A 46,835-nucleotide genomic window follows, 5' to 3' on the forward strand; every position below is an offset into this window, starting at 1 on the left:
GGCCGAGCTCGGTCCGGTGCAGGCTCCGCACACCGACCAGCGGGCCCGCGGCCAGCAGGTCGCGAGCGTCCCGGTCCACAGCCTCCGCCTGCCCGGAGTGGAGGCGCGCCAGGAGGTCGTCTTCGGCGGCACCGGCGAGACGGTCACCATCCGGCACGACACCACCTCGCAGGCGTCCTACGAGCAGGGCGTCCTGCGCGCTCTCGACGCGGTCCGGACGACCACGGGCGTGGTGGTGGGCCTCGACGCGCTGATCGACCTGCGCGCCGCCTTCGACGCCGCGCCTCTCGACGAGCGGCCGGTCGACGAGCAGCCCGTCATCGACCGGGCTCCGTCCGGCCAGGCCGCCGCAGCGACGAGCACCCCGTGAGGACCCGCATCGGCGTCGTCCTGATGGCGGTCCTGCTCGCCCTCTACCTGTTCGTCTGCCTGCAGTACTCCGTCGTCGCCTTCGCCGCGGCGACGGTGCCCGGCATCGTGATGGGCGTCGGCCTGCTGATCCTCGGCGCCGTCGGCGTCTGGGGGCTCGTGCGCGAGCTGCTGTTCGGGCTCCGCGCCGAGAAGCTGGCCCGTCGGCTGGAGGGCGAGAACGCGCTGCCGCAGGAGGTCCTCGACTCGCGGGCCAGCGGGCGTCCGCTCCGGGAGGAGGCGGACGCGCTGTTCCCGCAGTACGCGGAGGAGGTCGACGCGCAGCCCGGGAGCTGGCGTGCCTGGTACCGCCTCGGCCTCGCCTACGACGCCAGTGGCGACCGCAAGCGTGCCCGAGGCGCCATCCGCCGGGCCATCGCGCTGGAGCACGAGGCTCCGGCCTGACCGCTCGGCCGCGACTCGAGCGCGGCTCTCCGGGCGAGAACCGCTCGGGCGGCCGGGATCAGGCGAGCACCCACTCCAGCGCCGCGCCGACCGTGCGGTGGCGGAACTCGAAGCCGTCGTCGAGCAGCCGCTGGGGGACCAGGCGCTGGCTCGAGAGCAGGAGCTCGTGCCCGGCGTCGCGCAGCGCGAGCTCGATGATCTTCTCGGGGACGGCCAGCTTGAACGGGCGGTGCAGCTGCTCGGCGAGGGTGCGCATCACGTCGTTCGCGGTCGCCGGCACCGGTCCGGCGAGGTTCACCGGGCCCGAGAGCGAGGACGTGAGCAGGTGGCGGATCGCCGCGGCCTCGTCGTAGAGGCTGATCCAGGGCCAGGCCTGGTTGCCGCTGCCGAGGGGTCCGCTGAGGCCGAGCTTCGTCAGGGGCAGGAGCGGCTTGAGCGCGCCGCCGTCGCCGAGGACGAGCCCGGTGCGAGCGGTGACCACCCGCGTGGCCTCGGGCGCGAGGTGGGCGGCCTTCTCCCAGCGGTCGACGACGTCGGCGAGGAACCCGTCGCCGCGCGAGGACTGCTCGGTGAGCTCCTCGCCCGGGCGGTCTCCGTAGTAGCCGACCGCGGAGGCGTTGATCAGCGTCGTCGGCGGGGTCGAGGACATCCGCATCGCGTCGGTGAGGGTCTGCGTGGACTGGATCCGCGAGTCGAGGATCTCCCGCTTGTAGGACGCGGTCCACGGCAGGCGGCTGATCGAGGCGCCGGAGAGGTTGATCACGGCGTCGACGCGGTCGAGCACGCTGAAGTCGAGCATGTGCGAGGTGGGCGCCCAGTGGAACTCGTCCGGGCTCGACGGCGCGTGGCGCACCAGGCGCAGGATCTCGTGCCCCTCGGCGCGCAGCTGGCGGGTCAGCTCGGAGCCGATCATCCCGCTGGCGCCCGAGATCAGGACGCGGAGCCGGGGAGCGGACGCATCCGGCCGGGCCGAGGGCAGCTCGGACGGCGTCGACACGTGCTCGCCCGGCGTGCGCGCGGCGCGCCGCGGCGAGCCGGAGTCCGTGATCCCGTCGTGGTCGGAGTGCCGTGCGGATGAGTCGCTCATGGTGCCTCCCGGAGCCGGTCGCGGGCCGCCCGCGAAGCGGACTCAGCCTAGAGCCTCACGCCCGGGAGCCGGCCGAGCGCCCGACCAGGCCGGCCCGCGCGAGCACGAGGTAGAGCTCGCAGCCCAGGCAGAGGCCGAACACGGCGTTGAGGAAGGCGGCGAGGAAGGCGACGGCCGCGGCGACCGGAACCGATCCCGGGACGCCGGCGACGTGCAGGAGGACGCCGGCGCCGGTCACCACCAGGCCGATCAGCTGGGCGAAGCGCGGCGGGCGGGCGTCCTCCCACTCGCGCGGCGGTGCCAGGTGCGGCCGGACCACCCGGCGGAACAGCACCGCCCAGGGGCCGGAGCCGACGCCGCGCGCGGCCGACCAGGCGAAGAGGGCGGCGAGCGCCAGCAGCAGGAGGAAGCCGGGCTGGGAGAGCCGGCCGTCGAGGTCGGCCCGGGCCGCGGCCGCGAGCCCGAGGCCCACGGCCGTGAGGAGGAGTGCGGCGGTGACTCCGGCGGCGACCCTCGGGCCGCGGGGATCGACGGTGCCGGACGGGGGAGTGGCGCCGCTGGTGGAGGGGGAGCGGGTGCTCATCATGTCTCCTGGAGTCGGTCGAGCTCGATGGTCAGGGCGGCGCGGGTCGGAGCGCCGCCGACGCGGCTGCGCGGCACTCCGTCTCGATCGAGCAGGAGGAGCGTGGGCGTCTGCCGGACGCGGAAGCGCGCCGCGAGGTCGGGGCGGTGCGTCAGATCGACGTCGAGGTGCGCCAGCCCGGGCCGCTGCTGGGCGAGCTCCCCGACCATCCGTCGCACTGCAGGGCACCGCGTGCAGACGTCGGTCGAGAACTGCACGACTGTGGCCCGGGTCCCGAGCACTGCGCCGGGGACGAGCTCGCCGGGGTCGATCGCGGGGCCCTGGCGCGAGGGGACGCCCGCGACGCGCCCGGAGCGGGCCCGATGGACAGCCCCGAGGACGACGCCCAGCACGACGAGGCCGAGCAGTGCGGCGAGGATCGTCACGGGCTCCATCCGGGAAGCGTAGGTCGGCGCAGGCGCTGCGCGGACGACTGTTTCGGGATGTGACGACGGCCGCGGTCAAAGCGTGGTCTAGGTTCGATCCGTGACCGAACAGAGCAGCCTCAGCGCAGACCCGAGCAGTCCCGTCTTCCGCAGCGATGTCGTCGTCGAGCTGGTCCGCGCGAGCGCCCACGACTCCGACGTGCTGTTCGCGGCCCGCGTCTCGACCCAGGGCGAGAAGACACTCGCCGAGGCGCTCGACGGCGAGGAGTCCGACGCCGAGCTGCAGCGCAAGCGCGACCGCGGCCTGATCAACTACCTCATGCGCGACCGCCACGGCTCGCCGTTCGAGCACAACTCGATGACCTTCTACGTGCAGGCGCCGATCTTCGTCTTCCGCGAGTTCATGCGGCACCGCATCGCCTCCTACAACGAGGAGTCGGGCCGTTACCGCGAGCTCCGTCCGGTCTTCTACGTGCCCGGCCCCCGCCGTAATCTCGTGCAGGTCGGCAAGCCCGGCGCCTACTCCTTCGAGCCGGGCACCCCCGAGCAGGCCGAGCTCGTCGCCGAGGAGACGCGCCGCGTCAGCACGCAGGCCTACGAGTCGTACCGGCGGATGCTCGGCGAGGGCGTCGCCCGCGAGGTCGCCCGGATCGTCCTCCCGCTGAACATCTACTCGTCGATGTACGTCACGCTCAACGCCCGCTCGCTGATGAACTTCCTCTCCCTGCGCACCAAGCGCGAGGACTCGACGTTCCCCTCCTTCCCGCAGCGCGAGATCGAGATGGCGGCCGAGCAGATGGAGACGCACTTCCAGGAGCTGATGCCCCTCACGGCCGCCGCCTTCACCGCGAACGGCCGCGTCGCTCCGTAGCCCGCCGCCCGGCGAGGACGAGCGGGCCGTCCCGCCCGATCCGCGTGCTGCCGTCCGCGCGGGCGGCTCCGGGAACCTCCTCCCGGCGGCGCGGCGGCGACCCGCTACCCTGGCAGCGTGTCAACTCCGGAGAATCCCTTCGGCCAGGTCCTGGTCGCCCTGGTCACCCCGTTCACCGCCGACGGCGAGGTCGACTGGCCCGGTGTCGAGAAGCACATCGACGACTGCATCGCAGCGGGCGCGGACGGCATCGTGGTCACCGGGACCACGGGCGAGACCAGCACCCTGACCGACCCGGAGAAGATCCGCCTCGTCGAGGTCGGCCGCTCGGTCGCCGGGGGCCGCGCGAAGATCATCACTGGAGGCGGCTCGAACGAGACCGCCCACGCCATGCAGCTCGCCCGTCAGAGCGAGAAGGCCGGCGCCGACGGCAACATGATCGTCACCCCGTACTACAACAAGCCCACGCAGGCGGGCGTGCTCACCCACTTCCGGATGATCGCGGATGCGACGGACCTGCCGGTGATCCTCTACGACATCCCCGGCCGCACCGGCGTGCCGATCCGCTACGAGACGATCCTGCGGGCGGCCAAGCACCCGAACATCCTGGCCGTGAAGGACGCGAAGGGCGATCTCTCCGAGGTCAGCCGCGTGCTCAACCAGACCGACCTGATGTACTTCTGCGGCGACGACGCGAACGTGCTCCCCGAGCTCGCCATCGGCGCCACGGGGCTCATCGGCGTCACCGCGAACATCGCCGCCGCGCCGTACCGCACGATCGTCGACGCCGTGAACGCGGGCGACCTCCACGCGGCCACCCGCGCACACCAGCAGCTCGAGCCGCTCGTGCGCGCCGTGATGACGCACGTCCCCGGTACCGTCGCCGCGAAGTACATCCTGCACGGCCTCGGCCGCATCTCCTCGCCGCGCGTGCGGCTGCCCCTGGTCGGCCCGGAGGAGTCGGAGGCGGCGCTCATCGAGGACGAGCTCGGCCTGGTCCGCGACATCCCGGGCGTCGACTTCCGCAACTTCCGGCCCGACCGCAACGCCGCGGCCGGCGGCGCCCTCCCGAAGGTCGCCGGCACCACCCGCTGAGCCCGAGCGGCACGTCCCGAGAAAGCACCGCTGGAGAAGGAGGGCGCATGCCCGGTCCCGTGATCATCCCCGCCCCGCTCGCTCCGGGAACGCTCCGGATCATCCCCCTCGGCGGCCTCGGCGAGATCGGCCGCAACATGACCGTCTTCGAGATCGACGGCAGGCTCCTGGTCGTCGACTGCGGCGTGCTCTTCCCGGAGGAGGACCAGCCGGGCGTCGACCTGATCCTCCCGGACTTCACGCCCATCCGGGACCGGCTCGACGACATCGTCGGAGTGGTCCTCACCCACGGCCACGAGGACCACATCGGTGCCGTCCCCTACCTGCTCCGCCTGAAGCGCGACATCCCGCTGATCGGCTCCACCCTCACGCTCGCCCTCGTCGAGGCGAAGCTCAAGGAGCACCGGATCACGCCGTACACGCTCACGGTGAAGGAGGGCGACGTCGAGAACCTCGGGCCCTTCGAGCTCGAGTTCGTCGCCGTGAACCACTCGATCCCGGACGCGCTGGCCGTGTCGATCGTCACCGACGCGGGCTCGGTGCTGCACACCGGCGACTTCAAGATGGACCAGCTGCCGCTCGACGGCCGGATCACCGACCTGCGCGCCTTCGCCCGCCTCGGCGAGGAGGGAGTCGACCTGTTCATGGTCGACTCCACCAACGCCGACGTCCCCGGCTTCACGCCGAGCGAGCGCGACATCGGCCCGGTCATCGAGAGCGTCATGGCCAGGGCGACCCGCCGTGTCATCGTCGCGAGCTTCTCCAGCCACGTGCACCGGGTGCAGCAGGTGCTCGACGCGGCTCACGCCACGGGCCGCCGCGTGGCGCTGCTCGGCCGCTCCATGGTCCGCAACATGCGCATCGCCGCGGATCTCGGCTACCTGCACGTCCCTCCGGGAGTCCTGGTCGACATGAAGAAGTCGGGCGACGTCCCCGAGGACAGGATCGTCTACATGTCCACCGGGTCGCAGGGCGAGCCGATGGCCGTCCTCAGCCGGATGGCCAACCTCGATCACCAGATCGAGCCGGGGGAGGGCGACACGGTGATCCTCGCCTCCAGCCTCATCCCCGGCAACGAGAACGCGGTGTACCGGGTCATCAACGGGCTCACCCGGCTCGGAGCGACCGTCGTGCACAAGGGCAACGCGAAGGTGCACGTGTCCGGGCACGCCGCGGCCGGCGAGCTCCTCTACTGCTACAACATCCTCAAGCCGCTGAACGTGATGCCGGTGCACGGCGAGTACCGGCACCTGGTCGCGAACGCGCAGCTCGCGCGCGAGACCGGGATCGCGGAGGAGAACACGATCATCGCCGAGGACGGCACCGTGATCGACCTGCTCGACGGCAGGGCGACCGTCGTCGGACGGCTCGACCTGGGGTTCGTCTACGTCGACGGATCGTCGGTGGGCGAGATCACCGACGCCGACCTCAAGGACCGGCGGATCCTCGGCGAGGAGGGCTTCATCTCGATCATCGTGGTGGTGGAGGCGGGCACGGGGCGGATCGTCGTCGGCCCCGAGATCCACGCGAAGGGCTTCGCGGAGGACGACAGCGTCTTCGACGAGGTCAAGCCGCGGATCGCGGCCGCGCTCGAGGAGGCGGTGCGGAACGGGGCGAGCGATCAGCACACGCTCTCGCAGGCCGTCCGTCGCGTCGTCGGCCGCTGGGTCAACACCTCCTACCGCCGCCGGCCCATGATCGTGCCGCTCGTCATCGAGGCCTGAGCCTCCCGGCCGGCGGCCGATCGGCGCCGGCCGTCGCGGCGCGGGTCACCGGCCCTGACGGGGGCGGCGGGTACGGTGGCCTCATGGCGACCAGTACCAAGACGACCTCGCGCGGGCGCGGCAGCGCGACTCCGCGCTCCGGCGCGCCGCGATCCGGCCGGGGCTCGGGCAAGGCGGCCGCCGAGACGAAGACGGTGGCCTTCGAGTCCGCCCCGCGCACCAACCCCGCGGTGCGGCTCTGGATGGCGCTGGCCCACCTCGCTGGCGGCGCCGCGCGCGCCCTCGGTCCCGAGCGGCTGGCGAAGGAGGAGCGCCGCGACGGCGTCCCCTTCCTGCTGCTGCTGCTGGCCGTCGCGGGCGCGGTCGTCGAGTGGTTCCTCGCGACCGACCCGGTCGCCCTGGTGCTCGACGCGTGGAGCTTCGGCGGCTTCTTCGGCCGTGTCGCCTACGTGCTGCCGGTCGTCCTGCTCCTCTTCTCCCTCTGGCTCTTCCGGCACCCCCGGTCCGTCGACGACAACGGACGGATCGGCGTGGGCCTCATCACGCTGCTCGTCGCCTCCGCCGGCATCTGCCACGCGCACCTCGGCCTGCCGCAGCCCGGCCAGGGAATCGAGACCATGGCGGCAGCGGGAGGCGTCCTCGGCTGGCTGGTAGGCGCTCCGCTCGCGGCGATCGCCACCGTCCCCGGCGCGACCGTGCTGCTGTCGCTCGTGATCCTGCTGTCGCTGTTCATCATCACCAAGACCCCGCCGAACCGCATCGGCGCGCGCTCGCGGGAGCTCTACGGCTACCTCTTCGGCGCCCCCGTTCTCGACGACGAGGAGCGCGCCCGCCTCAAGGCCGAGCGGGCCGCCGCCAAGGCCGCGGCGAAGGCGGAGGCCGAGCAGGAGGAGGACGCGCAGCAGGACGGCGGAGAGCTGCCCTGGTGGCGGCGCACCGAGTCCGGGCGCGAGGACGAGCCGACCGTGCAGACCGAGCTCCCGATCGACTCCTTCACCGAGGTCATCGAGGGCGCCGCGCCGGCCCGCGGCCGCGCGAAGGGCTTCGACACCGCGCTCGAGGAGCGCGACGACGAGGCCCACCCGCCGACCCGCTCCTACGCCACCGAGGTGCTGGCCGAGGCCGAGACCGCCGAGGCGGCGCTCGCCCGCTTCGAGCAGACGGGCGCTCCCCGCGGCGCGACCGGCGTGGTCGACGACGACGCGACCGAGGTCATCCGGCTCGACCGCCTCGACGTGGCGCCCGCCGTCCCGATCCCGCCCGTCATCGAGACCGGCCCGATCGCGCCCTTCGCCGAGGAGGACCCGACCGCCGGTTTCGACTCCTCGTTCGAGGACGACGCGCCGTACCGCCTCCCCTCGGCGGCCGCCCTCTCGACGGGCACGCCCTCCAAGGCGCGCTCGGCGGCCAACGACGAGATGGTCCGCGCCATCACCGAGGTGCTGCAGCAGTTCAACGTGGACGCGACGGTCACCGGCTTCTCCCGTGGCCCGACCGTCACCCGCTACGAGATCGAGCTCGGCCCCGGCGTCAAGGTCGAGCGCGTCACCGCGCTCAGCAAGAACCTCTCCTACGCCGTCGCCAGCAACGAGGTCCGGATCCTCTCCCCGATCCCGGGCAAGAGCGCGATCGGCGTCGAGATCCCCAACACGGACCGCGAGATCGTCTCGCTGGGCGACGTCCTCCGCTCGCCGGCCTCGACGACGTCCACGCACCCGATGACCATCGGCGTCGGCAAGGACGTCGAGGGCGGCTACGTCGTGGCGAACCTCGCCAAGATGCCGCACCTCCTGGTCGCCGGCTCCACCGGCTCCGGCAAGTCCAGCTTCGTCAACTCGATGATCACGAGCCTGCTGATGCGCGCGCGCCCGCAGGACGTGCGCATGGTCCTGATCGACCCCAAGCGCGTGGAGCTCACCATCTACGGCGGAGTGCCGCACCTGATCACTCCGATCATCACGAACCCCAAGAAGGCCGCCGAGGCGCTGCAGTGGGTCGTGAAGGAGATGGACATGCGCTACGACGACCTGGCGTCGTTCGGGTTCCGTCACATCGACGACTTCAACGCGGCCGTCCGCGCGGACGAGATCAAGCTCCCGGCGGGCAGCAGCCGCGTCCTCAAGCCGTACCCGTACCTCCTCGTGGTGGTCGACGAGCTCGCCGACCTGATGATGGTCGCCCCGCGCGACGTCGAGGACTCGATCGTGCGGATCACCCAGCTCGCGCGCGCCTCGGGCATCCACCTCGTGCTGGCCACGCAGCGGCCGAGCGTCGACGTGGTGACCGGCCTCATCAAGGCGAACGTGCCCAGCCGCCTCGCCTTCGCGGTGACCAGCGTGACCGACTCGCGGGTCATCCTCGACCAGCCGGGAGCCGACAAGCTCATCGGGCAGGGCGACGGCCTCTTCCTCCCCATGGGCACCAACAAGCCGATGCGCGTCCAGGGCGCCTGGGTCCGCGAGGACGAGATCGCGAAGGTCGTCGAGCACGTCACCCGTCAGGCGCAGCCCGAGTACCGCCAGGACATCACCGTGCAGGCGCAGCGCAAGGAGATCGACTCCGACATCGGGGACGACCTCGAGCTGCTGGTCGCGGCGGCCGAGCTCGTCGTCAGCACGCAGTTCGGCTCGACCTCGATGCTGCAGCGCAAGCTCCGCGTCGGCTTCGCCAAGGCCGGCCGGCTGATGGACCTGCTCGAGTCGCGCGAGGTCGTCGGCCCCTCCGAGGGGTCGAAGGCCCGCGACGTGCTGGTCACCGCCGAGCAGCTGCCGGGCGTCCTCGCGCGCATGCGCGGCGAGGACCCGGGCGAGGGGCCGGCCGCGCCGTCCTCGGTCGCCCCGGACCCGTACGCGGATCCGCTGGCCGAGCCGACGGGGCCCGCCGCCACCGACTACCACGACGACGACGAGGGGTCCGGCGAGGACGCCTGGACGCTGACGGGACGCGAGTGACCGTCCCGGTCGCCCGCACTGCGAGGAACGGCGGAGCACGATGACCCACCCCACCGCACCGGCTCCGGCCGCGTCGGGCAACTGGAACCTGCCGAACGCGATCACGGTCGTCCGGATCCTGCTGGCGCCCGTCTTCTTCTGGCTCCTGCTGGCCGACGGGGGGCAGGACGGCGGGATCCGGATCGCCGCGGCGCTCCTCTTCATCGTCGCGATCGCCACGGACGGCATCGACGGGCACATCGCCCGGAGCCGGGGCCTCGTGACCGATCTCGGCAAGCTCCTGGATCCGATCGCCGACAAGGTGCTGACCGGTGCGGCGCTCGTCGGGCTCTCGATCCTCGCGGAGCTGCCGTGGTGGGTGACGATCGTCATCCTGGTGCGCGAGATCGGCATCACCGTCTTCCGGATGGCCGTGCTCTCGGACCGGGTGATCCCGGCGTCACGGGGCGGCAAGCTCAAGACGATCGTGCAGTCGATCGCGATCTCCCTCGCTCTGCTGCCGCTCTGGGCCGTCCTCGGCGAGTGGGTCCACTGGCTGAACGGGATCACGATGACGACCGCGGTGGTGCTCACGGTCGCCACCGGGATCGACTACCTCGCCGACGCCGCCCGCCAGAGCCGGGCCGCCCGGTCGACGCGGTGACGGCCGCGCAGCTGATCGCCGAGCTCCGGCGGCGGGGTGTCGACCTCGCCGTCGCGGAGTCGCTCACCGGCGGCGCGCTCAGCTCCGCCCTCGTGGAGGTGCCCGGCGCCTCCGCCGTGTACCGCGGGGGAGTGGTGAGCTATGCCACCGACCTCAAGGACCGGCTCCTCGGGGTCGACGCGCGCGTCCTCGGCGAGCGGGGGCCCGTCGATCCCGGAGTCGCCGTGCAGATGGCGCGCGGAGCGTCCTCGCGGCTCGCAGCCGACGGGCGTCCGACGCTCGGCCTGGCGACGACGGGGGTCGCCGGTCCGGATCCGCAGGGGGATGCGGCCGTCGGCACCGTCTTCGTGGCGGCCGTACTCGGCGAGGACGAGCTCGTCCGTGAGCACCGGTTCGACGGCGACCGCGCCGCGATCCGCGCCGCCTCGGTCGACGCGGCTCTCGCCCTCGGCGCGGAGCTGATCTCCCGCGGCGCATGAGGCGGATACCCAGCGAGGGCCCTCCGGGAATCGGAATGCGCCGCATTGCGGCCCGGTTACAACTGGTGTCGCTCACACGCAAAGTCCAGTCATCCGGTATTAGAGTCGACACCATACGAACCGGGTAGTGAACAGCTATCCGGTTCTCTCGTCCCAGCCCCCCGATCACCCGCTCCGGAATCTCCGGCGCTCGTGTTCGCGGTGCAGGTGCACGACATGCGGTTGACGTGGAGAAGGAGGGTCCAGTGGTTCTAGTTCGTCAGGAGATCGGCGATGTCCTCAGGGACTTTCGCCTGCAGAAAGGTCGTACGCTCCGTCAGGTGGCGAGCAAGGCGAGCGTTGCGCTCGGCTACCTGAGCGAGGTCGAACGCGGTCAGAAGGAGGCCTCCTCGGAGATCCTCGCCTCTGTCGCCGACGCCCTCGACACCCCCATCTCGGTGATCATGCGCGAGGTCGGCGATCGTCTCGCCGTCATCGAGGGCATCGACACCATCCCCGACACCATTCCGGCCGACATGGTCGCCGGCTTCGACGCGGACCTCGTCACGCAGTAGTCGGCCCCCCGTCCCCTCCACTCACCGCACCCGTTCCACGCGAAGGGCGCCCAGGCTCCGGCCGGGCGCCCTTCGGCGTTCCCGGGGGAGTGCGGCCTCCGGGCAGCGGCTACCGTGGACGCATGCGCTTGAGCGAGTTCCGGCAGCTGGTGGACGACGAGTTCGGCGGCGCCTATGCCCGTGTCCTGGTCTCGGACCTCGTGCTGACCGAGCTCGGGGGCCGCACCGCCGAGCGCGCCCTCGCGGACGGAGCGGAGCCGCGCGAGGTCTGGCTCGCCCTCTGCCGCGCCAACGACGTCCCGGAGGCCCGGTGGCACGGCGTGGATCCGCGGAAGCGCCACCGCTGACGCTCCCGTCGCCGAAGCCGTGTTCGACACGCCGATGGCTCGTGCTCGAATCCGTGTTCGAACGGGTCTAGGCTCCTCCACAGAAGCAGGAACGGCCCCGTCTCCACGGAGTCGCTCTCGCTCGGCCCCGATGTCGGTGGTCGGGCGTACCGTCGGAGACACCTGAACGGACCTGCTTCACCGCCTTGTCGCAGCCGGCCGGCACTGTCACTCCGACAGTCACCGGCATGTCGCGACAGCCTGTAGGCGACACCACCACGAACACGAGAGCGAGACGGCCATGCCCAGTTCCTCCGACCGCGAGAAGTCCCTCGAGACCGCACTCGCCCAGATCGACCGCCAGTTCGGCAAGGGCGCCGTCATGCGCCTCGGAAGCGACGACCGCGCTCCCGTCGAGGTGATCCAGACCGGTTCGATCGCGCTCGACGTCGCGCTCGGGATCGGCGGGCTCCCCCGCGGCCGCATCGTCGAGATCTACGGCCCCGAGTCCTCCGGAAAGACCACCCTCACGCTGCACGCGATCGCGAACGCGCAGCGCAACGGCGGCATCGCCGCCTTCATCGACGCGGAGCACGCGCTCGACCCCGAGTACGCCAAGAAGCTCGGCGTCGACATCGACTCCCTCCTCGTGTCGCAGCCCGACACCGGAGAGCAGGCGCTCGAGATCGCCGACATGCTCGTGCGCTCGGGCTCGATCGACCTCATCGTGATCGACTCCGTCGCGGCCCTCGTGCCGCGTGCCGAGATCGAGGGTGAGATGGGCGACTCCCACGTCGGCCTGCAGGCCCGCCTCATGTCCCAGGCGCTGCGCAAGCTGACCGGCGGACTGAACACCACGAACACCACGATGATCTTCATCAACCAGCTGCGCGAGAAGATCGGCGTCTTCTTCGGAAGCCCCGAGACCACGGCGGGCGGCAAGGCGCTCAAGTTCTACGCGTCGGTCCGCCTCGACATCCGCCGCATCGAGACGCTGAAGGACGGCACCGACGCGGTCGGCAACCGCACCCGCGTCAAGGTCGTGAAGAACAAGATGGCCCCGCCCTTCAAGCAGGCCGAGTTCGACATCCTCTACGGCGTCGGCATCTCCCGCGAGGGCAGCCTGATCGACTTCGGCGTCGAGCACGAGATCGTCCGCAAGTCGGGCGCCTGGTACACCTACGACGGCGACCAGCTCGGTCAGGGCAAGGAGAAGGCGCGCCAGTTCCTCATCGACAACCCCGATGTGGCCGCCGAGATCGAGAAGCGCATCCTGGTCAAGCTCGGCGTGATCGTCGACCCGAACGCGGCCGTCGAGGCCGCGCCGGTCGCGATCGAGACCAAGCAGCCCGTGCGCAAGGGCGCCTAGCCCGTGGCGGAGAAGGCCGCGGAGGGGGCGAAGGGCCGCCCCGTGGCCTTCCTGCCCTGGGTCGACCGGGGTGCGGCGGGCGACGACGGCTGGGCTCCGGCGGCGCCGGACGCCGACGGGGCCGGGTCGCTTCCGGATCCGTCCGGAGCCGGAACGCCGCGTACCAGTGCTCCCGGGGTGGCCGCAGGCGGGTCGGAAGGCTCCGCCGTCGGGGGCGCCGCGTCTCCGGCCTCCGAGCGGATCGCCGAGCTCTCGGCTCATGTCGCCCGGCGCGCGCCGGCGTTCGTCGAGAACGCGGACGACGAGGACGACGACGACGCGATCGAGATCCCGGAGGAGATCGATCCCGAGCAGGTCGCGGATCGGATCGTACGGGGGCTCTCCCGCAAGAGCCTCTCGGTCGCCGAGGTCGAGGCGCGCCTCTACACGGAGGGCGTCGCCGAGAAGGACGCCCTCGAGATCCTCGAGCGCTTCACGCGCTTCGGCTACCTCGACGACCTCCGCATGGCGGAGCAGCTGGTCGTCTCGCTCCGTGACCGCAAGAAGCTCGGCCGCTCCTCCATCCAGCAGGAGCTGCGCGCGCGGAAGATCGACCCCGAGGCGATCGCGTCAGCGCTCGACGAGCTGGACGGCGACGACGAGTACCGCACGGCGCTCGAGCTCGCGCGCAAGCGCCTGCCGAGCCTGCGCTCGCTCTCCGACGAGGTCGCCGAGCGCCGGCTCACGGGATTCCTCGCGCGCCGCGGCTACGCCGGCGGACTCGTGCAGCGCGTCGTCCGCGAGACGATCCGCAAGCCGGGGTCGAGCGTCCGCTTCCGCTGACACGGCGGGCCGGGAGCGGTCCGACCGGAGCGTAGAATCCCACACCATGAGCACGCTCGGTACCGCCCCGTCGCCCGTCGCCGAGACCTGGCCGAGGACCTACGAGGTCCGTACGTTCGGGTGCCAGATGAACGTGCACGACTCCGAGCGGTTGAGCGGTTCGCTCGAGGCGGCGGGCTACGTGTCCGCCGATGGAGCCGAGGCCGACGTCGTCGTGATCAACACCTGCGCGGTGCGCGAGAACGCCGACAACAAGCTCTACGGCAACCTCGGCCACCTCGCGTCGGTGAAGCGCCGCCACGAGGGGATGCAGATCGCGGTCGGCGGCTGCCTCGCGCAGAAGGACAAGAACGTCATCCTCGACCGCGCCCCGTGGGTCGACGTCGTCTTCGGCACGCACAACATGGGTGCCCTCCCGAGCCTGCTCGAGCGCGCCCGCCACAACGACGAGGCGCAGCTCGAGATCCTCGAATCGCTCGATGTCTTCCCCTCCACGCTCCCCACGAAGCGCGACTCGACCTACAGCGGCTGGGTCTCGATCTCGGTCGGCTGCAACAACACCTGCACCTTCTGCATCGTCCCCTCGCTCCGCGGCAAGGAGAAGGACCGGCGTCCCGGCGACGTGCTCGCCGAGATCCAGGCGCTCGTGGACGACGGCGCGATCGAGGTCACCCTTCTCGGCCAGAACGTGAACTCCTACGGCGTCGAGTTCGGCGACCGCCAGGCGTTCTCGAAGCTGCTCCGCGCGGCGGGCACCATCGACGGGCTCGAGCGGATCCGCTTCACGAGCCCCCATCCCGCGGCCTTCACCGACGACGTGATCGACGCCATGGCCGAGACGCCGGCGGTGATGCCGCAGCTGCACATGCCGCTCCAGTCCGGCTCCGACCGCGTCCTCAAGGCGATGCGCCGCTCCTACCGCTCCGAGAAGTTCCTCGGGATCCTCGACCGGGTGCGCGATCGCATCCCGCAGGCGGCGATCAGCACCGACATCATCGTGGGCTTCCCCGGCGAGACGGAGGCCGACTTCCAGGAGACCCTGCGGGTGGTCGAGGCGGCCCGCTTCGCCTCCGCCTTCACCTTCCAGTACTCCATCCGGCCCGGCACCCCGGCCGCGACGCTGCCCGACCAGATCCCCAAGGCGGTCGTCCAGGAGCGTTACGAGCGGCTCGTCGCCCTGCAGGACGCGATCAGCGAGCAGGAGAACCGCGCAGTCGTCGGCCGAGAGGTCGAGGTCCTCGTCGCGACCGGCGAGGGCCGTCGCGACACGGAGACGCACCGGCTGAGCGGACGCGCCGAGGACAGCCGTCTGGTGCACTTCGACGTGCCCGAGGGCTCCGAGCAGCCGCGTCCCGGAGACGTGGTCTCCGTCCGGGTCACCCGTGCCGCCCCCTTCTACCTCCTGGCGGATTCGCCCGACGGCGCGCCGCTCCGCATCCGCCGCACCCGCGCGGGCGACGCCTGGGACCGGGCGCAGACCGAGTCCTGCGGAGTTCCGGCCGCCCCGGGCGCGAGCGGGGCGCCCCGGGTCTCGCTGGGCCTGCCGTCGCTGCGCGTGCGCGACGCCGGCACGCTGACGACGCCGATCTACGACGCCCTCGATGGCGAGCGCTGAGACCGGAGCCCCCGATACCGCGCCGGAGCTCATCGCGGTCGTCGGCGCGACCGGCACGGGCAAGTCCGACCTCTCGCTCGAGCTCGCCGAGGCGATCCGGCAGGACGGCGGCGCCGCTGAGATCGTGAACGCCGACGCGATGCAGCTCTACCGCGGGATGGACATCGGCACCGCGAAGCTGCCCGCCGACGAGCGTCGGGGCGTCCCGCACCACCTGCTCGACGTCCTCGACGTGACGGAGGAGGCGTCGGTCGCCCGCTACCAGAGCGAGGCGCGGCGCGTGATCGAGAGCGTGCTGGCGCGCGGGGCGACGCCGATCCTCGTCGGGGGCTCCGGTCTGTACGTCTCCAGCGTCGTCTTCGAGTTCTCGTTCGCGGGCACCGACCCGGCCGTCCGGCGCCGGCTCGAGGAGACCGCCGAGCGGGAGGGCCTGGGCGCCCTCGTCGAGCGGCTGCGCCGGATCGACGCCGGAGTGGCCGAGCGGATCGGTCCGCACAACGCCCGGCGCATCGTCCGCGCGCTCGAGATCGCGGAGCTCACCGGCGGGAGCACGCACAGCGCGCTGATGTCCGACGAGCCGGTTCGGTGGCGCCCCGCCTCGATCCTGTTCCTCGAGGCTCCGCGGGAGGAGCTGGTGCAGCGCCTCGACCGGCGGGTGGAGCGGATGTGGGCGGCCGGGATGCTCGACGAGGTCGAGCGGCTCGTCCCCCTCGGCCTGGAGCGCGGCGTCACAGCCGGGCGGGCCATCGGGTACGCCCAGGCGCTCGCCCAGCGTGCCGGCGTCCTCCGCGAGGAGGAGGCGATCGCGGCGACGCAGGCGCTCACGCGCCGCTACGCACGTCGGCAGAACAGCTGGTTCCGGCGCTACGCCGGCGCCCACCGGCTCCCGTACGACGCGCCGGACCTGGTGTCGCGGGCGCACGCCGCCGCCCAGGCCGCCGCTCCCGCTCCTCGCTAGGCTGTGCGCCATGACGATCGAGCTGCACTTCACCAAGGGCCAGGGCACCGGCAACGACTTCGTGCTCTTCAGCGACCCGGACGGTGAGGTCGACCTCTCGCCCGCGCAGATCGCGATGATCTGCGACCGCCACTTCGGCGTCGGCGCCGACGGCGTCATCCGTGCCGTCCGCTCCCGCGCGATCCCGGAGGGCGCCGCGGCTCTGGCCGAGGAGAGCGAGGCGGAGTGGTTCATGGACTACCGCAACGCCGACGGCTCGATCGCCGAGATGTGCGGCAACGGCATCCGCGTCTACGCCGCGTTCCTGCTCGCGGGCGGCCTCGCGGCGCTCGAGCCCGGCGACACCCTGCCGATCGGCACCCGCGCCGGCGTCCGCGACGTCACCCGCAGCGGTGCCGGGTTCCAGGTCGACCTCGGCCGCTGGGAGCTGGCGGGCGGCGAGCCCCTGGTGCGGGCGAAGGAGCTCAAGGTCGCGCGCCCCGGTCTCGGGATCGACCTCGGCAATCCGCACGTGGTCGTCGCCCTCAGCAACGACGAGGAGCTCGACTCCGCCGACCTCTCCTACATCCCGCAGCTCGACCCGGAGCTCGAGGACGGCGCGAACGTCGAGTTCGTGGTTCCCGGCGAGCCCCTGGTCCACGACGGGATCGGGCGGATCCGGATGCGCGTGCACGAGCGCGGCAGCGGCGAGACCCTGAGCTGCGGCACGGGTGCCGCGGCGGCGGCACTGGCGGTGCGCTACTGGGCGGGAGCGCGCGCTCCGCAGGCCTGGCGCGTGGAGGTCCCGGGCGGCACGCTCGGCGTGACGATGTTCGCGGCGGAGGAGGGCGAGCACGTCGGGCTCTCCGGCCCGGCCGACCTCGTCTTCACCGGGACGATCCGGATCGACTGAGGACCCGGTCAGGCCAGGCGGGTCGTCCGCAGCACGCGGAAGCCCTTCGCCGAGGAGACGCGCTCCACGTCGAGCCGCCCGGCGAACGCGGCGCCCAGCCAGGTCTGGAGCGAGTCGGAGCCGAGGTTGCGCTGCACGACGAGCCAGGCGTCCGCGCCCTCCTCGAGCCGCGGCAGCCAGCGTTCGAGCAGGAGGTGCAGCTCCTCCTTGCCGATGCGGATCGGCGGGTTCGACCACACGGTGCGGAAGCGGACGTCGTCGGGAACATCCTCGGGCAGCACGGCGTTGACATTAAGGACGCCGAGTTCCTCGCAGTTGCGACGGACCAGCTCGAGCGCCCGCTGGTTGACGTCGACTGCCCACACCCGGGCGTCGGGGGAGGCGAGGGCGAGCGCGAGGGCGATCGGGCCCCAGCCGCAGCCGAGGTCCAGCAGGTCCCCGTCAGCGGGGGCGTCGGGCACCGCGTCCAGCAGGACGCGTGTGCCGAGATCGACGTGACCGGGGCTGAACACCCCTCCTGCCGTCGTGACCTCGAGGTCGCGGCCGGCCAGGCGGGCCTGGATCCTGCGGGGCCGGAGGTCGCCGTCGGGAGTACTCGAGAAGTAGTGCTCGGCGGCCATGAGAAGTGAACCTATCAAGACCTGAGGAGTTAGTGTTATCCGGATGACGGAAGACCTGAACGAGACCGACACGACCGAGGCCGTGGACGTCGTCTCGAGGGTCCTGGCGAACGCGCAGTCGCGTTCGGCGGGGTACTCGCGCTTCGTCGCGGGTGGAGCCCAGGCGCTGCAGAGCGCCGGCCACGAGGGCGAGAACAGCGACGGCGAGCAGTTCGACCGCGACGACCGGCAGGCGCTGCGACGCGTCGCCGGCCTCTCGACCGAGCTCGAGGACGTGACGGAGGTCGAGTACCGCCAGCTGCGCCTGGAGAACGTCGTGCTCATCGGCGTGTACTCGCAGAACTCTCTGGAGGACGCGGAGAACTCGCTGCACGAGCTCGCAGCGCTCGCGGAGACGGCGGGAGCGACGGTCCTCGACGGCCTGCTCCAGCGCCGCCCGCACCCCGATCCGAGCACCTACCTCGGCAAGGGCAAGGCCCAGGAGCTCGCGGGGCTCGTCGCGGCCCTCGGTGCGGACACGGTCGTCGCCGACACCGAGCTCGCACCGAGCCAGCGCCGCGCGCTGGAGGACGTGGTGAAGGTCAAGGTGATCGACCGCACCGCGGTGATCCTCGACATCTTCAGCCAGCACGCGAAGAGCCGCGAGGGCAAGGCGCAGGTCGAGCTCGCGCAGCTCGAGTACCTGCTACCGCGACTGCGCGGCTGGGGCGAGTCGATGTCCCGCCAGGCCGGCGGTCAGGTGGGCGCGGGAGCCGGAATGGGCTCGCGCGGTCCGGGTGAGACGAAGATCGAGCTCGATCGTCGCCGCATCCACACCCGCATGGCGCGCCTGCGCAAGCAGATCACGGCGATGAAGCCCGCCCGCGAGGCCAAGCGCGCGAACCGCAAGCGCAACGCCGTCCCCTCGGTGGCGATCGCGGGGTACACGAACGCCGGCAAGTCGAGCCTGCTGAACCGGATGACGCACGCGGGCGTCCTCGTCGAGAACTCGCTCTTCGCGACCCTCGACGCCACCGTCCGCAAGGCCCAGACGAAGGACGGGCGCCTCTACACGCTCGCCGACACGGTCGGCTTCGTGCGAGCGCTTCCGCACCAGCTCGTCGAGGCCTTCCGGTCGACGCTCGAGGAGGTCGCGGACTCCGATGTGATCGTCCACGTCGTGGACGCCTCCCACCCCGATCCGGCCGGGCAGATCGCCACCGTGCGCGACGTGATCGGCGAGGTGGGCGCCCGAAGCATCCCCGAGATCATCGCCTTCAACAAGGCCGATCTGGTGGACGAGGGCACGCGGCTGGTGCTGCGCGGTCTCGCTCCCGACGCGGTCTTCGTGTCGGCGCGCAGCGGCGAGGGCATCGACGAGCTGGAGGCGCGGATCGCCGAGATCCTGCCCGAGCCGGACGTCGAGATCGACCTGCTCGTGCCGTACGACCGGGGCGACGTGATCTCGCATCTGCACCGCAGCGGCCGGATCCTGTCGACGCAGTACGTCGAGGGCGGCACCCACGTGGTCGCCCTCGTGCACGCCGACCTGGCGGGCTCGCTCACCGAGTTCGCGGTTCCGCGCGCGGCCGTCCAGGCCTGATCGCCACCACCCGAGCGCCTGTCTCCCCGTCCGGGCGGCGGGCGCTCGGCGCATCCGGGAGGGGGTGCGGCGTCCCGCATCATCGACCCGCTCCGGAGGTCGGAGGGTTCGGCGATCTCGTGTCGGCAGCTCTCCTCCGCCTTCCCGTGACCGCGACGGAGGGGCGCGCGCCCCGATCGCCCGTGCCCGTCGAATGCAGGAGGGGCCCGACCGGCTGCACGCCGGTCGGGCCCCTCCTGCACGCCCGGTGTCAGACCGAGCGGAGGACCGCCACGATCTTCCCGAGCACCTCTGCCTCGTCGCCGAGAATCGGCTCGAAGTTGGAGTTGCGGGGCAGCAGCCAGGTGTGGCCGTCGCGCTGGCGCAGCACCTTGACGGTTGCCTCGCCGTCGAGCATGGCCGCCACGATCTCGCCGTTCTCGGCGGTGCGCTGCGAGCGGACCACGACCCAGTCGCCGTCGCAGATCGCGGCGTCGATCATCGACTCGCCGACGACCTTGAGCATGAAGAGCTCGCCCTTGCCGACGAGCTGCCGGGGAAGCGGGAACACCTCGTCGATCTGCTGGTCGGCCATGATCGGCACGCCCGCCGCGATCCGGCCGACGAGGGGGACCATCGCCGCGTCGCCGACCGTCGCGGTCGACTCGAACGACCCGTCGTCCTCCGTCGAGCTGGGGACGTCGATGAGGATCTCGAGGGCGCGGGGCCGGTTCGGGTCGCGGCGCAGGTAGCCGCTGAGCTCGAGCTGGTTGAGCTGGTGGGTGACGCTCGACAGCGAGGCGAGGCCGACCGCGTCGCCGATCTCGCGCATGCTCGGCGGGTAGCCGCGGCTCGACACCGAGCGCTGGATCGCGTCGAGGATCGCGAGCTGCTTGGCGCTCAGGCTCTTCCGGCGCCGGCCTGCGGCCGCCTTCGTCTTGGCGGCCGGGGTCCCGGCCCTCTGCGCGTCGCTCACGATGCTCCCTCTTCCCGGTGCGCACGCCGCGTGCGCGCCCGCCCGGTCGCGACCCGACAAGGAATGTCGGTGGTCGCTGCTCTACTACGACCAGGCTCTCGAAACTGTATCCGCCGGAACTCACGACGCGGAACATTCGTTCGAGTGTGTCGCGCGCGAGTCCGCCCGCGGATCGGCCGGAACGGTCCCTTGACCGCTCCGTCGTTCGAAGATATGTTCGGTACAGGCGTTCGGGGCGGCCCTCCCGGCCGAGGGCCTCCCCGAATCCCTGTTGAAAGGAGCGATCCCATGACCGCACAGCTCACCTCCCGCCCGCTCCAGCGCTCGTCCGCGGCTCGGCCCGTCGAGGTACTGCCGTCCGCTCCCGAGCCGATGAGCGCGTTCGGCGAAGCGCGGATCGTCCGCACCCGTCTGCGCCTCACGCGCCGCGGCCGCGCCGTGGTGGCCGCTCTGGGGGCCCTGCCGATCGTGGCGGGCGCCTTCGCCTTCGGGCTCAACGGCGGTGGAGCGGTCGCGTCGAGCGACGCCGCTGCGGTCGAGTTCCAGTACGTCACCGTTCACGCGGGCGAGTCGCTCTGGTCGCTCGCCGAGGAGCTCGCCCCGCAGGCGGACCCGCGCGACGTGGTCGACGACATCCTCTCCCTCAACCAGCTCTCGAGCGCGGGCGTCGAGCCCGGGCAGCGCCTCGCGGTCCCGGCCGAGTACGACACCGCTCGCTGAGCCGGGCTGCCCGGACGTCCGCGCCGGGTGCTTCGCTACCATTCCCTGGTGACGACTCTCGATGACCTGCCCCTCCGCGACGACCTCCGAGGCAGGCACCCGTACGGTGCACCCCAGGCGGTCGTGCCCGTCGCCCTCAACGTCAACGAGAACACCCACCCGGTCCCGGACGACGTGATCGCCGACATCGTCGGGCGGGTCACGGAGGCGCTGCGCACCGTCAACCGGTATCCCGACCGCGAGTTCCGAGAGCTGCGCGACTCCCTCGCCGGCTACCTCGGTCACGGGCTCACCGCGGACGGCGTGTGGGCTGCGAACGGATCGAACGAGGTGCTCCAGCACGTCCTTCAGGCGTTCGGCGGTCCCGGGCGCTCGCTGCTGGGGTTCGCGCCCACCTATTCGATGTACTCGATCCTCGCGTCGGGGAGCGGAACGGAGTGGATCCCCGCTCCGCGCGAGGCGGAGTTCGAGATCGGAGCCGAGTACGCCGCGGAGCAGGTGCGCCGGGCCCGGCCCGACATCGTCTTCCTCTGCGCTCCGAACAACCCGACCGGGACGCCGCTCGACCTCGCCGTGATCGAGGCGGTCTACGACGCGACCGACGGCATAGTCGTCGTCGACGAGGCGTACGCCGAGTTCGCGGGCAGGGGCGCGCCCACCGCGCTGAGCCTCCTCCCCGGGCGATCGCGCCTGCTCGTGTCCCGCACCATGAGCAAGGCCTTCGCCTTCGCCGGCGTCCGCCTGGGCTACCTCGCCGCCGACCCCGCGGTGATCGACGCGCTCCGCCTCGTCCGCCTCCCGTACCACCTGTCGGCCCTCACCCAGGCCGCCGCGACCGCCGCCCTCGCTCACGCCGACGAGATGCTCGCCATGGTCGGCGAGATCATCGTGCAGCGCGACCGGATGATCGACGGCCTGCGCGCCCTCGGCTACCGCCCGTACGCGACCGGCAGCAACTTCGTCCTCTTCGGCGGTGTCGCGGATCCGGCCGCCGTGTTCGAGGGCCTGCTCGCCCGCGGCGTCCTCATCCGCGACGTCGGCATCCCGAACCACCTCCGTGTCAGCGCCGGCACCGAGGAGGAGACGACCGCGTTCCTCGAGGCGCTCGCCTCCCTCCCCGCACCGTCGGCCGACCCCGCGGTGGCGCTCTCGCGCGAGTGAGCTCCGCCCGGGGGCGGCGACGCGGCGCGAATAGACTGGAAGGCATGACCTCCCCGAGCGCCGCACCCGGGCGCACCGCCTCCCTCAGCCGTGCCACCAGCGAGTCGAGCATCGAGCTCTCCCTCGACCTCGACGGCACGGGCGTCGCCGATCTCGAGACCGGCGTGCCCTTCTTCGACCACCTGCTGACGGCGTTCGCGAAGCACTCGCTCACGGATCTCCGAGTCCGGGCCCGCGGCGACATCGAGATCGACATCCACCACACCGCGGAGGACATCGGCATCGTGCTCGGCACGGCCATCCGTCAGGCGCTCGGCGACAAGGCCGGGATCTCCCGCTTCGGCGACGCGCTCGTCCCCCTCGACGAGGCGCTCGTGCAAGCGGTCGTCGACATCTCGGGGCGCCCCTACCTCGTGCACACCGGCGAGCCGGAGGGCTTCGCGCTGCACCTGATCGGCGGCCACTTCACCGGGTCGATGGTGCGCCACGTCTTCGAGGCGATCGCGTTCAACGCCGGCCTCACCGTGCACGTCACGGTGCTCGGCGGCAGGGACCCGCACCACATCGCCGAAGCGGAGTTCAAGGCGTTCGCCCGCGCCTTCCGTCAGGCCAAGGCCCTCGATCCGCTCGTCTCCGGCGTGCCGTCGACGAAGGGCGCGCTGTGAGCTCGGCCCGCCCCTCCGTCGTGGTCTACGACTACGGCTCGGGGAACGTGCACTCCGCCGTCAAGGCGCTCGAGCTCGCCGGGGCCGACGTCGAGCTGACGGGGGACCGGCAGCGGGCGCTGGAGGCGGACGGCCTCCTCGTGCCCGGCGTCGGCGCCTTCGACGCCGTGATGTCGGCACTGACCCGCGCCCGCGGCGGCGAGATCATCGAGAAGCGCCTCGCCGGCGGGCGCCCCGTCCTGGGCATCTGCGTCGGGATGCAGGTGCTCTTCGAGCGCGGCGTCGAGCGCGGGGTCGAGAGCGAGGGCCTGGGCGAGTGGCCGGGGACGGTGGACCTCCTCCCGGCCGAGGTCGTCCCGCACATGGGCTGGAACACCGTCTCCGCTCCCGAGGGATCGGTGCTCTTCGACGGCATCGCCGAGGAGCGCTTCTACTTCGTGCACTCCTACGGCGCCCGCGAGTGGTCGCTCGACGTGATGCCCCCGTTCCCGCGTCCCGCGGTCACCTGGGCCGATCACGGAGGCCCCTTCATCGCCGCGGTCGAGAACGGGCCGCTCTCGGCCACGCAGTTCCACCCCGAGAAGTCGGGGGCCGCCGGGCTCCGGCTGCTGGCCAATTGGCTGGGCACCCTCCGCACGAACTAGGATCGGCCGGTGGTCGGCGCCTCCAGGGGCCGGCACCGGCTCCGAGACTGAGGATGACGATGAGCGAGTTCACCAAGGCCCCGGGCCTGGTCCTCCTGCCCGCGATCGACGTGGCGGGCGGCAGGGCCGTGCGGCTCACGCAGGGCGAGGCCGGGACCGAGACCAACTACGGCGACCCGATCGACGCCGCGGGCGACTGGGCCGACCAGGGCGCGGAGTGGATCCACCTCGTCGACCTCGACGCCGCCTTCGGCCGCGGCGACAACCACGGCATCATGAAGAAGGTCATCCGGCAGGTGAAGGGCGTCAACGTCGAGCTCTCCGGCGGGATCCGCGACGACCGCAGCCTCGAGTCCGCGCTGAGCGCCGGCGCGAAGCGCATCAACCTCGGCACCGCGGCGCTCGAGAACCCCGAGTGGGCCGCGAGCGTCATCGCGCAGTACGGCGACCAGATCGCCGTCGGTCTCGACGTCCGGGGCACCACGCTCGCCGCGCGCGGCTGGACCAAGGAGGGCGGCGACCTCTGGCAGGTCCTCGACCGCCTGGAGGAGGCCGGCTGCACCCGCTACGTCGTCACCGACGTCACGAAGGACGGCACGCTCAAGGGCCCGAACCTCGAGCTCCTCGAGCAGGTCATGGCCCGCACCCACCGCCCCGTGATCGCCTCGGGCGGCATCTCGAACCTCGACGACATCGCCGCTCTGCGCGACCTCGTGCCCCAGGGGCTCGAGGGCGCGATCGTCGGCAAGGCGCTGTACGCGGGCGCGTTCACGCTCGCGGAGGCCCTGGATGTCGCATCCGAGTGAGCCCCGCCCGCTCCCGGCGCATCTGACCGACTCCGCCGGCACCCCCTGGGCGGGCCGGCACTTCGAGCCGAGCGCAGCACCGGAGGACGACGGGAGCGCCCCGGAGGCGCTGGTCGCCGCGCTCGAGTCCTTCACCCGCGGCACTCGCGGCCCGGAGGCCGTGGTCGGCGCGCTCCGCACGTCCCGCCTGCTCATCCCGCTGGTCGCCCGCCTCGGCGAGGAGGCCGAGGGGGTCGGGGGACTCCGGGCGGACAAGACGCAGGAGCTCGCGATCGTCACGGTCGCCGGACCCGACGGACGCACGGTGCTCCCCGTCTTCAGCGGCGTCGAGAGCATGCGCCGGTGGGACCCGGCCGCCCGTCCCGTCCCTGTCGACGGGCGCCGCGCGGCCCTGGCGGCCGTCGCGGAGGGCACCGAGGTGATGGTCCTCGACCCCGCGTCCGAGCGGGAGTTCGCGGTCCGGCGCCCGGCCCTCTGGGCGATCGCGGAGGGCGTCGACTGGCGGCCGGCCCCTGCCGATGCGGAGGTGCTCCGGGCTCTGCGCGCGGCTGCGGAGGGGGAGCGGGCGGTCGCCTCGCTCGAGGTGCGCGCGGGAGACCCGGAGCAGCGCCTCGCGGGCCCCGAGCTCGTGGTGGTCCTGAGCCTGCGCCCGGGGCTCGATCAGGACGCGCTCGGCGCCCTCGTCGCCCGCCTGGGGGAGCGGTGGGCGGCCGACGAGACCGTCGCGCAGCGCGTCGACTCGATGACGCTGCAGCTCGCCGCCGCCCGCTGACTCCCGATCAGGTGACCGGGCCGGTCCACTTCTCGCCCGGGCCCTTGCCGATCGGGTCGGCGATCGGGGACGCCTCACGGAACGCGAGCTGGAGGGTGCGGAGGCCGTCGCGCAGGCTCCGGGCGTGCATGTCGCTGATGTCGGGCGCCCCGGCCGTGACCAGGCCCGCGAGCGCGTTGATGAGCTTGCGCGCCTCGTCGAGGTCGACCTGCGCTCCGGGCTCGTCGGCGAGCCCGCACTTGACGGCGGCCGCGCTCATCAGGTGCACGGCGGCGGTGGTGATGATCTCCACCGCCGGGACCTCCGCGATGTCGCGCGCGGCCTCCACGTCGGAGGCTCCGCCGTCCTCGCCGAATCGTCGCGTGTAGTCGTCGTCGTACTGGGCCATGGGTCCTTCGTTCGTCGTCCGTGGTGGAGGGGCGCGGCCGCCGGAGCAGAGGATCGAGGGGCGGCCGGATCCGGTCTGTCGGGCGGGCCGCCGGTCTGCTATGGTTATCCGGGCTCCGAGGCATGTCCTCGGTTCGAAAGTGGAGATTCTCCCACCCGCGCTTGACCGCTTCACAAGGTTACCGGGTCAGAAGCACTCCGCCCCCGAGGGTCGTCAGACCACCGGAGGCAGGGCTGCGGCTCTCGAGGTCCGCCTCGGGAACCGCGTCACAGGGTGCGAGCGCCGTGCTGCAGGCACGACGTGGACGGGACGATCACCTCTCTCGGGTGCGCTGGAGAAGACTCCGGCAGCGCAGCTGCACTCACCGAGATCAGAGGAGAAACGCAATCAGCGATCCCCGTACCAACGACCGTATCCGCGTCCCCGAGGTCCGCCTCGTGGGTCCCGCAGGAGAACAGGTCGGCGTCGTCAAGATCGAGGTCGCCCTGCGACTCGCGCAGGACGCAGACCTGGACCTGGTCGAGGTCGCCCCCAACTCCAAGCCGCCCGTGGCCAAGATCATGGACTACGGGAAGTTCAAGTACGAGCAGGCTCAGAAGCTCAAGGAAGCCCGTCGCAACCAGGCGAACACGATCCTCAAGGAGGTCCGTTTCCGCCTGAAGATCGACAAGCACGACTACGAGACCAAGCGCAAGCGCGCCGAGGGCTTCCTCAAGGCCGGCGACAAGGTCAAGGCGATGATCCTCTTCCGCGGTCGCGAGCAGTCGCGCCCCGAGATGGGCGTCCGCCTGCTCCAGCGCTTCGCGGAGGACGTCGCCGAGTTCGGCCAGGTCGAGTCCACCCCGACCATCGACGGTCGCAACATGGTGATGGTCATCGGCCCGCTGAAGAACAAGTCCGAGGCGAAGGCCGAGGCCAATGCGGTCCGCGCCGCTCGTCGCGAGGCCAACACCCCCGAGGACACGGCCGAGGCCGAGTCCGTCTAGTACTTCGCCGCCCCGGCCTCGGGGCCGGTGGACGCCCCGCTCGCGGGGCACCGGTTTCGCCCCGCCGAGCGCGGAGTGACGTTCACAAGGAGAGAACATGCCCAAGATGAAGACCCATTCGGGTGCCAAGAAGCGCTTCAAGGTGACCGGCTCCGGCAAGGTCATGAAGCAGCAGGCCGGCATGCGTCACAACCTGGAGTCCAAGTCCAGCGTTCGCACGCGCCGCCTCAACCAGGACCAGGTCCTCGCCCCGCAGGACGCCAAGGTCGCCAAGAAGCTTCTCGGTCTGTAGCCCACCGCCGGCGCAGCCTGCTGCGCCGCGTGGTCGCTACTCAGCCGACACGGATCGATAGGAAGAAACAGCAATGGCAAGAGTGAAGAGGGCCGTCAACGCCCACAAGAAGCGTCGCGTCATCCTCGAGCGCGCCTCGGGCTACCGCGGCCAGCGGTCGCGCCTCTACCGCAAGGCGAAGGAGCAGGTCACCCACTCCCTCGTCTACTCGTACCGCGACCGCCGCGCCAAGAAGGGCGAGTTCCGTCGTCTCTGGATCCAGCGGATCAACGCCGCGTCCCGCGCGAACGGCCTGACCTACAACCGCTTCATCCAGGGCCTCGCCCTGGCCGGCGTCCAGGTCGACCGCCGCATCCTCGCGGACCTCGCGATCACCGAGCCGGCCACGTTCGCCTCGCTCGTCGCGACCGCGAAGAGCGCGCTGCCCGCCGACACCTCGGCGCCCAAGGCCGCAGCGTAGTCAGCACGGCTTCCCGGAGGGGGTCGCGACCGAGAGGTCGCGGCCCCCTCCGTCGTTCGCGGGCCCTTCCGCGCCGTGTCTGCGGGGGCGGCGATCACCGCGCCGATAGGCTCGCCGCATGCTCGACAACCCCCGCTCTCCCCGTGTCCGCTCCGTGGCGAAGCTCACCCGCCGCCCGGCCCGGCTCGAGACGGGGCTCTTCCTCCTCGAGGGCCCGCAGGCACTCTCCGAGGCGCTGCAGTACCGCCCGGAGCTGATCGTCGAGTCGTTCGCGACTCCGACCGCTCTGGAGCGCCACCCCGAGATCGTCGCCGCCGCCGCCGAGGCGGAGGTGGAGATCGAGTACGTGACCGAGGACGTCCTCGACGCGATGGCCGACACCGTCACTCCGCAGGGCTTCGTCGCGGTCTGCCGTCAGTTCCCCACGTCGCTCAAGGACGTCGTCGCCTCCGAGCCGCGCCTCGTGGCGGTGCTCGAGGAGGTCCGCGATCCGGGCAACCTCGGCACGATCATCCGTGCCGCCGACGCCGCCGGCGCCGACGCGGTCGTGCTGTCCGGCCGCTCGGTCGACCTCTACAATCCCAAGGTCGTGCGCTCCACGACCGGCTCGCTCTTCCACCTCCCGGTCGCGGTCGGCGCCGACCTCGCCGACGTTCTGGGCCGGCTCCGCGGCGTGGGCCTCCGCTCCGTCGCGGCCGACGTGAAGGGGGAGGACCTGCTCGACGTCCGCGCACGCGGGGACCTCGCCCAGCCGACCGTCTGGGTCTTCGGCAACGAGGCGCGCGGCCTCGAGGACGAGTCGCTCGCCCTCGTCGACGGCGTGGTCGCGGTGCCCATCTACGGGGCGGCGGAGTCGCTCAACCTCGCGACCGCGGCCTCCGTCTGCCTGTACGAGAGCGCCTTCGCGCTGCGTTCCTGAGAGGAACCGGGCCGAGGGTGCCGCGAACCTGGAGAACAGGGCACGTTGTTACCCTTCGGTTAAGAATTCCCTCATGATTTGACCGGCCCATCCCCGTGTGCTTCTCTGACGGCATGGTCACAGCCCCGCAAGACGAGCGCGCCGCCGCTCCCGCCGGTGAACCCCTCGTCGTCCTCTCCGGGGTGCAGAAGCACTACGGCGACTTCCAGGCTCTGAAGGACATCGATCTGACGGTGTACCGGGGCGAGGTCGTCGTGGTCCTCGGCCCCTCCGGATCCGGCAAGTCGACGCTCTGCCGCACGGTCAACCGGCTCGAGACGATCTCGGGCGGCACCATCACCATCGACGGGCAGAAGCTCCCGGAGGAGGGCAAGGGCCTCGCCGCGCTCCGCGCCGACGTCGGGATGGTCTTCCAGTCGTTCAACCTCTTCGCGCACAAGACGATCCTCGAGAACGTCACCCTCGGCCCGATCAAGGTCCGCGGGCTCTCCCGCAAGGACGCGGAGGCCCAGGCCACGGCGCTGCTCGACCGGGTCGGCGTCGGCCACCAGGCCGCCAAGACCCCGGCCCAGCTCTCCGGCGGGCAGCAGCAGCGCGTCGCGATCGCGCGGGCGCTGGCGATGAAGCCCAAGGTGATGCTGTTCGACGAGCCGACTTCGGCGCTCGACCCCGAGATGATCAACGAGGTCCTGGACGTGATGGTCGGGCTCGCCAAGGACGGGATGACGATGATCGTCGTCACCCACGAGATGGGATTCGCCCGGAAGGCCGCCGACCGCGTCGTGTTCATGGCCGACGGCGAGATCCTCGAGGACACCGACCCGGAGTCGTTCTTCACCGCGCCCCGCACCGACCGGGCCAAGGACTTCCTCTCCAAGCTCATCACGCACTAGAAGCGCGATCAGCAGCCACCAGGCAGGTCGGACCCGTGACCCGGGAGCCGACCCGACATCGCCCGCTCCGGCGGGCCGAACCCCAGGAAGGACGATCATGCGCACCAGGCTCATGTTCATGACCGCGGGACTCGCGGCAGCGACCCTCGCCCTCGCCGGCTGCTCCGGCGACTCCGGAACCGCCGGCGGCGGCGCCGGTGGAGGCTCCGAGGGAGGGACCTCCGCGTACGAGGTCGCCTCCGACGTCACTCTCGAGGGCAGCCCGACCTTCGACGCGATGACCGCGGACGGCAAGGTCGTCATCGGCGTCAAGGAGGACCAGCCCGGGCTGGGCTACCTCGACGCGGCGACCGGCGAGCGCTCCGGCTTCGACATCGAGATCGCGAAGTGGACCGCGGCCTCGCTCGGCTTCGCGGCCGACGCCATCGAGTTCAAGGCGATCCCGTCGGCCAACCGCGAGGCGTCGATCGTGAACGGCGACATCGACTACTACGTCGGCACCTACTCGATCACCGACAAGCGCAAGGAGCAGGTCGGCTTCGCCGGACCCTACTTCGAGACCGGCCAGCAGCTGCTCGTCGCGGCCGACAACGACACGATCACCGGACCGGACGACCTCACCGCCGACACCACCGTGTGCTCGGCCACCGGCTCCACCCCGATCCAGAACATCCGCACCAACTACCCCGAGGTGAAGACCGAGGAGTTCGACACGTACTCGCAGTGCGTGGACGCCCTCTCCGACGGCACCGTCGACGCCGTCACCACCGACGGCGCGATCCTGATCGGCTACGCCGCTCAGAAGCCCGACGAGCTCAAGGTCGTCGGAGAGCCCTTCAGCACCGAGCTCTACGGCATCGGCCTGCCGAAGGACGACGACGCCCTGCGCCACTTCGTCAACGGCATGCTGACCGACGGCGGCGAGACCTGGAGCGCCATCTACGACGAGACGCTCGGCCAGTCCGGCACGACCGTCACCCAGCCGGCGGTGAACGACTACTAGGAGGCGCCCCGGGCGGCCCGACCGCCGCCCGGGGGTCCCCTCTCCTCGACCACCACCACCGCTCCGACAGAAGGGCCAGCCGCATGGATGTCCTGTTGAACAACCTCGACGTCTACGTCCCGGCCTTCGGCAACACCCTGATCCTCTTCAGCGTCTCGCTCGTGTTCGCCCTGCTGATCGGCACGGTGGTCGGCGCGATGCGCGTCTCGCCCGTCCCGATCGCCCGCGCGGTCGGCACGGTGTACGTGAACACCATCCGGAACACCCCGCTCACGCTGGTGATGTTCTTCTTCGCCTTCGGCTACCCCAAGCTCGACCTGCCGCAGGTGGACTATACGAACCTCGCGATCTGCGCCCTCAGCCTCTACACCGCGACCTACGTCGCGGAGGTGCTGCGGTCGGGCATCAACACTGTGCCGATCGGCCAGGCCGAGGCGGCCCGCGCGATCGGCCTCGACTTCGGCCTCACGATGACGCAGGTCGTCCTGCCCCAGGCCTTCCGCTCCGTGATCCCGCCGCTCATGAGCGTCCTGATCGCGCTGCTGAAGAACACCACCGTCGCCGCCGGCTTCTCGGTCGCGGAGGCGGGCACCATCGTCCGCGTGCTCAACGAGCGCGGCGAGAACAGCCTCATCGTCGTCCTCTGGGTGGCCCTGGTCTTCGTGGTCCTGGTCACCCTGCTCTCGCTCGTCCAACGTCAGCTCGAGAAGAAGTGGAGGGTCGCCCGATGAGCTCCGTCCTCTTCGACAACCCCGGCCCCCGGGCCGTCGTGCGCAACCGCGTCATCGGCGTCGTCGTCGTCCTGCTGATCGCGGCCTTCCTCGGCTTCGTGGTCTGGCGCTTCGCGGAGTCCGGCCAGTTCGACGCCTCCAAGTGGCGCGCGTTCGGCTACCCGCTGGTCTGGCAGAGCATCGGCGGCGCCCTCGGCCGCACGCTCGCGGCCTTCGCCACGGCGGGCGTCGCCAGCCTCGTCCTCGGCCTCCTCCTGGCGATCGGCCGGCTCTCGGACCGGCGCTGGATCAACGTCCCCGTCACGCTCTTCATCGAGCTGTTCCGGGCGATCCCCGTCCTGATCCTGATGATGCTGATGTACTACGGCCTGCCGTTCGCGGGCCTCAAGCTCAGCCCCTACCTCGCCGTCGTCATCGCCCTGACCCTCTACAACGGCTCCGTCTTCTCCGAGATCTTCCGCGCCGGCATCGAAGCCCTCCCGCGAGGACAGAAGGAGGCGGGCTACGCGATCGGCCTGCGCAAGTCCGGCGTGATGCGGCTCATCCTGTTCCCCCAGGCGATCCGCTCGATGCTGCCCGTGATCATCGCCCAGCTCGTCGTCGCCCTCAAGGACACGGCGCTCGGCTCGATCATCACCTACAACGAGCTGCTGTACTACGCGCGCTACCTGGGCAACCAGTCGAGCCTCGACAGCCCGATCATCCCGGCGGCGATCGTCATCGGAGCGATCTACATCGGCATCTGCCTCCTCCTCTCGGGGCTGGCGAAGTGGATCGAGATCCGCACCAAGAGCGGCGGACGCGGCGGCCGCGCCATCGGCGGCCACCCCGCAGCCCGCGCGCAGACGGACACGCAGCTGATCGCTGTGCAGGATTGAACGGTGAGGATCGCCCGAGGGCGATCCTCACCGCGGTCGGCTTCCCGACGCGTCGGGTTCCGCAGAGCGTCCTGCGTCCGGCTACGGAGAATCGCTGACACGCGATTCTCCTGTTCGCCTCGAGGGTCCGGCGATCGCTCAGCGCATCGAGCGGTGGTGCTCCGCTCCGGCGTCGTCGACGCGGAGGCGGTGGCGATCGGGGAGCAGCGATCGGTCCGGGCGTCTTCCCGTCCGGCGGTGCCCCGCCTCCTGCCGGTGGAGCGGCCTCCGACCCCGGCGTAGCGAGAACCCGCCCCTGCTGGTCGAGCAGCGCCGGTGGCGGGGCTTCGACAGCCGTCGGCGCAGACGGGGGCCGGCCGCGGGCGAGCGCGACGAGCACCGCGCGCGGGCGGCGGGAGGGGGCGGAGGCCCTCGCCTACACTGGGGGATCGTGTCAGACAGCAACCCGATCACCGACGAGGCCGTCTCCGCGGCGGTCGCCGACGCCCTCGCCGCCATCGGCGCGGCGGGCGACTCCACCGCTCTGAAGTCCGCCCGAGCCGCCCACCTCGGCGAGGGGTCCGCCCTCGCCCGCCTCAACGCGCAGATGCGCTCCGTCCCGCCCGAGCACAAGGCGGCGTCCGGCAAGCTCGTCGGCGGTGCCCGCAAGCAGGTGGGCGACGCCTACGCCGCCCGCGAGGCCGAGCTCGTCGAGGCGGAGGACGCGGCCGCGCTCGAGGCCGAGCGCGTGGACGTCACCGCCGGCGCCAGCTTCGTGCGCCGCGGCGCCCGCCACCCCCTCTCGCTCCTCCAGGAGTCGATCGCCGACGTGTTCGTCGGGATGGGCTGGGAGATCGCGGAGGGGCCGGAGCTCGAGAACGAGTGGTTCAACTTCGACGCCCTGAACTTCGACGAGGACCACCCGGCCCGCGCCATGCAGGACACCTTCTTCGTCGACCCCGTCGACTCGCACCTGGTGCTGCGCACGCACACCTCGCCGGTGCAGATCCGCTCGATGCTCGAGCGCCCGCTGCCGCTCTACGTGATCGCTCCCGGACGGGTGTACCGCACCGACGAGCTCGACGCGACGCACACGCCCGTGTTCACGCAGTTCGAGGGTCTCGCCGTCGACCGCGGCCTGACCATGGCGCACCTGCGGGGCACCCTCGAGCACGTCGCGCGGATCCTCTTCGGCGACGACGCGCGCATCCGCCTGCGCCCGAACTACTTCCCCTTCACCGAGCCCAGCGCCGAGCTGGACGTCTGGCACCCGACCTTCGTCGGCGGTGCCCGCTGGATCGAGTGGGGCGGCTGCGGCATGGTCAATCCGAACGTGCTGCGCGCGGCCGGGATCGACCCGGAGGAGTACTCCGGGTTCGCCTTCGGCATGGGGATCGAGCGGACCCTGATGTTCCGCAACGACGTGAAGGACATGCGCGACATGGTCGAGGGCGACGTCCGCTTCAGCGAGCAGTACGGGATGGTGATCTGATGCGCATCCCGCTGAGCTGGCTGGGGGAGTACGTCGACCTCGAGCAGGACGTCACGACGGAGTCCGTGCACGCGGCCCTGGTGTCGGTCGGCCTGGAGGAGGAGGACGTCCACCGCTTCGAGGTGACCGGCCCCGTCGTCGTCGGTGAGGTGCTCGACCTCGCTCCGGAGCCGCAGAAGAACGGCAAGACCATCAACTGGTGCCACGTCCGCGTGGCCCCGGAGGGCGGGCGTGCCGCCGACGGCGGAGAGGACGTCCGCGGCATCGTCTGCGGAGCCCACAACTTCGCGGCCGGCGACAAGGTCGTCGTGTCACTGCCGGGCGCGGTCCTGCCCGGGCCGTTCCCGATCTCCGCGCGGAAGACCTACGGGCACGTGTCCGACGGGATGATCGCCTCGAGCCGCGAGCTCGGCCTCGGGGACGACCACGACGGCATCCTCCGCCTCGCCTCACTCGGGCTCGACCCGGATCCGGGCACGGACGCCGTCGCGCTCCTCGGTCTCGACGACGCCGCGGTCGAGGTCAACGTGACGCCCGACCGCGGCTACGCCTTCTCGATCCGCGGCATCGCCCGCGAGTACGCCCACGCCACCGGAGCCGCCTTCCGCGACCCCGCTCAGGCGCTCCCTCCGCACGAGCGCACGGAGACGGCGCCCGTCTTCCCCGTGTCCGTGGCCGACGAGGCGCCGATCCGCGGCCGTGTCGGCGCCTCCGTGTTCGTCACGCGCGTCGTCCGGGGCGTCGACGTCTCGCGACCGACGCCGCCGTGGATGCTCGCGCGACTGCGCCTGGCCGGCGTCCGCTCGATCTCGCTCGTCGTGGATATCACCAACTACGTGATGTTCGAGCTCGGCCAGCCGCTGCACGGCTACGACCTGGCGACCCTGCAGGGAGGCATCGTGGTGCGCCGCGCCGCACCGGGGGAGACCCTCGAGACGCTCGACGGCCAGACCCGGCGCCTGCACGCGGAGGACCTCGTCATCGCCGACGACGGCGGGGCGATCGGCCTCGCCGGAGTGATGGGGGGCGCGCGCACCGAGATCTCGGACGCCACGTCCGACGTCCTGCTCGAGGCGGCGAACTTCGACCCGGTCTCGATCGCCCGGACGGCTCGCCGGCACAAGCTGCCGAGCGAGGCGTCGCGGCGCTTCGAGCGCGGCGTCGACCCCGAGGTGGCCTCGGTCGCCGCGGCCCGCGCGGTGCAGCTGCTGGTGGAGCTCGCCGGCGGCACGGCGGACGAGCTCGGCTCGGTCCTGGCCGACCCGCGCACGGCGGAGCCGGTCGAGCTGCCGGACGGCTACGTCGCAGGCCTCATCGGGGTGGAGTACACCCCGGAGGAGATCCGCGGCGCGCTCGTCGAGATCGGCGCTTCCGTCGAGGCCGGCGGAGCGGGCCTGCTGGTGACTCCGCCGAGCTGGCGCCCGGACCTCGTCGACCGCGCCTCGCTCGCGGAGGAGGTCGCCCGCATCACCGGGTACGACCGCATCCCGGCGATCCTGCCCGTCGCGCCTCCCGGCCGCGGTCTGACCCCGGGCCAGAGGCTGCGCCGCACCCTCGCCCAGGCGCTCGCCGCCGCGGGTCTGACCGAGGTGCTCTCGTACCCGTTCCTCTCGCGCTCGATCAACGACCGGCTCGGCTCGGTCGACGGGGAGCCGCAGGAGCAGATCACGCTCGCGAACCCGCTCGACGCGACCGCGGGCCAGCTGCGGATCTCGCTGCTGCCGGGTCTCGTGCAGGTCGCGGCCCGCAACCGCTCGCGCGGCCTGACGGATCTCGCGGTCTACGAGCTCGGCTCCGTCTTCCTCCCGGCCGTCGGCGGCCCGTTCGGCTCCGGGGCGCTCCCTGCGGGCGGGGCGCGTCCGTCCGCGGAGGTCGAGGCCGAGCTGAACGCGGGCATCCCACCGCAGCCGCGGCACCTCGCGGCGCTGCTCACGGGTGCCGCCGTCGTGCGCCAGCCCGGTGTCGCCGGCCGTGACGTCGACTGGCGCGACGCCCTCGACGTGGTCCGCGAGGTCTCCGCGGCGACCGGCACCGAGCTGGTGCTGCGCCAGGGGGCACATGCAGCGCTGCACCCGGGCCGCACCGCCGAGGTCGTTCTCGACGGCGCGGTCATCGGGCACGCGGGGGAGCTGCTCCCGGCGCTCGCCGAGGAGCTCGACCTCCCGCGCCGCGTCGCCGTGGTCGAGCTCGACCTGGAGCCGCTGATCGCGCGGGCCGGGAGGGTCGTCGTGGCCCGTCCGGTGGGCGCGCTGCCCGCCGCGACCCAGGACCTCTCGCTCGTCGTGCCGGTCGGCACCGCGGCCGCCGAGGTGCGCGCCGCCGTCGCCGAGGGGGCGGGCGAGCTGCTCGAGGCGATCCGCCTGGTCGACGACTACCGCGGCACCGGGCTCGCCGAGGGGACGAAGTCGCTGACGTTCGCGCTGCGCTTCCGTGCACCGGACCGCACGCTCACCGCGGCCGAGGCGACGGCCGCGAAGGAGAGCGGCGTGGCCGTCGCGGCGGAGCGCTTCGGCGCCCGACTCCGCGAGTGAGGCCGGGGGTCCCGTCCGGCTCGGCCGGGCGGGGCCCCGCACCCGCACCGGCTAGGCTCTCGGGCATGACTTTCTCCGTGGCGGTGGCCGGTGCGAGCGGCTACGCGGGCGGCGAGCTGCTGCGACTGCTCGCCGACCACCCTGAGTTCGAGGTGCGCACGGTGACGGCGCACGCCAACGCGGGTCAGCCCCTCATCGCCGTGCACCCGCACCTCCGCTCGCTCCGCGACCTCGTCCTCGTCGACACGACGACCGGGAACCTCGCCGGGCACGACGTCGTCTTCCTCGCCCTCCCGCACGGGAAGTCGGGCGAGATCACCGCGACCCTCCCCGAGGACGTCCTCGTCGTCGACTGCGGCGCCGACCACCGGTTGACCGACCCGCAGGACTGGGCCGACTTCTACGGGGGCGACTTCGCCGGGGCCTGGCCCTACGGGCTCCCGGAGCTGCTGATCGGCGGCGGCGGACGCAAGCAGCGCGAGGCGCTCGCCGGAGTGCGGCGCATCGCCGTCCCCGGCTGCAACGTCACGGCGATCACGCTCGGCCTGGCCCCCGGTCTGCACGCCGGAGTGATCGAGTCGTCGGACCTCGTCGCGGTCCTCGCCGTCGGCCCCTCGGGTGCGGGCAAGAGCCTGCGGACCGACCTCCTCGCCAGCGAGCTCCTCGGCTCCGCGCACGCCTACGGCCTCGGCGGAGCGCACCGTCACAATCCCGAGATCCGGCAGAACCTCCTGCTCGCCGGAGCCGGACCCGTCTCGATCTCGTTCACGCCGGTCCTCGTGCCGATGTCCCGGGGCATCCTGGCGACCTCGACCGCGCGCCTCGCTCCCGGCGTCTCGGCGCAGGACGTGCGCGCCGCGTGGGAGACCGCCTACGGCGACGAGACCTTCGTCCAGCTGCTCCCGGAGGGCTCCTTCCCCCGGACGGCCGACGTGGTGGGGGCGAACACCGCTCTGATCGGACTCGCCGTGGACGAGCGGGCCCGCCGCGTCGTGGTCGTCTCGGCCATCGACAACCTGGTCAAGGGCACCGCGGGCGCGGCCGTCCAGTCCACCAACATCGCCCTGGGACTACCGGAGTCCCTCGGCCTGAGCGTGAACGGAGTCGCGCCGTGAGCGTCACCGCAGCAACAGGGTTCCGGGCGGCCGGAGTCGTCGCCGGGCTCAAGTCGACCGGAGCGCGCGACGTCGCGCTCGTGCAGAACCTCGGCCCGCTGCAGAGCGCCGCCGCGGTCTTCACGAGCAACCGCTGCAAGGCGAATCCCGTCCTCTGGAGCGAGCAGGTGATGCGCGACGGCGTGGTCTCGGCGATCGTCCTCAACTCCGGCGGCGCCAACTGCTACACGGGTGCTCAGGGCTTCCAGGTCACCCACCGCACCGCGGAGCTCGTGGGCGAGAGCCTCGAGGTGTCCGCCGGCGACGTGCTGGTGTGCTCCACCGGGCTGATCGGCGACCAGCTCGACCTCGCGATGCTCGCCACCGGCGTGACCGGCGCCTCCGCCGAGCTCGCCGGGGGACCCGAGGCGGGCGAAGCGGCCGCCCGCGCGATCATGACCACCGACACGGTCCCGAAGCAGGCGGTGGTCCGCTCCGAGCGGGGCTGGAGCATCGGCGGCATGGCCAAGGGCGCCGGGATGCTCGCGCCGGGTCTGGCGACGATGCTGGTCGTGATCACGACCGACGCGGCCCTCGAGTCCGCCGCTCTCGACACCGCCCTGCGTGCCGCGACCCGCGTCACCTTCGACCGCCTCGACTCGGACGGCTGCATGTCGACGAACGACACCGTCGCACTGCTCGCGAGCGGCGCCAGCGGCGTCGAGGCCGACGCCGACGAGTTCACCGAGGCCCTGACCGCGGTCTGCCGCGACCTCACCCTGCAGCTGCAGGCGGATGCGGAGGGCGCCGCCCACGACGTCGCGATCCGCGTGCTGAACGCCGCGACCGAGGACGAGGCCGTGGTCGTCGCCCGCGCCGTCTCCCGCAGCAACCTGTTCAAGGCCGCGATCTTCGGCAAGGACCCCAACTGGGGCCGCGTCCTCGCCGCCGTGGGCACGACCGATGCGCAGTTCGACCCGTACGGCATCGACGTCGCGATGAACGGGGTGCAGGTCTGCCTCGCGGGCGAGCCGCACGAGAGCCGCGACCTCGTCGACCTCGCCCCTCGGCAGGTCGCCGTCGACATCGACCTGCACGCCGGCGACGCGACGGCCACGATCTGGACCAACGACCTCACGCACGACTACGTGCACGAGAACTCCGCGTACTCGAGCTGAGGCGGCCATGAGCGACGACACCACCCTCTCGGCCGAGAGCCGCGCCGAGCGCGACGCCGCGCCCGGGAAGGCCGCGACGCTCATCGAGTCGCTGCCCTGGCTGCAGAGCTTCCACGGGCGCACGATGGTGATCAAGTTCGGCGGCAACGCGATGGTGTCGGAGGAGCTGCAGCGCTCCTTCGCCCAGGACATGGTCTACCTGCGCTACGCCGGGATCCGCCCCGTGGTCGTCCACGGCGGCGGGCCCCAGATCTCGCGGATGCTCGACCGGCTCGGGATCGAGAGCGAGTTCCGGGGCGGCTACCGGGTCACGAGCCCCGAGGCGATGGAGGTGGTGCGGATGGTGCTCACCGGCAGCATCAGCCGCGACATCGTCCGCCGGATCAACGAGCACGGCCCCCTCGCCGCCGGCATCTCCGGTGAGGACGCGGGCCTCTTCGTCGGCCGCCGCCGCGGTGTCGTGATCGACGGCGAGGAGCACGACCTCGGACTCGTCGGAGACGTGATCGCCGTGGACCCCGCCGCCGTCCTCGCTCAGCTCGAGGCCGGCCGGATCCCGGTCGTGTCCTCGATCGCCCCCGACTCGGACGACCCCACGCAATCGCTGAACGTCAACGCCGACGCCGCCGCCGCCGCGCTGGCCGTCGCGCTCGGCGCCGAGAAGCTCGTCGTCCTCACCGACGTGGCCGGCCTCTACTCCGACTGGCCCGACCGCGAGTCGCTCGTCTCGCACATCCGCTCGGACGACCTCGCGGCTCTGCTGCCCTCGCTCGAATCGGGCATGATCCCCAAGATGACCGCCTGCCTCGACGCCGTGCGCGGGGGAGTGCCCAAGGCCGCCATCATCGACGGCCGCATCCCGCACTCGATCCTGCTCGAGGTGTTCACCTCGGAGGGCATCGGCACCGAGGTCGTCGCCTCGCTCGACCCCCGCGACCGGGAGCGAATGTCGGGCCGCTGATCCTCAGCGGCCCCGGCTCCGAGCGCCCGTCCCGTCCGGGACGCGCGCACCGTCGGCCCTCGCGGCCGGACCGCTCCGATCGAAAGGCCACCATGTCCATCCCCACGACCGCGTCCCGCACCGGCTCGGCGCGCGACCGCTACTCCGCCGCGATGATGCAGACCTTCGCGCCGCCGCTCGCCGTGCTCGAGCGCGGCGAGGGCTGCCGGGTCTGGGACGTCGACGGGCGGGAGTACCTCGACTTCCTCGGCGGCATCGCCGTCAACTCGCTCGGCCATGCGCATCCCGTGTTCGTCGAGGCCGTGACGCGCCAGGCCGGTGCGCTCGCCCACGTCTCCAACTACTTCGCGACCGCCCCGCAGATCGAGCTCGCCGAGACCCTGCGCCGCCTCACCGGGGCCGGGGAGACGGGCCGCGTCTACTTCGCCAACTCGGGCACCGAGGCCAACGAGGCGGCCTTCAAGCTGGCGCGGCTGAACGCGGCCGGCGGCCGGCACCGCGTCCTGGCGCTGCAGAACGCGTTCCACGGGCGGACGATGGGCGCGCTCGCGCTGACCGGCAAGGCGGCCATGCGGGCGCCGTTCGAGCCGATGCCGGGAGGGGTCGAGCACCTCGAGGCGAGCATCGAGGCCCTCGAGGCGGCTCTCGACGAGTCCGTCGCCGCGCTGATCGTCGAGCCCATCCAGGGGGAGGCGGGCGTCATCCCCCTGCCGGGCGGTTACCTCGAGCGCGCGCGCGAGCTCACTCGCGAGCACGGCGCGCTGCTCATCGTCGACGAGATCCAGACCGGGGTCGGGCGGACCGGACGCTGGTTCGCCTACCAGGAGGCGGGGATCCTGCCCGACGCCGTCACCCTGGCCAAGGGGCTCGGCGGAGGCTTCCCCGTCGGAGCGCTGGTGACCTTCGGCGAGGCGTCCGACCTCCTGCAGAAGGGCCACCACGGCAGCACGTTCGGCGGCAATCCGCTCGCGACCGCCGTGGCCGGAGCCGTGCTCGCCGAGATCGAGCGCGCCGACCTTCTCGGCAACGCGCGGGAGCGCGGGGCGCAGATCGTCGACGCGCTGACCGCTCTCGACTCGCCCCTGATCGGAGGGGTCCGCGGCGCGGGCCTCCTCCTGGGCATCGCCCTGACCCGGCCGGTCGCCGCCGAGCTCGCCGCCGCCTGCCTCGACGCCGGCCTGATCGTGAACGCGGCGAACGACTCGAGCGTCCGGCTCGCGCCTCCGCTCGTGGTGACCGCCGCCGACGTCGCCGAGTTCGCCGAGCGCTTCGGCCGCGCACTGCAGACCCTCTGACCCCGTACCTCCACCGAAAGCGACCAGCACCGTGACCCGCCACTTCCTCCGCGACGACGACATCACTCCCGCCGAGCAGGCCGAGATCCTCGACCTCGCCCTCGAGCTCAAGCGTGACCGCTTCTCCCGGAAGCCCCTCGCCGGGCCGCAGACCGTCGCCGTGATCTTCGACAAGTCCTCCACGCGCACCCGCGTCTCCTTCGCGGTCGGCATCGCCGATCTCGGCGGCAGCCCCCTGATCATCTCGACCGCGAGCAGCCAGCTCGGCGGCAAGGAGACCGCCTCCGACACGGCGCGGGTCCTGGAGCGCCAGGTCGCCGCCATCGTGTGGCGCACCTACGCGCAGTCGGGGCTGGAGGAGATGGCGCGCAGCACGCGCGTGCCGGTCGTCAACGCGCTCTCGGACGAGTTCCACCCGTGCCAGCTCCTCGCCGACCTGCTGACCATCCGCGAGCACCGCGGTCGCCTCGCCGGCCTCACGCTCACGTTCTTCGGCGACGGAGCGAGCAACATGGCGCACTCGTACCTCCTGGCGGGGGCCACGGCCGGCATGCACGTCCGCATCGTCTCTCCGGAGTCGTACTCGCCGGACGCGGCGGTCCTGGTCGATGCGCAGCGCATCGCCGCGACCACCGGCGGATCGGCGATCACCACGACCGACCCCGACGAGGGCGCGGCCGGCTCCGACATCGTGATCACGGACACATGGGTGTCGATGGGCAAGGAGGACGAGAAGGCGGCGCGCGTCGCGACCTTCGGCGCCTACCGGGTCGACGCCGCCACGATGGCCGCTGCCGCTCCCGACGCGCTGTTCCTGCACTGCCTGCCCGCGGACCGCGGCTACGAGGTGACCGCCGACGTGATCGACGGCCCGCAGAGCGTGATCTGGGACGAGGCGGAGAACCGCCTGCACGCGCAGAAGGCCCTGCTCGTGTGGCTCCTGGAGCGCGCCGGCACCGCCGACGCCGCTCAGTAGACTCGACAGCCGAACCCGAGGAGAACCATGACGGAACGACCCTCCGCCCGCGCGGGCGAGGCCGGAGCCCTGTGGGGCGGCCGCTTCGCCGGCGGCCCCTCGCCCGAGCTCGCCGCGCTCTCGAGGTCGACCCACTTCGACTGGCAGCTCGCCCCCTACGACCTCGCCGGCTCCCGCGCCCACGCCCGGGCGCTCGCCGGAGCGGGCTACCTCGACGACGCCGAGCTCACCGCGATGCTCGCGGCGCTCGACCGGCTCGAGGCTGCCGTCGCCGACGGGAGCTTCGCCGCCGACGAGTCCGACGAGGACGTGCACGGCGCCCTCGAGCGCGGCCTGATGCTCGAAGCCGGTCCCGAGCTCGGCGGCAAGCTCCGCGCGGGGCGCTCGCGCAACGACCAGATCGCCACCTTCGTCCGGATGTACCTCCGCGACCACGCGGCGCTCGTCTCGGAGCTGGTGGTGCAGCTCATCGACGCCCTCGCCGCGCAGGCGTCGGCGCACCCGACGGCGATCATGCCCGGGCGCACCCACCTCCAGCACGCTCAGCCCGTGCTCCTCGCGCACCATCTGCTCGCCCACGGCTGGGCGCTGCTGCGCGATCTGGAGCGCCTGCGGGACTGGGCCGTCCGGGCGGACGTCTCGCCCTACGGCTCGGGCGCCCTCGCCGGCTCGACCCTCGGCCTGGACGCCGAGGCGGTCGCCCGCGATCTCGGCTTCGCGTCGAGCGTGCCGAACTCGATCGACGGGACGGCCAGCCGCGACCTCGTCGCCGAGTTCGCCTTCGTCACCGCCATGATCGGGATCGACGTCTCGCGCATCGCGGAGGAGGTCATCCTCTGGAACACGCGGGAGTTCGCCTTCGTCACGCTCGACGACGGCTACTCGACCGGGTCCTCGATCATGCCGCAGAAGAAGAACCCCGACATCGCCGAGCTCGCCCGGGGGAAGTCCGGCCGGCTGATCGGCAACCTCACCGGGCTGCTCGCGACCCTCAAGGCGCTGCCGCTCGCCTACAACCGCGACCTGCAGGAGGACAAGGAGCCGGTCTTCGACTCGGTGACGACCCTCGAGGTCCTGCTGCCCGCGTTCAGCGGAATGATCGCGACCCTCACCTTCCACACCGACCGGATGGCGGAGCTCGCGCCCCAGGGCTTCTCCCTCGCGACCGACGTGGCCGAGTGGCTCGTGAAGAAGCACGTGCCCTTCCGGGACGCCCACGAGATCACCGGTGAGCTGGTCAAGCTGGCGGAGTCGCAGGGGAGGGGGCTCGAGGATCTCGACGACGCCGCGCTCGCCTCGGTGTCGCCGCTGCTCACTCCAGACGTGCGGTCCGTCCTCAGCATCGAGGGATCGGTGGCGAGCCGGGACGGTGTCGGCGGCACGGCTCCCGACCGCGTCGCGGAGCAGCTCGCCCGGCTGACCGAGCGCGTCCGGGTCGTGCGCGGATCCCTCCGAGGGGAGCGCCCGTGACTCTTCGAGGAGCGCCGGGCGACGACGGCCGTCCGCCGCTGCGCCCCTGGCAGCAGCGGACTCTGGTGCTCGTCGCCGCAGTCGTCATCGTCGCGGTGATCGTGATCACCCTCGTGTCAGGCCAGAGCTTCTTCTGAGCGCCGACCTCCCCGACCTCGCGCGCTCGGCCCTCGAGGTGGCACCGGAGCTGCTCGGCCGCGTCCTTCTGCACCGCACGCCGGAGGGCGTGGTCGGCGTCCGGCTGACCGAGGTCGAGGCGTACCTCGGAACCGGTGAGGATCCGGGCTCGCATGCGCACCGCGGACCGACACCCCGGACGGCTCCCATGTTCGGTCCGCCCGGATCCGTGTACGCGTACTTCACGTACGGGATGCACACCTGTGTGAACGTCGTCTGCTCCCCGGCGGGCACGGCGTCGGCGGTGCTGCTGCGCGCCGGCGAGGTCGTATCGGGGGAGGATCTCGCGATGATCCGGCGCGGACCCGTTCGCAGCCGGGATCTGGCCCGCGGACCCGCACGGCTGGCGAAGGCCCTCGGAGTCCGTCTCACCGAGTCGGGCGACCCGCTCGAGGCGGCGTTCGAGCTGCTGCCGGGGGAGAGGCCGTCCTCCGTGGCGGCGGGCCCGCGCACCGGCGTCTCGGGCCCGGGCGGCGGGGACGACTTCCCGTGGCGCTTCAGCATCCCGGGCGACCCCACCGTCTCGCCCTACCGGAGAGCAGTGCCCCGGCGGCGGCCCGGAGCTCAGCCCGCGAGGTAGAGCCGGGCGAGCACGCCGAGAGCCGCCGACCAGGCGAGGCTCGCCAGCGTGCCGATGATGAACCGCTCGCGCGCCTCCGGGGAGGCGAGCTCGCTGAAGCGGCCGACGCCCTTGATCGCCACCACGACCGCGATCCCCTCGGGGAGACCGCTCATCAGTGCGCCGGCCGTCGCGATCCGCTCGAGGACCCCTATCGTCGTCCCGCCGCGGAGCACCTCGATCGGCTGGCCGATCGCCGAAGGCGCGCTCCCGGCGGCGGGGCGGGAGGATCCGGCGACCATGATGCCGCCGTGGCTGCCGCTGCGGGAATCGGCCGTCGCGAGCCGGAGGGTGAGCAGCACGATCGGCCCGCCGCCCGCGACCGCCAGCGCGAAGGCCAGCACCGCCACCAGGACGGAGTGGATCGGGGGCGCGGACGGTCCGGCGACCGCCGTGAGGAGGAAGGCGGCGGCCGCCGCCGCGAGGGGGGATCCAGGCGAGCTGCGGACGGCGCAGGCGCACGGCCAGCATCGCACCGGCGAGTCCGGCGAGCAGCACGAGCACCACGCCCGTCCACGAGGCGGACTGCAGCGCGGAGGCGAGGAGCAGGGCGGGGGATCCGGGGCGTGCCGTCATCGGGGTGTCCTCTCGTCGGTGGGGTCGAGCGTACGGTCGACCACCGTCAGCAGGCGCGCGAGCGCATCACGGGCGGGAGCGTCGACTCGAGCACTCGCCGCGCGGACCCGGAGGCTGACCGCCTGCGGGCTGACGGCGAGGCGCTCGGCCGCATCCTTCTGGGAGAGGCCGCTCTCGAGCAGGTCGACGATCTGCCAGCCGGCCTCGGAGCGCGCGTCGCGCAGCAGGAGGAGCGGATCGATCAGCGCCTGGACGTCCGCCGGTGCCGGCGCCGCCGTTCCCGGTGCGTCCGGATCGAGGGAGAAGCGCGTCGGCCGGCCCTTCGCCGCCTCGACCGCCCGGCGCGCCGCGAAGTACGCCTCCCCGGTCGCCGCTCTCGTGGTCGCGGGGAGTGGCCGGTCGACGGGGCCGATCCCGAGGCCGATGCTCCAGTGGCCGGTCCGGTGCAGCTCGAGCACGAACGCGACGACGGCATCGGCCCGGTCGAGCACGCACTGGAACTCGTCGCCCGCCGTCCGCTCCGGGGGCAGGACGAACGTCGCCCGACCGTCGTCGATCAGGCTCGCGATCGCCTGGTCCACGCGGTCGTGGTCGTGCCTGCTGTCGCGCTGATCCGCGGTGATGACGAACATCGGACCTCCTCGATCAAGTATCGGCACTTGATCGCCCGGGATCAAGCCTGTGCGCTTGACTATCGGAGACCGGCTCCTTCCCGCCGCGGTAGCCTGGTCGGGTGATCGACCAGCACCTCCCCGGGTCCGCGACGAGCCCGCAGCTCGACCCCGCCTTCGACTCCGTGTGGGACGAGCTGGTCTGGCGAGGCTCGGTGCACGTGTCGACCGATGCGGGAGCGTTGCGCGAGCTGCTGTCGGGGGAGCCGATCACCTACTACTGCGGTTTCGACCCGACCGCGCCCAGCCTCCACCTCGGGAACCTGGTGCAGCTGATCGTCATGCGCCGGCTCCAGCTGGCCGGGCATCGGCCGCTCGGGCTCGTCGGCGGCTCGACCGGGCTGATCGGGGATCCGCGTCCGACGGCCGAGCGGACGCTGAACTCGCGCGAGACGGTGACGGCGTGGGTCGAGCGCCTCCAGGCGCAGGTGTCCCGGTTCGTTCCCGCGGGCGGCGACAACGGGCTGCGCCTGGTCAACAACCTCGACTGGACCGCTCCGCTGTCGGCGATCGACTTCCTGCGGGAGATCGGGAAGCACTTCCGCGTGGGGACGATGCTCAAGAAGGACGCGGTCAGCGCCCGCCTCAACTCCGACGCGGGGATCAGCTACACCGAGTTCAGCTACCAGATCCTGCAGGGTCTCGACTACCTGGAGCTCTACCGGCAGTACGGGTGCGTCCTGCAGACCGGCGGCAGCGACCAGTGGGGCAACCTGACGAGCGGGACCGACCTGATCCACCGCACGGAGGGCGTGTCGGTCCACGCGATCGGTACACCCCTGGTGATGAACTCCGACGGCACAAAGTTCGGCAAGAGCGAGGGCAACGCCGTCTGGCTCGACTCCGAGCTCACCAGCCCGTACGCGTTCTACCAGTTCTGGGTCAACACGGACGACCGTGACGTCGCCGACCGCCTGCGGATCTTCACCTTCCTGCCGCGCACGGAGATCGAGCGCCTGGAGAAGGCCGCCGCCGACGAGCCGTTCCGCCGGGAGGCGCAGCGCGCGCTCGCCTGGGAGGTCACGTCGCTGGTGCACGGAGCGGAGGCGACGCGGTCGGTGATCGACGCCTCGGCCGCGCTCTTCGGCAAGGGCTCGCTCGAGGGGATCGACCCGGTCATCCTCCGCGGCGCGCTCGAGGCGGTGCCCTCGATGGAGGCGACACCGGAGACGCCGGCGCTGCAGGCGTTCGTCGAGACCGGACTCGTCGCCAGCACGGGGGAGGCGCGACGGGCACTCGCTCAGGGAGGGCTCTCGGTGAACAACACCGCCCTCCCGTCCGAGACCGTCACGCTCGGCGAGCTCCCGTTGATCGACGGGATCGCCGTCCTCCGTCGCGGCAAGAAGAGCTTCGCCGGGGCCTTCGTCCGCTGACCGCGTGCCCGCTCTCCTCGAGCGGACGCGGACGATGACGGCGGTCTCATCAACACGGTGTCCCCTGTCCCGTGTCCGGTATCCGGTGTCCGGTAGCCGGTAGCCGGTAGCCGGTAGCCGGTAGCCGGTGTCGGGTACCGAGTCGGACACTCAGCGACGCACGGCCCCTGAATCGCGACACGCCCGGGACGCAGGCGATTTGCCGCTCGGCCGAGGCCCGACGTAATGTAACTCCTCGTCACCCCAAAGGAGCGGCAAGCGGGAGTCAGGCGCAGAGCGTCGAGACCAGCTGGCCCACCTCAAGCGGGGACCATCCCCTCGCTCCCAGGCCTGTTAGAGATTCGTCTCTTGAAGACTGCGGGATCGCGAGCGTAAGATGCAAAGCCTCCACGGGACACGGTCCCGGCTTCGTTGCAAGGCCTCACGGCCGAGCCCGGTGCAGCGGTGCGGTCCTCGATCGTGCAGCGAACACCACGAAGAAGCCGGACTTGACACGGCCTGCGGATGTGCTAAGTTAGTCGAGTTGCCACGGAGGCGATCGGGACTTCGGTTCTGACAAGCCTAACCGGTCTCGGCAAGCAAGACAAATCGAGTGGCTCACGCCCTCGTACAGCAAACTTCGATCACTTTCGTTGTGAAGCACCGTTCTGGTGTGGAGGCGAGATGTGTCCGATTCTTGAGAACTCAACAGCGTGCACTATGTTCAATGCCAATTTTATACCCCGGCCTTGATCTTCGGATCGGGTTGGGATTCCTTTGGA

Annotated in this window: 49 protein-coding genes (1 of these 49 running past the window's edge); 41 read left to right on the forward strand and 8 right to left on the reverse strand. The window is 72.0% G+C overall.

Translation table 11 applies throughout. From position 1 onward, the window contains the following. Both dapB and C5C25_RS07100 read left to right on the forward strand, forming a co-directional pair. Window positions 1–370, forward strand: the 3' end of a protein-coding gene (gene dapB / locus C5C25_RS07095; RefSeq protein ID WP_104250174.1) for a 4-hydroxy-tetrahydrodipicolinate reductase. It extends 464 nt beyond the left edge of the window; only the last 370 of its 834 coding nucleotides appear in the window; the start codon falls outside the window, past its left edge; its stop codon occupies window positions 368–370. Continuing rightward, window positions 367–813, forward strand: coding sequence for a hypothetical protein (locus C5C25_RS07100; protein ID WP_104250175.1), 447 nt, complete (start codon window positions 367–369; stop codon window positions 811–813). Before dapB ends, C5C25_RS07100 begins: the two co-directional genes overlap by 4 nt. A 58-nt stretch (window positions 814–871) precedes the next feature. Here the strand turns inward: C5C25_RS07100 and C5C25_RS07105 are convergent, their stop codons facing one another. Genes C5C25_RS07105 through C5C25_RS07115 form a run of 3 tightly spaced genes read right to left on the reverse strand, consistent with a single transcriptional unit; the run spans window position 872 to window position 2,917 of the window. Then, entirely contained in the window at window positions 872–1,900 is a 1,029-nt protein-coding gene (locus C5C25_RS07105) for a TIGR01777 family oxidoreductase (RefSeq protein WP_104250176.1), read from the reverse strand. 55 nt (window positions 1,901–1,955) lie between these two features. Then, the gene (locus C5C25_RS07110) at window positions 1,956–2,483 is read right to left on the reverse strand and encodes a DUF4395 domain-containing protein (protein ID WP_104250177.1); all 528 of its coding nucleotides are present in this window, start codon (window positions 2,481–2,483) and stop codon (window positions 1,956–1,958) included. After that, entirely contained in the window at window positions 2,483–2,917 is a 435-nt protein-coding gene (locus tag C5C25_RS07115; RefSeq protein WP_104250178.1) for a thioredoxin family protein, read from the reverse strand. Before C5C25_RS07115 ends, C5C25_RS07110 begins: the two co-directional genes overlap by 1 nt. A gap of 91 nt (window positions 2,918–3,008) precedes the next feature. Here C5C25_RS07115 and thyX point away from each other — a divergent pair, with 91 nt between their 5' ends. The 13 genes from thyX (at window position 3,009) to dapF (ending at window position 17,207) form a co-directional block, all read left to right on the forward strand. After that, window positions 3,009–3,779, forward strand: a complete 771-nt coding sequence (gene thyX, locus C5C25_RS07120) for an FAD-dependent thymidylate synthase (RefSeq protein WP_104224468.1) — start codon at window positions 3,009–3,011, stop codon at window positions 3,777–3,779. Between the two features lie 117 nt (window positions 3,780–3,896). Continuing rightward, on the forward strand, window positions 3,897–4,874 hold the full coding sequence (dapA, locus tag C5C25_RS07125) for a 4-hydroxy-tetrahydrodipicolinate synthase (protein WP_104224469.1): 978 nt from the start codon (window positions 3,897–3,899) through the stop codon (window positions 4,872–4,874). Between the two features lie 47 nt (window positions 4,875–4,921). Continuing rightward, entirely contained in the window at window positions 4,922–6,598 is a 1,677-nt protein-coding gene (locus tag C5C25_RS07130) for a ribonuclease J (RefSeq protein ID WP_104250179.1), read from the forward strand. Between the two features lie 83 nt (window positions 6,599–6,681). After that, a complete protein-coding gene (locus tag C5C25_RS07135; RefSeq protein WP_104250180.1) occupies window positions 6,682–9,549 on the forward strand; it encodes a DNA translocase FtsK in 2,868 nt (955 codons plus the stop codon). A gap of 40 nt (window positions 9,550–9,589) precedes the next feature. Beyond that, window positions 9,590–10,192, forward strand: a complete 603-nt coding sequence (pgsA, locus tag C5C25_RS07140) for a CDP-diacylglycerol--glycerol-3-phosphate 3-phosphatidyltransferase (protein WP_104250181.1) — start codon at window positions 9,590–9,592, stop codon at window positions 10,190–10,192. After that, on the forward strand, window positions 10,189–10,671 hold the full coding sequence (locus C5C25_RS07145; protein ID WP_104224473.1) for a CinA family protein: 483 nt from the start codon (window positions 10,189–10,191) through the stop codon (window positions 10,669–10,671). The genes pgsA and C5C25_RS07145 overlap by 4 nt, the downstream gene beginning before the upstream one ends. Before the next feature lie 245 nt (window positions 10,672–10,916). Then, entirely contained in the window at window positions 10,917–11,225 is a 309-nt protein-coding gene (locus C5C25_RS07150; protein WP_068207524.1) for a helix-turn-helix domain-containing protein, read from the forward strand. 122 nt (window positions 11,226–11,347) lie between these two features. Further along, on the forward strand, window positions 11,348–11,572 hold the full coding sequence (locus C5C25_RS07155; protein ID WP_104224474.1) for a DUF3046 domain-containing protein: 225 nt from the start codon (window positions 11,348–11,350) through the stop codon (window positions 11,570–11,572). A 280-nt stretch (window positions 11,573–11,852) separates the two neighbouring features. Beyond that, the gene (gene recA, locus C5C25_RS07160; RefSeq protein ID WP_104224475.1) at window positions 11,853–12,920 is read left to right on the forward strand and encodes a recombinase RecA; all 1,068 of its coding nucleotides are present in this window, start codon (window positions 11,853–11,855) and stop codon (window positions 12,918–12,920) included. 42 nt (window positions 12,921–12,962) lie between these two features. Continuing rightward, window positions 12,963–13,742 (forward strand): regulatory protein RecX, encoded by a 780-nt coding sequence (locus C5C25_RS07165; protein ID WP_181133657.1) that lies wholly within the window; start codon window positions 12,963–12,965, stop codon window positions 13,740–13,742. Between the two features lie 46 nt (window positions 13,743–13,788). Beyond that, window positions 13,789–15,357 carry a tRNA (N6-isopentenyl adenosine(37)-C2)-methylthiotransferase MiaB gene (gene miaB / locus C5C25_RS07170; RefSeq protein ID WP_104250183.1) on the forward strand — a complete coding sequence of 523 codons (1,569 nt, stop codon included), beginning with the start codon at window positions 13,789–13,791 and terminating at the stop codon, window positions 15,355–15,357. Continuing rightward, a complete protein-coding gene (gene miaA / locus C5C25_RS07175) occupies window positions 15,344–16,315 on the forward strand; it encodes a tRNA (adenosine(37)-N6)-dimethylallyltransferase MiaA (RefSeq protein WP_104233272.1) in 972 nt (323 codons plus the stop codon). Before miaB ends, miaA begins: the two co-directional genes overlap by 14 nt. Before the next feature lie 10 nt (window positions 16,316–16,325). Then, window positions 16,326–17,207, forward strand: a complete 882-nt coding sequence (dapF, locus tag C5C25_RS07180) for a diaminopimelate epimerase (RefSeq protein ID WP_104250184.1) — start codon at window positions 16,326–16,328, stop codon at window positions 17,205–17,207. An 8-nt stretch (window positions 17,208–17,215) separates the two neighbouring features. Here dapF and C5C25_RS07185 read toward each other — a convergent pair whose 3' ends face one another. Then, complete coding sequence (locus tag C5C25_RS07185) at window positions 17,216–17,827, reverse strand: class I SAM-dependent methyltransferase (RefSeq protein WP_104224480.1); 612 nt, start codon at window positions 17,825–17,827, stop codon at window positions 17,216–17,218. A 43-nt stretch (window positions 17,828–17,870) separates the two neighbouring features. Here C5C25_RS07185 and hflX point away from each other — a divergent pair, with 43 nt between their 5' ends. Further along, a complete protein-coding gene (gene hflX, locus C5C25_RS07190) occupies window positions 17,871–19,409 on the forward strand; it encodes a GTPase HflX (RefSeq protein WP_104224481.1) in 1,539 nt (512 codons plus the stop codon). 250 nt (window positions 19,410–19,659) lie between these two features. On the opposite strand, the gene lexA is transcribed toward hflX, so the two are convergent. Further along, entirely contained in the window at window positions 19,660–20,364 is a 705-nt protein-coding gene (gene lexA, locus C5C25_RS07195; RefSeq protein WP_104224482.1) for a transcriptional repressor LexA, read from the reverse strand. A gap of 288 nt (window positions 20,365–20,652) precedes the next feature. On the opposite strand from lexA, the gene C5C25_RS07200 reads away from it, so the two are divergent. The 6 genes from C5C25_RS07200 to C5C25_RS07225 are packed head-to-tail and all read left to right on the forward strand — an operon-like array spanning window position 20,653 to window position 25,132. Then, window positions 20,653–21,084, forward strand: a complete 432-nt coding sequence (locus C5C25_RS07200) for a LysM peptidoglycan-binding domain-containing protein (RefSeq protein ID WP_308470716.1) — start codon at window positions 20,653–20,655, stop codon at window positions 21,082–21,084. 45 nt (window positions 21,085–21,129) lie between these two features. Then, the gene (locus C5C25_RS07205; RefSeq protein ID WP_104250207.1) at window positions 21,130–22,245 is read left to right on the forward strand and encodes a histidinol-phosphate transaminase; all 1,116 of its coding nucleotides are present in this window, start codon (window positions 21,130–21,132) and stop codon (window positions 22,243–22,245) included. Between the two features lie 44 nt (window positions 22,246–22,289). Continuing rightward, window positions 22,290–22,910 carry an imidazoleglycerol-phosphate dehydratase HisB gene (hisB, locus tag C5C25_RS07210; RefSeq protein ID WP_104224484.1) on the forward strand — a complete coding sequence of 207 codons (621 nt, stop codon included), beginning with the start codon at window positions 22,290–22,292 and terminating at the stop codon, window positions 22,908–22,910. Further along, window positions 22,907–23,554, forward strand: a complete 648-nt coding sequence (gene hisH / locus C5C25_RS07215) for an imidazole glycerol phosphate synthase subunit HisH (RefSeq protein ID WP_104224485.1) — start codon at window positions 22,907–22,909, stop codon at window positions 23,552–23,554. Before hisB ends, hisH begins: the two co-directional genes overlap by 4 nt. Before the next feature lie 59 nt (window positions 23,555–23,613). Then, a complete protein-coding gene (gene priA, locus C5C25_RS07220; RefSeq protein WP_104224506.1) occupies window positions 23,614–24,360 on the forward strand; it encodes a bifunctional 1-(5-phosphoribosyl)-5-((5-phosphoribosylamino)methylideneamino)imidazole-4-carboxamide isomerase/phosphoribosylanthranilate isomerase PriA in 747 nt (248 codons plus the stop codon). Next, the gene (locus C5C25_RS07225; protein ID WP_104250185.1) at window positions 24,344–25,132 is read left to right on the forward strand and encodes an SseB family protein; all 789 of its coding nucleotides are present in this window, start codon (window positions 24,344–24,346) and stop codon (window positions 25,130–25,132) included. Before priA ends, C5C25_RS07225 begins: the two co-directional genes overlap by 17 nt. A 7-nt stretch (window positions 25,133–25,139) precedes the next feature. On the opposite strand, the gene C5C25_RS07230 is transcribed toward C5C25_RS07225, so the two are convergent. After that, window positions 25,140–25,520: a DUF1844 domain-containing protein gene (locus C5C25_RS07230; protein WP_104313470.1), complete on the reverse strand. Its 381-nt coding sequence runs from the start codon at window positions 25,518–25,520 to the stop codon at window positions 25,140–25,142. Between the two features lie 437 nt (window positions 25,521–25,957). Between C5C25_RS07230 and infC the strand changes: the two genes are divergently transcribed. From infC to C5C25_RS07315, 18 genes are all read left to right on the forward strand, one after another. Continuing rightward, the gene (gene infC, locus C5C25_RS07235) at window positions 25,958–26,506 is read left to right on the forward strand and encodes a translation initiation factor IF-3 (protein WP_374952931.1); all 549 of its coding nucleotides are present in this window, start codon (window positions 25,958–25,960) and stop codon (window positions 26,504–26,506) included. Between the two features lie 97 nt (window positions 26,507–26,603). Further along, window positions 26,604–26,798, forward strand: coding sequence for a 50S ribosomal protein L35 (rpmI, locus tag C5C25_RS07240; RefSeq protein WP_055793295.1), 195 nt, complete (start codon window positions 26,604–26,606; stop codon window positions 26,796–26,798). 73 nt (window positions 26,799–26,871) lie between these two features. Further along, window positions 26,872–27,258 (forward strand): 50S ribosomal protein L20, encoded by a 387-nt coding sequence (gene rplT, locus C5C25_RS07245; RefSeq protein WP_104224487.1) that lies wholly within the window; start codon window positions 26,872–26,874, stop codon window positions 27,256–27,258. A 118-nt stretch (window positions 27,259–27,376) separates the two neighbouring features. After that, complete coding sequence (locus C5C25_RS07250) at window positions 27,377–28,177, forward strand: RNA methyltransferase (RefSeq protein WP_104224488.1); 801 nt, start codon at window positions 27,377–27,379, stop codon at window positions 28,175–28,177. Between the two features lie 113 nt (window positions 28,178–28,290). Continuing rightward, window positions 28,291–29,070 carry an amino acid ABC transporter ATP-binding protein gene (locus tag C5C25_RS07255; protein WP_104250186.1) on the forward strand — a complete coding sequence of 260 codons (780 nt, stop codon included), beginning with the start codon at window positions 28,291–28,293 and terminating at the stop codon, window positions 29,068–29,070. A 97-nt stretch (window positions 29,071–29,167) separates the two neighbouring features. Then, window positions 29,168–30,073, forward strand: a complete 906-nt coding sequence (locus tag C5C25_RS07260) for a glutamate ABC transporter substrate-binding protein (RefSeq protein ID WP_159913628.1) — start codon at window positions 29,168–29,170, stop codon at window positions 30,071–30,073. 83 nt (window positions 30,074–30,156) lie between these two features. After that, window positions 30,157–30,804 carry an amino acid ABC transporter permease gene (locus C5C25_RS07265; RefSeq protein ID WP_104224491.1) on the forward strand — a complete coding sequence of 216 codons (648 nt, stop codon included), beginning with the start codon at window positions 30,157–30,159 and terminating at the stop codon, window positions 30,802–30,804. Further along, window positions 30,801–31,682: an amino acid ABC transporter permease gene (locus C5C25_RS07270; RefSeq protein ID WP_104250187.1), complete on the forward strand. Its 882-nt coding sequence runs from the start codon at window positions 30,801–30,803 to the stop codon at window positions 31,680–31,682. The genes C5C25_RS07265 and C5C25_RS07270 overlap by 4 nt, the downstream gene beginning before the upstream one ends. A gap of 430 nt (window positions 31,683–32,112) precedes the next feature. Continuing rightward, a complete protein-coding gene (pheS, locus tag C5C25_RS07275) occupies window positions 32,113–33,153 on the forward strand; it encodes a phenylalanine--tRNA ligase subunit alpha (protein WP_104250188.1) in 1,041 nt (346 codons plus the stop codon). After that, window positions 33,153–35,684: a phenylalanine--tRNA ligase subunit beta gene (pheT, locus tag C5C25_RS07280; protein WP_104250189.1), complete on the forward strand. Its 2,532-nt coding sequence runs from the start codon at window positions 33,153–33,155 to the stop codon at window positions 35,682–35,684. The genes pheS and pheT overlap by 1 nt, the downstream gene beginning before the upstream one ends. A 65-nt stretch (window positions 35,685–35,749) precedes the next feature. After that, complete coding sequence (argC, locus tag C5C25_RS07285; protein WP_104226315.1) at window positions 35,750–36,799, forward strand: N-acetyl-gamma-glutamyl-phosphate reductase; 1,050 nt, start codon at window positions 35,750–35,752, stop codon at window positions 36,797–36,799. After that, on the forward strand, window positions 36,796–37,956 hold the full coding sequence (gene argJ, locus C5C25_RS07290) for a bifunctional glutamate N-acetyltransferase/amino-acid acetyltransferase ArgJ (protein WP_104250190.1): 1,161 nt from the start codon (window positions 36,796–36,798) through the stop codon (window positions 37,954–37,956). The genes argC and argJ overlap by 4 nt, the downstream gene beginning before the upstream one ends. A 7-nt stretch (window positions 37,957–37,963) precedes the next feature. Further along, window positions 37,964–38,917, forward strand: a complete 954-nt coding sequence (gene argB, locus C5C25_RS07295) for an acetylglutamate kinase (protein ID WP_104224497.1) — start codon at window positions 37,964–37,966, stop codon at window positions 38,915–38,917. 92 nt (window positions 38,918–39,009) lie between these two features. After that, entirely contained in the window at window positions 39,010–40,212 is a 1,203-nt protein-coding gene (locus C5C25_RS07300; RefSeq protein WP_104250191.1) for an acetylornithine transaminase, read from the forward strand. Between the two features lie 31 nt (window positions 40,213–40,243). Then, window positions 40,244–41,188 (forward strand): ornithine carbamoyltransferase, encoded by a 945-nt coding sequence (argF, locus tag C5C25_RS07305; protein ID WP_104250192.1) that lies wholly within the window; start codon window positions 40,244–40,246, stop codon window positions 41,186–41,188. 27 nt (window positions 41,189–41,215) lie between these two features. Continuing rightward, complete coding sequence (argH, locus tag C5C25_RS07310; protein WP_104250193.1) at window positions 41,216–42,658, forward strand: argininosuccinate lyase; 1,443 nt, start codon at window positions 41,216–41,218, stop codon at window positions 42,656–42,658. Beyond that, on the forward strand, window positions 42,655–42,795 hold the full coding sequence (locus C5C25_RS16485) for a hypothetical protein (protein ID WP_160034127.1): 141 nt from the start codon (window positions 42,655–42,657) through the stop codon (window positions 42,793–42,795). Before argH ends, C5C25_RS16485 begins: the two co-directional genes overlap by 4 nt. Further along, entirely contained in the window at window positions 42,792–43,415 is a 624-nt protein-coding gene (locus C5C25_RS07315) for a DNA-3-methyladenine glycosylase (protein ID WP_104250194.1), read from the forward strand. The genes C5C25_RS16485 and C5C25_RS07315 overlap by 4 nt, the downstream gene beginning before the upstream one ends. On the opposite strand, the gene C5C25_RS07320 is transcribed toward C5C25_RS07315, so the two are convergent. Beyond that, window positions 43,400–43,804: a hypothetical protein gene (locus C5C25_RS07320; protein WP_258069361.1), complete on the reverse strand. Its 405-nt coding sequence runs from the start codon at window positions 43,802–43,804 to the stop codon at window positions 43,400–43,402. The genes C5C25_RS07315 and C5C25_RS07320 overlap by 16 nt on opposite strands. Window positions 43,805–44,026: 222 nt before the next feature. Continuing rightward, window positions 44,027–44,662 carry a DNA-binding protein gene (locus C5C25_RS07325; protein WP_104250195.1) on the reverse strand — a complete coding sequence of 212 codons (636 nt, stop codon included), beginning with the start codon at window positions 44,660–44,662 and terminating at the stop codon, window positions 44,027–44,029. 101 nt (window positions 44,663–44,763) lie between these two features. On the opposite strand from C5C25_RS07325, the gene tyrS reads away from it, so the two are divergent. Further along, a complete protein-coding gene (gene tyrS, locus C5C25_RS07330; protein ID WP_104250196.1) occupies window positions 44,764–46,074 on the forward strand; it encodes a tyrosine--tRNA ligase in 1,311 nt (436 codons plus the stop codon). Window positions 46,075–46,835: the final 761 nt, after the last annotated feature.

This window comes from Rathayibacter sp. AY2B9, from assembly GCF_002931595.1.
Lineage (GTDB): Bacteria > Actinomycetota > Actinomycetes > Actinomycetales > Microbacteriaceae > Rathayibacter.

What these genes read in the sequence shown, in the direction of transcription:
- C5C25_RS07255 (WP_104250186.1), top strand. Translation starts at nt 28,291, where the DNA reads ATGGTCACAGCCCCGCAAGACGAGCGCGCCGCCGCTCCCGCCGGTGAA.
- recA (WP_104224475.1), top strand. Translation starts at nt 11,853, where the DNA reads ATGCCCAGTTCCTCCGACCGCGAGAAGTCCCTCGAGACCGCACTCGCC.
- C5C25_RS07185 (WP_104224480.1), bottom strand. Translation starts at nt 17,827, where the DNA reads ATGGCCGCCGAGCACTACTTCTCGAGTACTCCCGACGGCGACCTCCGG.
- miaB (WP_104250183.1), top strand. Translation starts at nt 13,789, where the DNA reads ATGAGCACGCTCGGTACCGCCCCGTCGCCCGTCGCCGAGACCTGGCCG.
- C5C25_RS07325 (WP_104250195.1), bottom strand. Translation starts at nt 44,662, where the DNA reads ATGTTCGTCATCACCGCGGATCAGCGCGACAGCAGGCACGACCACGAC.
- pheT (WP_104250189.1), top strand. Translation starts at nt 33,153, where the DNA reads ATGCGCATCCCGCTGAGCTGGCTGGGGGAGTACGTCGACCTCGAGCAG.
- argH (WP_104250193.1), top strand. Translation starts at nt 41,216, where the DNA reads ATGACGGAACGACCCTCCGCCCGCGCGGGCGAGGCCGGAGCCCTGTGG.
- rplT (WP_104224487.1), top strand. Translation starts at nt 26,872, where the DNA reads ATGGCAAGAGTGAAGAGGGCCGTCAACGCCCACAAGAAGCGTCGCGTC.
- C5C25_RS07260 (WP_159913628.1), top strand. Translation starts at nt 29,168, where the DNA reads ATGCGCACCAGGCTCATGTTCATGACCGCGGGACTCGCGGCAGCGACC.
- C5C25_RS07115 (WP_104250178.1), bottom strand. Translation starts at nt 2,917, where the DNA reads ATGGAGCCCGTGACGATCCTCGCCGCACTGCTCGGCCTCGTCGTGCTG.
- argB (WP_104224497.1), top strand. Translation starts at nt 37,964, where the DNA reads ATGAGCGACGACACCACCCTCTCGGCCGAGAGCCGCGCCGAGCGCGAC.
- C5C25_RS07110 (WP_104250177.1), bottom strand. Translation starts at nt 2,483, where the DNA reads ATGAGCACCCGCTCCCCCTCCACCAGCGGCGCCACTCCCCCGTCCGGC.
- dapF (WP_104250184.1), top strand. Translation starts at nt 16,326, where the DNA reads ATGACGATCGAGCTGCACTTCACCAAGGGCCAGGGCACCGGCAACGAC.
- C5C25_RS07250 (WP_104224488.1), top strand. Translation starts at nt 27,377, where the DNA reads ATGCTCGACAACCCCCGCTCTCCCCGTGTCCGCTCCGTGGCGAAGCTC.
- C5C25_RS07300 (WP_104250191.1), top strand. Translation starts at nt 39,010, where the DNA reads ATGTCCATCCCCACGACCGCGTCCCGCACCGGCTCGGCGCGCGACCGC.
- rpmI (WP_055793295.1), top strand. Translation starts at nt 26,604, where the DNA reads ATGCCCAAGATGAAGACCCATTCGGGTGCCAAGAAGCGCTTCAAGGTG.
- C5C25_RS07105 (WP_104250176.1), bottom strand. Translation starts at nt 1,900, where the DNA reads ATGAGCGACTCATCCGCACGGCACTCCGACCACGACGGGATCACGGAC.
- C5C25_RS07270 (WP_104250187.1), top strand. Translation starts at nt 30,801, where the DNA reads ATGAGCTCCGTCCTCTTCGACAACCCCGGCCCCCGGGCCGTCGTGCGC.
- hflX (WP_104224481.1), top strand. Translation starts at nt 17,871, where the DNA reads ATGACGGAAGACCTGAACGAGACCGACACGACCGAGGCCGTGGACGTC.
- C5C25_RS07155 (WP_104224474.1), top strand. Translation starts at nt 11,348, where the DNA reads ATGCGCTTGAGCGAGTTCCGGCAGCTGGTGGACGACGAGTTCGGCGGC.
- C5C25_RS07265 (WP_104224491.1), top strand. Translation starts at nt 30,157, where the DNA reads ATGGATGTCCTGTTGAACAACCTCGACGTCTACGTCCCGGCCTTCGGC.
- pgsA (WP_104250181.1), top strand. Translation starts at nt 9,590, where the DNA reads ATGACCCACCCCACCGCACCGGCTCCGGCCGCGTCGGGCAACTGGAAC.
- C5C25_RS07225 (WP_104250185.1), top strand. Translation starts at nt 24,344, where the DNA reads ATGTCGCATCCGAGTGAGCCCCGCCCGCTCCCGGCGCATCTGACCGAC.
- hisB (WP_104224484.1), top strand. Translation starts at nt 22,290, where the DNA reads ATGACCTCCCCGAGCGCCGCACCCGGGCGCACCGCCTCCCTCAGCCGT.
- C5C25_RS07200 (WP_308470716.1), top strand. Translation starts at nt 20,653, where the DNA reads ATGACCGCACAGCTCACCTCCCGCCCGCTCCAGCGCTCGTCCGCGGCT.
- miaA (WP_104233272.1), top strand. Translation starts at nt 15,344, where the DNA reads ATGGCGAGCGCTGAGACCGGAGCCCCCGATACCGCGCCGGAGCTCATC.
- priA (WP_104224506.1), top strand. Translation starts at nt 23,614, where the DNA reads ATGAGCGAGTTCACCAAGGCCCCGGGCCTGGTCCTCCTGCCCGCGATC.
- argC (WP_104226315.1), top strand. Translation starts at nt 35,750, where the DNA reads ATGACTTTCTCCGTGGCGGTGGCCGGTGCGAGCGGCTACGCGGGCGGC.
- C5C25_RS07135 (WP_104250180.1), top strand. Translation starts at nt 6,682, where the DNA reads ATGGCGACCAGTACCAAGACGACCTCGCGCGGGCGCGGCAGCGCGACT.
- C5C25_RS07230 (WP_104313470.1), bottom strand. Translation starts at nt 25,520, where the DNA reads ATGGCCCAGTACGACGACGACTACACGCGACGATTCGGCGAGGACGGC.
- C5C25_RS07130 (WP_104250179.1), top strand. Translation starts at nt 4,922, where the DNA reads ATGCCCGGTCCCGTGATCATCCCCGCCCCGCTCGCTCCGGGAACGCTC.